This window comes from Pseudomonas sp. HC1(2025) (assembly GCF_058742075.1).
Genome location: NZ_CP196017.1, coordinates 5014143 through 5071111, shown reverse-complemented (window position 1 = coordinate 5071111; position 56969 = coordinate 5014143). Strand labels below are relative to the sequence as shown.

Annotated in this window: 52 protein-coding genes (2 of these 52 cut by a window edge); 27 read left to right on the top strand and 25 right to left on the bottom strand. The window is 61.4% G+C overall.

Annotated features, from left to right (window positions below; all coding sequences use genetic code 11):
• Positions 1 to 323 carry the start of an endonuclease/exonuclease/phosphatase family protein gene (locus ACSSVH_RS22725; protein ID WP_169951161.1) on the bottom strand. Its footprint begins 766 nt before the window's first position, so only the first 323 of its 1089 coding nucleotides appear in the window; the start codon lies at positions 321 to 323; its stop codon lies off the left edge, out of view.
• Between the two features lie 72 nt (positions 324 to 395).
• The gene (locus tag ACSSVH_RS22720) at positions 396 to 1058 is read right to left on the bottom strand and encodes a DUF7847 domain-containing protein (RefSeq protein ID WP_169951158.1); all 663 of its coding nucleotides are present in this window, start codon (positions 1056 to 1058) and stop codon (positions 396 to 398) included.
• Positions 1059 to 1227: 169 nt separating this feature from the next.
• Here ACSSVH_RS22720 and ACSSVH_RS22715 point away from each other — a divergent pair, with 169 nt between their 5' ends.
• The 3 genes from ACSSVH_RS22715 (at position 1228) to ACSSVH_RS22705 (ending at position 3152) form a co-directional block, all read left to right on the top strand.
• On the top strand, positions 1228 to 1920 hold the full coding sequence (locus ACSSVH_RS22715; RefSeq protein ID WP_170056686.1) for a DUF2076 domain-containing protein: 693 nt from the start codon (positions 1228 to 1230) through the stop codon (positions 1918 to 1920).
• Between the two features lie 118 nt (positions 1921 to 2038).
• Positions 2039 to 2515, top strand: a complete 477-nt coding sequence (locus tag ACSSVH_RS22710) for an NYN domain-containing protein (protein WP_032861784.1) — start codon at positions 2039 to 2041, stop codon at positions 2513 to 2515.
• A gap of 25 nt (positions 2516 to 2540) precedes the next feature.
• Positions 2541 to 3152 (top strand): 3'-5' exonuclease, encoded by a 612-nt coding sequence (locus ACSSVH_RS22705; RefSeq protein ID WP_169951154.1) that lies wholly within the window; start codon positions 2541 to 2543, stop codon positions 3150 to 3152.
• 63 nt (positions 3153 to 3215) lie between these two features.
• Here ACSSVH_RS22705 and ACSSVH_RS22700 read toward each other — a convergent pair whose 3' ends face one another.
• Entirely contained in the window at positions 3216 to 3674 is a 459-nt protein-coding gene (locus tag ACSSVH_RS22700) for an Lrp/AsnC family transcriptional regulator (RefSeq protein WP_169951152.1), read from the bottom strand.
• Positions 3675 to 3833: 159 nt separating this feature from the next.
• On the opposite strand from ACSSVH_RS22700, the gene yedA reads away from it, so the two are divergent.
• Together yedA and rhlE1 are read left to right on the top strand one after the other, a co-directional pair.
• Positions 3834 to 4730, top strand: a complete 897-nt coding sequence (gene yedA, locus ACSSVH_RS22695; protein WP_170041683.1) for a drug/metabolite exporter YedA — start codon at positions 3834 to 3836, stop codon at positions 4728 to 4730.
• Between the two features lie 48 nt (positions 4731 to 4778).
• Complete coding sequence (rhlE1, locus tag ACSSVH_RS22690) at positions 4779 to 6110, top strand: RNA helicase RhlE1 (protein ID WP_169951146.1); 1332 nt, start codon at positions 4779 to 4781, stop codon at positions 6108 to 6110.
• A 119-nt stretch (positions 6111 to 6229) separates the two neighbouring features.
• Here rhlE1 and ACSSVH_RS22685 read toward each other — a convergent pair whose 3' ends face one another.
• Positions 6230 to 7465 (bottom strand): TIGR03862 family flavoprotein, encoded by a 1236-nt coding sequence (locus ACSSVH_RS22685; RefSeq protein ID WP_492633768.1) that lies wholly within the window; start codon positions 7463 to 7465, stop codon positions 6230 to 6232.
• A 172-nt stretch (positions 7466 to 7637) separates the two neighbouring features.
• Positions 7638 to 8558 (bottom strand): histone deacetylase family protein, encoded by a 921-nt coding sequence (locus ACSSVH_RS22680; RefSeq protein ID WP_169951142.1) that lies wholly within the window; start codon positions 8556 to 8558, stop codon positions 7638 to 7640.
• Between the two features lie 75 nt (positions 8559 to 8633).
• Here ACSSVH_RS22680 and ACSSVH_RS22675 point away from each other — a divergent pair, with 75 nt between their 5' ends.
• The 3 genes from ACSSVH_RS22675 (at position 8634) to ACSSVH_RS22665 (ending at position 10728) form a co-directional block, all read left to right on the top strand.
• Entirely contained in the window at positions 8634 to 9203 is a 570-nt protein-coding gene (locus tag ACSSVH_RS22675) for a GNAT family N-acetyltransferase (protein WP_169951140.1), read from the top strand.
• Positions 9204 to 9274: 71 nt separating this feature from the next.
• A complete protein-coding gene (tesB, locus tag ACSSVH_RS22670; RefSeq protein WP_169951138.1) occupies positions 9275 to 10144 on the top strand; it encodes an acyl-CoA thioesterase II in 870 nt (289 codons plus the stop codon).
• Complete coding sequence (locus tag ACSSVH_RS22665; RefSeq protein ID WP_169951136.1) at positions 10141 to 10728, top strand: HAD family hydrolase; 588 nt, start codon at positions 10141 to 10143, stop codon at positions 10726 to 10728. The genes tesB and ACSSVH_RS22665 overlap by 4 nt, the downstream gene beginning before the upstream one ends.
• A gap of 126 nt (positions 10729 to 10854) precedes the next feature.
• Here the strand turns inward: ACSSVH_RS22665 and ACSSVH_RS22660 are convergent, their stop codons facing one another.
• From ACSSVH_RS22660 to ACSSVH_RS22650, 3 genes are all read right to left on the bottom strand, one after another.
• Positions 10855 to 11832: an alpha/beta hydrolase gene (locus ACSSVH_RS22660; RefSeq protein ID WP_492633767.1), complete on the bottom strand. Its 978-nt coding sequence runs from the start codon at positions 11830 to 11832 to the stop codon at positions 10855 to 10857.
• Entirely contained in the window at positions 11833 to 12720 is an 888-nt protein-coding gene (gene ypfJ, locus ACSSVH_RS22655; RefSeq protein WP_029292172.1) for a KPN_02809 family neutral zinc metallopeptidase, read from the bottom strand.
• 167 nt (positions 12721 to 12887) lie between these two features.
• The gene (locus ACSSVH_RS22650; protein WP_169951132.1) at positions 12888 to 13301 is read right to left on the bottom strand and encodes a hypothetical protein; all 414 of its coding nucleotides are present in this window, start codon (positions 13299 to 13301) and stop codon (positions 12888 to 12890) included.
• A 195-nt stretch (positions 13302 to 13496) separates the two neighbouring features.
• Between ACSSVH_RS22650 and ACSSVH_RS22645 the strand changes: the two genes are divergently transcribed.
• Positions 13497 to 14375, top strand: coding sequence for a DMT family transporter (locus tag ACSSVH_RS22645; RefSeq protein ID WP_169951130.1), 879 nt, complete (start codon positions 13497 to 13499; stop codon positions 14373 to 14375).
• Position 14376: 1 nt separating this feature from the next.
• On the opposite strand, the gene ACSSVH_RS22640 is transcribed toward ACSSVH_RS22645, so the two are convergent.
• Positions 14377 to 15711 (bottom strand): MFS transporter, encoded by a 1335-nt coding sequence (locus ACSSVH_RS22640; RefSeq protein ID WP_492633766.1) that lies wholly within the window; start codon positions 15709 to 15711, stop codon positions 14377 to 14379.
• Between the two features lie 254 nt (positions 15712 to 15965).
• On the opposite strand from ACSSVH_RS22640, the gene quiC reads away from it, so the two are divergent.
• Both quiC and ACSSVH_RS22630 read left to right on the top strand, forming a co-directional pair.
• The gene (quiC, locus tag ACSSVH_RS22635) at positions 15966 to 17861 is read left to right on the top strand and encodes a 3-dehydroshikimate dehydratase QuiC (protein ID WP_492633765.1); all 1896 of its coding nucleotides are present in this window, start codon (positions 15966 to 15968) and stop codon (positions 17859 to 17861) included.
• Positions 17862 to 17932: 71 nt separating this feature from the next.
• A complete protein-coding gene (locus ACSSVH_RS22630) occupies positions 17933 to 18598 on the top strand; it encodes a TetR/AcrR family transcriptional regulator (RefSeq protein ID WP_057958369.1) in 666 nt (221 codons plus the stop codon).
• Positions 18599 to 18733: 135 nt separating this feature from the next.
• Here ACSSVH_RS22630 and ACSSVH_RS22625 read toward each other — a convergent pair whose 3' ends face one another.
• Positions 18734 to 19588: a shikimate dehydrogenase gene (locus ACSSVH_RS22625; RefSeq protein WP_492633764.1), complete on the bottom strand. Its 855-nt coding sequence runs from the start codon at positions 19586 to 19588 to the stop codon at positions 18734 to 18736.
• Positions 19585 to 20022 carry a type II 3-dehydroquinate dehydratase gene (gene aroQ / locus ACSSVH_RS22620; protein ID WP_032861827.1) on the bottom strand — a complete coding sequence of 146 codons (438 nt, stop codon included), beginning with the start codon at positions 20020 to 20022 and terminating at the stop codon, positions 19585 to 19587. The genes ACSSVH_RS22625 and aroQ overlap by 4 nt, the downstream gene beginning before the upstream one ends.
• Positions 20023 to 20238: 216 nt before the next feature.
• On the opposite strand from aroQ, the gene ACSSVH_RS22615 reads away from it, so the two are divergent.
• The 3 genes from ACSSVH_RS22615 (at position 20239) to ACSSVH_RS22605 (ending at position 24811) form a co-directional block, all read left to right on the top strand.
• The gene (locus ACSSVH_RS22615; protein WP_032861829.1) at positions 20239 to 20760 is read left to right on the top strand and encodes an RNA polymerase sigma factor; all 522 of its coding nucleotides are present in this window, start codon (positions 20239 to 20241) and stop codon (positions 20758 to 20760) included.
• Positions 20761 to 20822: 62 nt separating this feature from the next.
• Entirely contained in the window at positions 20823 to 21809 is a 987-nt protein-coding gene (locus ACSSVH_RS22610; protein ID WP_492633763.1) for a FecR family protein, read from the top strand.
• Positions 21810 to 22060: 251 nt separating this feature from the next.
• On the top strand, positions 22061 to 24811 hold the full coding sequence (locus ACSSVH_RS22605) for a TonB-dependent receptor (RefSeq protein ID WP_169951116.1): 2751 nt from the start codon (positions 22061 to 22063) through the stop codon (positions 24809 to 24811).
• A gap of 247 nt (positions 24812 to 25058) precedes the next feature.
• On the opposite strand, the gene trmA is transcribed toward ACSSVH_RS22605, so the two are convergent.
• Complete coding sequence (gene trmA, locus ACSSVH_RS22600) at positions 25059 to 26138, bottom strand: tRNA (uridine(54)-C5)-methyltransferase TrmA (RefSeq protein ID WP_492633762.1); 1080 nt, start codon at positions 26136 to 26138, stop codon at positions 25059 to 25061.
• Entirely contained in the window at positions 26135 to 27430 is a 1296-nt protein-coding gene (locus tag ACSSVH_RS22595) for an NCS2 family permease (RefSeq protein ID WP_492633761.1), read from the bottom strand. Before ACSSVH_RS22595 ends, trmA begins: the two co-directional genes overlap by 4 nt.
• Positions 27431 to 27641: 211 nt before the next feature.
• Here ACSSVH_RS22595 and ACSSVH_RS22590 point away from each other — a divergent pair, with 211 nt between their 5' ends.
• A complete protein-coding gene (locus ACSSVH_RS22590; protein ID WP_492633760.1) occupies positions 27642 to 28088 on the top strand; it encodes a DUF4879 domain-containing protein in 447 nt (148 codons plus the stop codon).
• Between the two features lie 111 nt (positions 28089 to 28199).
• Here the strand turns inward: ACSSVH_RS22590 and ACSSVH_RS22585 are convergent, their stop codons facing one another.
• Positions 28200 to 29432 carry an MFS transporter gene (locus ACSSVH_RS22585; protein ID WP_169951108.1) on the bottom strand — a complete coding sequence of 411 codons (1233 nt, stop codon included), beginning with the start codon at positions 29430 to 29432 and terminating at the stop codon, positions 28200 to 28202.
• Between the two features lie 344 nt (positions 29433 to 29776).
• Between ACSSVH_RS22585 and ACSSVH_RS22580 the strand changes: the two genes are divergently transcribed.
• From ACSSVH_RS22580 to ACSSVH_RS22570, 3 genes are read left to right on the top strand one after another with little or no spacing between them, the layout of a single operon-like run.
• Positions 29777 to 31216 (top strand): cytochrome ubiquinol oxidase subunit I, encoded by a 1440-nt coding sequence (locus ACSSVH_RS22580; protein ID WP_169951106.1) that lies wholly within the window; start codon positions 29777 to 29779, stop codon positions 31214 to 31216.
• A gap of 3 nt (positions 31217 to 31219) precedes the next feature.
• On the top strand, positions 31220 to 32227 hold the full coding sequence (gene cydB / locus ACSSVH_RS22575; RefSeq protein WP_029292140.1) for a cytochrome d ubiquinol oxidase subunit II: 1008 nt from the start codon (positions 31220 to 31222) through the stop codon (positions 32225 to 32227).
• 12 nt (positions 32228 to 32239) lie between these two features.
• A complete protein-coding gene (locus tag ACSSVH_RS22570) occupies positions 32240 to 32407 on the top strand; it encodes a DUF2474 domain-containing protein (RefSeq protein WP_492633759.1) in 168 nt (55 codons plus the stop codon).
• Positions 32408 to 32458: 51 nt separating this feature from the next.
• Here the strand turns inward: ACSSVH_RS22570 and ACSSVH_RS22565 are convergent, their stop codons facing one another.
• Together ACSSVH_RS22565 and ACSSVH_RS22560 are read right to left on the bottom strand one after the other, a co-directional pair.
• Entirely contained in the window at positions 32459 to 33583 is a 1125-nt protein-coding gene (locus tag ACSSVH_RS22565; RefSeq protein WP_492633758.1) for a methyltransferase, read from the bottom strand.
• Between the two features lie 176 nt (positions 33584 to 33759).
• The gene (locus ACSSVH_RS22560) at positions 33760 to 34470 is read right to left on the bottom strand and encodes a helix-turn-helix transcriptional regulator (protein WP_169951099.1); all 711 of its coding nucleotides are present in this window, start codon (positions 34468 to 34470) and stop codon (positions 33760 to 33762) included.
• A 413-nt stretch (positions 34471 to 34883) separates the two neighbouring features.
• On the opposite strand from ACSSVH_RS22560, the gene ACSSVH_RS22555 reads away from it, so the two are divergent.
• Positions 34884 to 35660, top strand: coding sequence for a ferredoxin--NADP reductase (locus ACSSVH_RS22555; protein WP_492633757.1), 777 nt, complete (start codon positions 34884 to 34886; stop codon positions 35658 to 35660).
• Between the two features lie 58 nt (positions 35661 to 35718).
• On the opposite strand, the gene mscL is transcribed toward ACSSVH_RS22555, so the two are convergent.
• A complete protein-coding gene (mscL, locus tag ACSSVH_RS22550; RefSeq protein WP_169951095.1) occupies positions 35719 to 36135 on the bottom strand; it encodes a large-conductance mechanosensitive channel protein MscL in 417 nt (138 codons plus the stop codon).
• Positions 36136 to 36423: 288 nt separating this feature from the next.
• Here mscL and katB point away from each other — a divergent pair, with 288 nt between their 5' ends.
• The 3 genes from katB (at position 36424) to radA (ending at position 40020) form a co-directional block, all read left to right on the top strand.
• Positions 36424 to 37965, top strand: a complete 1542-nt coding sequence (gene katB, locus ACSSVH_RS22545; protein WP_492633756.1) for a catalase KatB — start codon at positions 36424 to 36426, stop codon at positions 37963 to 37965.
• 121 nt (positions 37966 to 38086) lie between these two features.
• Positions 38087 to 38617 (top strand): ankyrin repeat domain-containing protein, encoded by a 531-nt coding sequence (locus ACSSVH_RS22540; protein ID WP_492633755.1) that lies wholly within the window; start codon positions 38087 to 38089, stop codon positions 38615 to 38617.
• A gap of 35 nt (positions 38618 to 38652) precedes the next feature.
• Complete coding sequence (gene radA, locus ACSSVH_RS22535; RefSeq protein ID WP_169951087.1) at positions 38653 to 40020, top strand: DNA repair protein RadA; 1368 nt, start codon at positions 38653 to 38655, stop codon at positions 40018 to 40020.
• A gap of 65 nt (positions 40021 to 40085) precedes the next feature.
• On the opposite strand, the gene ACSSVH_RS22530 is transcribed toward radA, so the two are convergent.
• On the bottom strand, positions 40086 to 40454 hold the full coding sequence (locus tag ACSSVH_RS22530) for a PilZ domain-containing protein (protein WP_169951085.1): 369 nt from the start codon (positions 40452 to 40454) through the stop codon (positions 40086 to 40088).
• Between the two features lie 174 nt (positions 40455 to 40628).
• Between ACSSVH_RS22530 and ACSSVH_RS22525 the strand changes: the two genes are divergently transcribed.
• The 3 genes from ACSSVH_RS22525 (at position 40629) to yjiA (ending at position 44046) form a co-directional block, all read left to right on the top strand.
• Positions 40629 to 42695 carry a carbon starvation CstA family protein gene (locus ACSSVH_RS22525; protein ID WP_169951082.1) on the top strand — a complete coding sequence of 689 codons (2067 nt, stop codon included), beginning with the start codon at positions 40629 to 40631 and terminating at the stop codon, positions 42693 to 42695.
• Positions 42696 to 42710: 15 nt separating this feature from the next.
• Positions 42711 to 42908 carry a YbdD/YjiX family protein gene (locus ACSSVH_RS22520; RefSeq protein WP_029292120.1) on the top strand — a complete coding sequence of 66 codons (198 nt, stop codon included), beginning with the start codon at positions 42711 to 42713 and terminating at the stop codon, positions 42906 to 42908.
• A 178-nt stretch (positions 42909 to 43086) separates the two neighbouring features.
• Positions 43087 to 44046 (top strand): GTPase, encoded by a 960-nt coding sequence (gene yjiA / locus ACSSVH_RS22515; RefSeq protein ID WP_170041700.1) that lies wholly within the window; start codon positions 43087 to 43089, stop codon positions 44044 to 44046.
• A 176-nt stretch (positions 44047 to 44222) separates the two neighbouring features.
• Here yjiA and glyA read toward each other — a convergent pair whose 3' ends face one another.
• The 3 genes from glyA to ACSSVH_RS22500 all read right to left on the bottom strand — a co-directional run bounded on the left by glyA (position 44223) and on the right by ACSSVH_RS22500 (position 50279).
• Complete coding sequence (gene glyA / locus ACSSVH_RS22510) at positions 44223 to 45476, bottom strand: serine hydroxymethyltransferase (protein ID WP_038443507.1); 1254 nt, start codon at positions 45474 to 45476, stop codon at positions 44223 to 44225.
• Positions 45477 to 45700: 224 nt separating this feature from the next.
• Positions 45701 to 49552, bottom strand: coding sequence for a bifunctional diguanylate cyclase/phosphodiesterase (locus tag ACSSVH_RS22505; RefSeq protein WP_170041701.1), 3852 nt, complete (start codon positions 49550 to 49552; stop codon positions 45701 to 45703).
• Between the two features lie 118 nt (positions 49553 to 49670).
• Positions 49671 to 50279 (bottom strand): LysE family translocator, encoded by a 609-nt coding sequence (locus ACSSVH_RS22500; RefSeq protein ID WP_169951076.1) that lies wholly within the window; start codon positions 50277 to 50279, stop codon positions 49671 to 49673.
• A 251-nt stretch (positions 50280 to 50530) separates the two neighbouring features.
• Between ACSSVH_RS22500 and ettA the strand changes: the two genes are divergently transcribed.
• Both ettA and gdhA read left to right on the top strand, forming a co-directional pair.
• The gene (gene ettA, locus ACSSVH_RS22495) at positions 50531 to 52195 is read left to right on the top strand and encodes an energy-dependent translational throttle protein EttA (RefSeq protein WP_029292090.1); all 1665 of its coding nucleotides are present in this window, start codon (positions 50531 to 50533) and stop codon (positions 52193 to 52195) included.
• Between the two features lie 347 nt (positions 52196 to 52542).
• Entirely contained in the window at positions 52543 to 53880 is a 1338-nt protein-coding gene (gene gdhA, locus ACSSVH_RS22490) for an NADP-specific glutamate dehydrogenase (RefSeq protein WP_169951074.1), read from the top strand.
• A 150-nt stretch (positions 53881 to 54030) separates the two neighbouring features.
• Here the strand turns inward: gdhA and ACSSVH_RS22485 are convergent, their stop codons facing one another.
• The 4 genes from ACSSVH_RS22485 to ACSSVH_RS22470 all read right to left on the bottom strand — a co-directional run.
• Positions 54031 to 54387, bottom strand: coding sequence for a hypothetical protein (locus ACSSVH_RS22485; RefSeq protein ID WP_170041704.1), 357 nt, complete (start codon positions 54385 to 54387; stop codon positions 54031 to 54033).
• A gap of 114 nt (positions 54388 to 54501) precedes the next feature.
• Positions 54502 to 54804, bottom strand: a complete 303-nt coding sequence (locus ACSSVH_RS22480; protein WP_172312263.1) for a chorismate mutase — start codon at positions 54802 to 54804, stop codon at positions 54502 to 54504.
• 159 nt (positions 54805 to 54963) lie between these two features.
• A complete protein-coding gene (locus tag ACSSVH_RS22475; protein ID WP_492633754.1) occupies positions 54964 to 56817 on the bottom strand; it encodes an Lnb N-terminal periplasmic domain-containing protein in 1854 nt (617 codons plus the stop codon).
• Between the two features lie 94 nt (positions 56818 to 56911).
• A protein-coding gene (locus tag ACSSVH_RS22470) for a DUF3015 domain-containing protein (RefSeq protein WP_029292080.1) crosses the window boundary here: on the bottom strand, positions 56912 to 56969 show its 3' portion. 431 nt of this gene lie beyond the right edge of the window; only the last 58 of its 489 coding nucleotides appear in the window; its start codon lies off the right edge, out of view; its stop codon occupies positions 56912 to 56914.

The window sequence follows — 56969 nt, the reverse complement described above, 5'->3', positions numbered from 1 at the left end:
ACGTCTGGCTGTTCGTCACGGATCACCCGCGCCACTTCGTCCAGGCTGGAGGCCATGTCTTCGATAGTGGGGCGCTCGTCCGGGCCGCTGCCGTCGGGGGTGTCGTACCAGAACACGTAGTTTTTGCCGGCCAGGTATTGCACGTTCCAGGTCATCACCTTGAGCGCCTGGCCGGGCAGCAGCGTCGGCGCACGCGGGGCGACACAGCTTACGGGCAAGGTCTCTTTTTCGGCGGGGCGCCAGGTCAGGCTGTAGACCAGGGCGGTCAGCAAGCCTGCGAGGATCAGCAGGCCTACCAGGGTGGTACGCAGTAAACGGGTCATCGGCTCGCCTTATGGCGCTGCTGGACAGGCCCCGAGCATACCCGACCGGTGGCCGGGAGCCCAAGGACCATGTTAGCGGGCGTCGGCATCACCGGCGATCAGCATGAACAGGCGGAACAGCACCACGCTGGTAAACAGCTGCAGGAAGCTGTGGGCACTGTCGATCAGCACCGCCAGCAACGGGTTCTGCGGGTCGGGCCAGGCCGCGACGCTGGCGCCCTTGAGCAGCCACAGCGGGGTCATCACGCACAACAGGCAGACCAGGATGCGCAGGAAATGCCCTCGGGTCAGGCGAAAACTTTCCTTCATCGCCGCCAGCGCCGTCATACCACGCAGTACCAGCAGGTATTCGGCGAAGGCCAGGGTGACCATCAGCCACAGCCCCGGCAGGAAATACAGCGACAGCCCGAGCAGGATCAGCAGGGTGCTCATGGCGGTCAGCAGCGCATAGCGGGGCCACAGGGTCAGCGCCATGGCCAGCACGTCGGCGGTGCGCGGCGACTCGCCACGGCTGCGGGCGTCGAGGAACAGGATCAGGGCGGCGGTGTACAGCGGGTACACCAGCAGGCCGACGATCATGCTGTAGCCGGTAAACGCGTGCGGGCCCAGGGTGCGATCGAGCACTTGTTGCAACACGGCTTCCAGGATCACCAAAGGCAGGCACAACTGTACGATGGCGCCCAGGTTGCGCTGGAAAAAGTAGAAAGAGTCGCGCAGAACGGTCAACGGATTCATCAAAGTCATCACAGGCCAAAAAAGCAGCGGACACTTTAACCGATCACCGACAAACGTAAACCTTGGGTAAAGATCATTGAAACGCCGCAGGCCAGCCCCATTACTGGTGGCGTACCTTGCCCAATGCGGGCGGGACGCAGATTTTTACCGGCAATCTAACGAGGTCGCCATGAACAGCGAAGAGCAAACCCTGATCGATGGACTGTTTTCACGGTTGCAGCAAGCCGAAACGGACTCAGCCCCCCGCGACGCCCAGGCAGAAGCGCGGATCAAGGAGCACATCACTCGCCAACCGGCCGCCGGGTATTTCATGACCCAGGCGATTCTGGTGCAGGAAGCCGCGATCAAGAGCCTGGATGCGCAGAACAAGCAGCAGGCGCAGCAGATCCAGCAATTGCAGGATGAACTACAACGGGCCAGGACAACGCCGCCGGCCACCAGCGGTGGTGGGTTCCTGTCGAGCATCTTTGGCACCAGCTCCCGCGAGCCGCAACCTGCGACCAGCGCGCCGGCATCGAACGCGGGTGGTTGGCGCGAGCCGACCCGGCCGGGTTTCAACAGCGCGCCTGCGCCGCAACAGAACTATCAGCAACCCCAGCAGGCGGCCCCCGCAGGTGGTGGCTTTCTTGGCGGCGCCCTGAAAACCGCAGCCGGCGTGGCCGGTGGCGTGATGCTGGCCCAAGGCATCAGCAGCCTGTTCAGCCACAACCAGCAACCGCAGGTAGTGGAAGAGATCATCCGCGAAGAGCCGGCGCCTGCCAGTGACAACAGCGGCTGGGGCAATGACAGCGCGGACACCTACGCCGACAGTGGTTATGCCGACGATTCCTCCTTCCTTGGCGACGACGACTCCTTCGTCTGACACACACTGAACCGGGGCGCGCTGTCGCCCCGGTCTGATTTTTCTCGGAAACCTCCTCTTGACTGGCATACTGACGGCCTTTGCGGGCCATCACGTCCCCGTGCCATGAGGATATGCGGTGAAAAAAATAGCAGTGTTCGCCGATGTCCAGAACCTCTACTACACCGTGCGCCAGGCCTACGGCTGCCACTTCAACTACGCCGCCCTGTGGGCTGATATCAGCCAGCGCGGGCAGATCGTCGAAGCGTATGCCTATGCCATCGACCGTGGCGACAGCAAGCAGCAGCAATTCCAGCAGATCCTGCGCAACCTGGGCTTTACCGTGAAGCTCAAGCCGTACATCCAGCGCAGCGACGGCTCGGCCAAGGGCGACTGGGACGTGGGCATCACCATCGACATCATGGACGCCGCCGCCCATGTCGACGAAGTGGTGCTGGCCTCGGGGGATGGAGACTTCGACATGTTGCTCGATCGCATCATCCACAAGCATGGCGTCGAAGCCGTGGCCTACGGCGTGCCGGGGCTGACGGCCAACTCGTTGATTCGCGCGGCCAGCCGCTACGTGCCTATCGAAGGCGCGTTGTTGCTCAAATAGATTTTCAGATGGGGTTGGAACAGGTTTGGAACGTATAGCGGTCATCGACTTTGAAACCACCGGCATCTCGCCGAGCAGCAGTTGCCGGGCCACGGAAATCGCCGTGGTCATCCTGGAGCAGGGCCAGATCGTGGACCGCTACCAAAGCCTGATGAACGCCGGCGTACGCGTGCCGGGGTTTATCGAGCAACTGACCGGCATCAGCAACGCCATGCTGCGCAGCGCACCGCCGGCCGAGCGGGTGATGAACGAGGTCAATGAATTCGTCGGCACTACACCGCTGTTGGCGCACAACGCCGCGTTCGACCAGAAGTTCTGGGACTTCGAGCTGGGCCTGATCCGCCGCACCCGCCTGCAAAAATTCGCCTGCTCGTTGCTCCTGGCCCGCCGGCTGATGCCCACGGCGCCCAACCACAAACTCGGCACCCTGACGTCCTACGCGCAACTGCCCCACACCGGCAAGGCTCACCGGGCGATGGCGGATGCGGAAATGGCGGCCAACCTCACCGCCCACCTGGCCCAGGAACTGCGCCGCACCCACGGCTTGCGCGAGCTGTCCCATGATCTGCTGTGCAGCTTGCAGAAAGTACCGGCGGCGAAGATCACTGATCATCTGAAGAAACATCGCGGGTTCTGATCCCAATCCTGAGAACAACCAAGACCACGCTGTGGGAGCGGGCTTGCCCGCGATGGCGCCCGCTCAGGCACCGCCATTCTTCCCCTCCAAATGCCCCAGCGGCACCCGCCGCGCTATGGCGCTCGACAAGATGATCGAGGTCTTGCTGAAGCCGAACTTCGCCACCCGGTTGATCAGGTTTTCCAGTTCCGGCATCGAGCCCACCGCCGCCTGCATGATCACGCATGGGTCCCCGGTGACTCGGTGGCATTCGGTCAGCTCGGGGATTTCTGCCAGTGCGTCGTACACCTTCTGGCTGCCGTTGTTGGTCAAGCGCAATTCGATCGTGCACTGGATCGGCAAGCCGATCTTGGACAGGTCCACTTTGGCCTGGTAGCCGGTGATCACGCCGCTGGCTTCCAGCTTGGCCACGCGCTCGGCCACGGCGGGGGCGGAGAGGTTTACGGTGCGGGCCAATTGCGCGTAGGTGGCGCGGCCATCCTCCAGCAGGGCGCTGAGGAGCATGCGGTCGTATTTGTCCATGATAAGGCTCTGGCAATAGGGGGCTTTCGAATACAAGGCTTATAGCCCTGATAACCATGATTTGAAAAGTGTATGGGCGCTTTAAACAGGTTTTGTAACTTATGTTTACGGGCGTGGATTCCTAAAATAGCGATCCCTTGTCCTGCCGCAGAGCTGCCCATGCCTGGCCCACGTCGTTTTCCCTTACCGTTGATCGCCGCTTTTTTTGCGTTGTACGTGATCTGGGGTTCCACCTACCTGGTGATCCGCATTGGCGTGGAGTACTGGCCGCCGCTGATGCTGGCGGGGATTCGCTTTTGTACGGCGGGGGCGCTGATGTATGGCTACTTGCGCTGGCGCGGGGTGCCGGCGCCGACCTGGGCGCAGTGGAAAGCCGCGGGCATGATCGGCATCTTGCTGCTGACCTTCGGTAACGGCGCGGTGAGTGTGGCTGAACACACTGGCGTGACCTCCGGTGTCGCCGCGCTGGCGGTGGCGACGGTGCCGTTGTTTACCTTGCTCTGTGGATATTTCTGGGGCGCGCGTAATACCCGTCTGGAGTGGGCCGGGGTGATTCTGGGGATGATCGGCATCGCCATGCTCAATATGGGCTCCAACCTGCAATCGAGCCCGCTGGGTGCTGGTTTGCTGTTGTTCGCCGCCGCTTCCTGGGCTTTTGGTTCGGTATGGAGCCGGCACTTGCCGTTGCCGCAGGGCGCCATGGCCAGCGCCGCAGAAATGCTGATCGCGGGCGTGGTGCTGTTGATCGGCAGCGCGCTCAAGGGTGAGCACCTTGACGCGATGCCCCCGGTGGAGGGCTGGCTGGCCCTGGCTTACCTGACCGTATTTGGCTCGATCATCGCCTTCAACGCTTACATGTACTTGCTCAAGCACGTGCGTCCGGCAGCGGCCACCAGCTATGCCTACGTCAACCCGGCAGTGGCGGTGTTGCTGGGGATTGTGTTTGTCGGCGAGACCATCGGCCTGGAAGAAGCCCTGGCGATGCTGGTGATTATCAGCGCCGTGTTGCTGATCAGCCTACCCCAGTGGCGCAAGCCGAAGCCGGAAATAAGGTAAACTGCCGCGCATTACGCCCTTGCGCTGAATTTTTCCTACGGTAAACACATGACTTTCGCCACACTTGGCCTGATCGAACCCTTGCTGCGCGCCCTCGAGGCGCTTGGCTACCAGACCCCGACGCCGGTGCAGGCGCAAGCCATTCCGGCGGTGCTGGCCGGTCGCGACCTGATGGCTGCGGCCCAGACCGGCACCGGCAAGACCGCCGGTTTCGCCGTGCCGCTCCTGCAACTGCTGACCCTGGAAGGGCCAAAAGTCACCGCCAACTCGGTGCGCGCGCTGATCCTGTGCCCAACCCGCGAGCTGGCCGAGCAGGTTCACGCCAGTGTTGCCCAGTACGCTGAACACCTGCCCCTGACCACTTACGCGGTGTATGGCGGCGTCAGCATCAACCCGCAGATGATGAAGCTGCGCAAGGGTGTCGATGTGCTGGTGGCCACGCCTGGCCGGCTGATCGACCTGTTCCGCCAGAACGCGCTGAAACTCAATCAGCTGCAAACCCTGGTGCTGGATGAAGCCGACCGCATGCTCGACCTGGGCTTCTCCGAAGAGCTGGCGAATATTTACCGCATGCTGCCGAAAAAGCGTCAGACCCTGCTGTTTTCCGCGACCTTTTCCGATGATATCCGCCTGCTGGCCGGGCAGATGCTCAATGACCCGTTGAGCATCGAAGTCAGCCCGCGCAACGTCGCCGCCAACACTGTCAAGCAGTGGGTGGTGCCGGTGGACAAGAAGCGCAAGGCCGAGTTGTTTGTGCACCTGATGCGCAAAGGCAAGTGGAAGCAGGTGCTGGTGTTTGCCAAGACCCGTAATGGGGTGGATGCGCTGGTAGATAAGCTACAAGGCTTGGGGATCAATGCCGACGGCATTCACGGCGACAAGCCACAAGCCACGCGCCAACGTGCGCTGGATCGCTTCAAGGCCAGCGATGTGCAGATCCTGGTGGCCACCGATGTGGCAGCCCGTGGCCTGGATATCGAAGATTTGCCGATGGTGGTCAACTTTGACCTGCCGATCGTTGCCGAGGATTACATCCACCGTATCGGCCGCACTGGCCGGGCCGGCAACACCGGCGAGGCGATTTCCCTGGTATGTGCCGATGAAGTGAACATGCTCTCGGCCATCGAGATGCTGACCCGCCAGACCCTGACCCGCAAAATGGAGCAGGACTTCGAACCGGAACACCGAGTGCCGGACACCGACGCCAGCGGCCAGGTGGTGAAGAAGCCGAAAAAACCGAAGAAGCCCAAGACCTCCGGTGGTGGCGGCAAGCGCAACCTGGGCAAGTGGGTGGAGAGCGGTGACGTTGCGGCAGAGCCATCGATCAAGCCGGTGCGCAAGGTGCCTGTGTTTAATACCGGGCCGCGTAAGAAGAAGTAACTTCTTTGGCGCCTGTCAGGGCCTCATCGCAGGCAAGCCAGCTCCTACATTTTGATCTGTGAATACGTTCAAATGTGGGAGTTGGCTTGCCTGCGATGGCGGACTGGAACTCACCGCAACTATCGGCGCTGGAGCCACTCCAGCATGCCCCGCCCCGCCGCCCGCCCGCTGGCAAAACACCCCGTCAGCAGATATCCGCCCGTCGGCGCCTCCCAGTCCAGCATCTCGCCGGCACAAAACACCCCCGGCAATTGCTTGAGCATCAAACGCTCATCCAAAGCTTCAAACGGCACGCCGCCTGCGGTGCTGATGGCTTCGTCCATTGGCCGGGTTTTCACCAGGGTCAACGGCAGAGCCTTGATATCGACGGCCAATTGCTGCGGGTCGTTGAAGTGTTCGGCGGGCGCCAACTCGCGCAACAGCGCGGCCTTTACCCCATCCAGGCCCAACTGGCTGTGCAAATGCTTGCTCATCGAACGTGAGCCGCGGGGCTTGGCCAGTGCCGCCTGCACCTTATCCAGCGGCTTGCCCGGCAGCAGGTCGATATGCACGGTGGCTAAGCCTTCGCGGTTGATCCCTTCGCGAATCGGCGCCGACAGGGCGTAGATCAAACTGCCTTCGATACCCGTGGCGGTGATCACGCATTCACCCAAGCGAGGCTTGTCATCCGCGAGGCCAATGGCGACGTTTTTCAACGGCGCGCCGGCGAATTTGCTCACCATCAATTCGCTCCAGGCTGACACCTCGAAGCCGCAATTACTCGGCTGCAGCGGGGCGTAGGGCACGCCTTGGTCTTCCAGCAACTTGAGCCAGGCCCCGTCCGAACCCAGGCGCGACCAGCTGCCGCCGCCGAGGGCCAGTAGCACGGCATCGCTGTGGACAGTTTTTTCGCCCTCCGGGCTATGGATAATTAAGCCGCCGTCGGCACTCCAGCCCAGCCAGCGATGGCGGGTGTGGATAACTACCCCCTGGTCGCGCAGGCGCTTGAGCCAGGCCCGTAGCAGCGGTGCGGCTTTCATATCGGTAGGGAATACCCGGCCAGAGCTGCCGACAAAGGTTTCAATGCCCAAGCCATGGATCCATTCGCACAACGCCTCGGCACCGAACTGGCGCAGCAAGGGGGCAATGTCCGACGCACGTTCAGCGTAGCGTGAGAGAAATGCCGGGTAGGCTTCAGAGTGGGTGATGTTCATGCCACCCACGCCTGCCAGCAGGAACTTGCGCCCCACCGATGGCATGCCGTCATACAGCTGCACCCCAACCCCGGCCTGGCTCAGGACTTCGGCGGCCATCAGCCCGGCGGGGCCGCCGCCGATGATCGTGACGTGAAAAGGTTGGGCTGGGATCTGGGGCATGGGGGTGACTGCGGTTCGGCGAAGTAGGGCGAGCATTCTACCCGAGGACCGCCAAACTGCCTGATCAAAAAACGTACACCTTCCTACAAGCTATGCGACGCCTGGCTTACAGGCGGTTACGCTCAAGTTATCCACAGGCCGTTCCACAGGCATTGTGGGTAACGCCCACGTTTCAATGACAACCTGATGACGTCCACACCCGCTGTGCACTGTGGTGCAGGATGCCGTGGCGGCGGGCCAGGGCGTGGCGGTCCTTGCTGTAGCCGCCACCGATCACGCCCACCACTGGGATGTCGCGGCCCAGGCAATGGCGCATCACGCTTTCGTCACGGGCGGCGACGCCGGCGTCTGTCAGCTTGAGGTAGCCGAGGGCGTCGTCCTTGTGCACATCCACGCCCGCGTCATACAGCACCAGGTCGGGCTGATACAAAGGCAGCAGGTAGTTGAGGGCATCGTCCACCACCGTGAGGTAGTCGGCGTCGCCCATGCCCATGGGCAGTGGGATGTCCCAGTCGCTGGTGGCCTTGCGCGCCGGGAAGTTCTTTTCGCAGTGCAGGGACACGGTAATGGCATCCGGCGTGTCGTGGAGGATGCGCGCGGTGCCATCACCCTGATGCACGTCGCAGTCGAAGATCAGTACCCGGTTGACTCGGCCACTGGCCAGTAGGAAATGGCTGATCACGGCCAAGTCATTGAAGATACAAAAGCCCGCCGGGTAATCGTAATGGGCGTGGTGGGTGCCCCCTGCCAAGTGGCAGGCCAGGCCGTGTTCCAGGGCCTGTTCGGCCGCCAGTAGCGAACCGCCGACCGCGCGCACGGTGCGTCGAGCCAGGGCTTCGCTCCAGGGCAGGCCCAGGCGCCGTTGGTCTTCGCGGGACAACTCACCGCTCATGTAGCGTTCGATATAGCCGGGGTCATGGGCCAGGGCGAGTACTTCGGCCGGGCACAACTGGGGGCGCAGCAGTTGGCTGTCCTGGGTCAGGCCGCTGTCGACCAGGTGATCGCGCAGCAGTCGGAACTTGTCCATGGGGAAGCGATGATCCGCCGGGAACTCGGGGCTGTAGTCGTCGTGGTAGATCAGTGGCAAAGGCATGGCAATTTCTGACAGGAACCAGCGAAGGATCTTAACAGCGCTGTACACTCACGCACATGGCAAGGGAGGGGAACGATGGAGCCGATACTGGAGTTGGAAAGCGCGCGCCTGGTGCTGCGCCAATGGCGCGACAGCGATTTGCCGGCGTTTGCCCGGATGTGCGCCGACCCGCAGGTGATGCGCTATTTCCCGGCCCCCCTGGACCGCCTGGAAAGCGCGGCATTGATCGGGCGAATACGTGGTCATTTTGCCGAGTATGGGTTTGGCCTGTGGGCCCTGGAGCGCAAGGACAGCGGCGAGTTTATCGGCCTGACGGGCTTGATGAATGTCGGCTTTGAAGCCGGTTTTACCCCGGCGGTCGAGATTGGCTGGCGCCTGGCCCGCGAGCACTGGGGCCTGGGTTTTGCCAGTGAGGCGGCCTGGACTGCACTGCGTTGTGGGTTTGACCGTTTGCAGTTGGAGGAGATCGTGGCGTTCACCACCGAGGCCAACCTGGCGTCGCAGAAAGTCATGCAGGCCATCGGCATGCATTACGATCCGGCGGCAGATTTTCAGCACCCAAGGCTCGCGGCGGATGATCCGCTGCGCCATCATGTGCTGTACCGCATCACCCGCGCCCAATGGTTGGATACGCTGCACGGATAGGCAGGCCGCCCGATGTTATTACCCGCCGCAGCCAAGACTGCGCGGTTTTGCCCTGTGTGAGGAGAATTTGAATGAGCCAAGTGTTGGAAGATCTGGTCGACTTGCTGACCCTGGAACCGATTGAAGAAAACCTCTTTCGCGGCCGCAGCCAGGACTTGGGCTTTCGCCAACTGTTCGGCGGCCAGGTATTGGGCCAGTCGCTGTCGGCAGCCAGCCAGACCGTCGAAGAAGCGCGGCATGTGCATTCGTTGCACGGCTATTTCCTGCGCCCTGGGGATGCCGGGCTGCCGGTGGTCTATCAAGTGGACCGGGTACGCGACGGTGGCAGCTTCAGCACGCGCCGGGTGACGGCGATCCAGAAGGGCAACCCGATCTTCACCTGTAGCGCCTCGTTCCAGTACGACGAAGAAGGCTTTGAGCACCAGACCACCATGCCGGTGGTGGTGGGCCCCGAGAACCTGCCATCGGAGCTGGAGCTGACCCAGCAGCGGGCGCACTTGATCCCCGAGGCCATGCGCGAAAAACTGCTGTGCCCCAAGCCGATCGAAGTGCGCCCGGTGACCGAAAAAGACCCGTACAACCCGCAGCCGTCCGATCCGGTCAAGTATGTGTGGTTCCGCGCCGATGGCGCCCTGGCCGATGCGCCCGCGCTGCATAAATACCTGCTGGCCTACGCCTCGGACTTCGGCCTGCTGACCACTTCGCTGCTGCCCCATGGCAAGACCGTGTGGCAGAAGGACATGCAAGTGGCCAGCCTTGACCACGCCTTGTGGTTCCACGCCGACCTGCGGGCCGATGACTGGTTGCTGTACGCCATGGACAGCCCGTGGGCCGGCAATTCCCGTGGGTTCTCCCGTGGCAGCGTGTACAACCGCGCCGGCCAACTGGTGGCCTCGGTGACCCAGGAGGGCTTGATCCGCCATCGCAAGGATTGGGCATGAGCCTGGCGCACGTTAAGCACTGGGTGTTTGATATGGACGGCACCCTGACCGTGGCCGTGCATGACTTTGCGGCGATCCGCGTGGCCCTGGATATTGCGCCTGCCGATGACATCCTCACCCACCTGGCCGCGTTGCCAGCGGCTGAGGCGGCGGCCAAACATGCCTGGTTGCTGGAACATGAACGCGAGCTGGCGCTGGGCTCGGTAGCGGCCACAGGCGCGGTGGAGTTGGTGCGCGACCTGGCGGCACGGGGCTGTCGCCTGGGGATCCTGACGCGCAACGCCCAGGAACTGGCGCACATCACCTTGAAAGCCATCGGCCTGGCGGACTGTTTTGCCGTGGAAGATGTGTTGGGCCGCGACGACGCACCGCCCAAGCCGGATCCCGGTGGCCTGTTGAAGCTGGCCCAGGCCTGGGAGGTGGCGCCCGCCGAGATGGTGATGGTGGGGGACTATCGCTTTGACCTGGATTGCGGGCGGGCGGCGGGGGCGCAGACGGTGTTGGTCAACGTTCCCGAAAACCCATGGCCGGAATTGGCCGATTGGCATGCCAAGGACTGCGCGGCATTGCGCCAGATGATCTAGCCAACCCCCCACAAATCACCGGTAGGAGCTGGCTTGCCAGCGATAACGGTGGGTCAGCCAATACAGATGTTGACTGATCCGTCGCTATCGCAGGCAAGCCAGCTCTTACATTTTTGATTAGGGGGATCAGTGGAACACGGCCTTCTGCCCCTCGGGCGAGGTGAACATCTTGTCGCCGTCATGCCCAACCCCTGGCACTTCAACCAACCTCTGGCTCAATTGCGGATGCCGCAGCTTGAGGTAGTCAAAATAGTTGTGCCCACGAATCAGCCGATAAGCCCCCTGGGTCTCTGCTGCGCAGCTCTTGTCCAGGGCCGGGTGGTTGGGGTCGGTATCCTGCTGGCCCAGCAGGTAAGTGATATCGCGCGCGACGTAGGCTTTTTCCAGTTGCTGGGGGCTTTGGCCATTGGCGTAGGCCGGCAGCTTTTGCATGCCGTACTTCCAATCATTGAAGTCCGGGCAACTGGCCGGGGCAAACTGCACCGGGCGTTGCGGGCTGAAGTAGGCGTAGGACGACGGGTTGGCGATCACATAGCGCAGGCTGATCCCCGCTGCTTGCAGCGCCGAGTGGTCATGGCCGGTCAGGGCAAAGCGCTGCACCACCTGCCCGCCACCGGAATGCCCGGCGACCACTATTTCCTTGAGGGCCGGGAACAGCTTGCGATTGCCCAAGTGCTTGATGATCTGGTCCAGGGCGCCGTAGGAACTGATCTGGCCATGGCCGATTGACGCCTCGCCAGCCATCCACCCATTGCCATGCCAGCGCAGCACGCTATCGCCCAGGTGATGGCGCTGGATATCGGCCGCGTTGAGAAACTGCGGCGCGATCACCAGGGTATTGGCACTTTGCCCGGCATGGGCCGCTGCGTCTTCGGCGCTTTTGAGGTAGGTCTGGGCGTTGCGCAGCCGGCCATGCACGATGATCAGCGCGCGGGTCACCTGCGGCAGTGGCTGGCGCCAGTCCTGGCTCAGGCCCAGGCTCAGGTCGCCGGCTTGCAGGGCGAAACGCTCGGGGCTGACCACCTTGACCGCCTGCCCGGCGGCGAAGGTGGTGGCAGAGCAGGTGACCATCAAGCCCAGCAGCCATGCGGATTGTCTGTTCATTTAAAGACTCTTGGCCGAAAACGTATCGCATTGGCTGATCTGGCCCTGGGCAAAGCCAGTCTTGAACCAGCGGACCCGCTGCTGCGAGGTGCCATGGGTGAACGAGTCGGGTACCACGCGGCCCTGGCCCTGTTGCTGCAGGCGGTCATCGCCGATGGCGTTGGCGGCGTTCAGTGCTTCTTCGATGTCGCCCGGTTCCAGCCAGTTCAGGCGCTTTTGCGCCCGGTTGGCCCAGACTCCGGCGAAGCAGTCGGCCTGTAGTTCCTGGCGCACCAGCAGGCCGCCATCGCCTTGCATCTGCCGGCCTTGCTGGCGCGCGACCTGGATCTTCGACGAAATCCCCAGCAGGGTCTGCACGTGGTGGCCGACTTCGTGGGCAATCACATAGGCCTGGGCAAAGTCGCCGGCCGCCTGGAAGCGCTGGGACATTTCCCGGAAGAAATCCAGGTCCAGGTAGACCTGCTGGTCGGCCGGGCAGTAGAACGGGCCGCTGGCGGAGGTCGCGCCACCGCAGGCGGAATTCACCCGGCCACGGAACAGGATCAACTTGGGGTTCTTGTAGGCCAGGCCGTTTTCCTGGAACACCTGGCCCCAGGTGTCTTCGGTGTCGCCCAGTACGGCGCGTACGAAGTCTGCCTGCTCATCATTGGCGGGCGGTGCCTGGCGTGTTTGCGGGCTGACCGAAGGGGCCTGCTCGGTCATCTGGCCGCTCAGTTGCCCGAGGATCTGCATCGGGTCCTGGCCGGTGAGCAGGCCGATGCCGACGATCAGTACGATGGCGGTCAGGCTCAGGCCCTTACCGCCGCCAAAGCGCATGCCGCCGCCACCGCCGCCGTCATTGCGCGCGTCGACCACGTTGTCACTGCGTCGACCCTTTTTCCATAGCATGGGGCAATCCTCTTGATGTACCTGTTTGCACCGCGTTTTTGTAGGAGCCGGCTTGCCGGCGATGGTCGTCAACGATGATGTTGGCTACCTGACGCCCCGCGCGCTAAATCGGCCGCTATCGCCGGCAAGCCGGCTCCTACAGTGGGGGTTGTGATTGAGTATGGCCGTTATTCGCGGCAATACCCTTCGCCCGTATTGACCACCAGGCAATCTTTTTTATCTGCCAGCCATTTCAAGCCAGTGGCTGCGCCGTCGCCGGCACGCAGCATCTGCGGGCCGTCCGGGCGGTTGAAGGTGATGCCGTCTTCGCTGGCCTCACCTTTAAACGTGCCGGAGGCGTCGGCATCCAGGCCGTATTGCATGCTCAGCAGGTAATGCCCGCGGCCGATGCTGTCGTCCTTGCTGACGGTCAGGTGCAGGCCTTCGACGCCGATCCACTTGCCGACCCATTTGTCGGTGGGCGGGGTTTGCGGCACCAGGGTCGCCTGGACCGATGGCGGTGCGGGCTTCGGGGCCTCGGGGGCTTTATCGCAGGCGCTGAGCAGGGCGAGGGTCGAAAGGAGCAACAGGGTTTTTTTCATCGGGGATTGGCCTTGGTTAAAAAGCCTGCAATGGCAGGCTGGCGTGCAGCGTTGGACTGGGTTTGGGCGAATTAGTGCGCTGATCGCCCGCTGTTTGGTTATGCTCTTGAGACCGATGCACCACCCGCTCTAGATTAGCGCGTTGAGTGCCACTGCTTGCGGCGGTCATTTCAGCCTGTCACGCACGAGAATTCAATGACCCTCAGCACCCCTCTTTCCGGCGTCAACCATCCCTTCAAGGGCATCGTGCTGATTGTGCTGGCGACGTTTTTGTTTTCCAGCCACGACGCCTTGTCCAAATACCTCGCCGGCTTCTATCCGATCGTGATGGTGGTGTGGGCCCGCTACATGGTGCATACGCTGCTGATGGCGGGGATTTTCCTGCCGCAATCGGGCCTGCGTGTGCTGCGCAGCAAGCGCCCGTTGTTGCAGGTGGCCAGGGCCTTGTGCCTGTTGGGTACCAGCCTGTTTTTTACCGCAGCCCTGCATTACATCCCGCTGGCGGAGGCCACGGCGGTGAACTTCCTCGCGCCGATCCTGGTGACGGCCCTGTCGGTTCCGCTGCTGGGCGAGCATGTAACGCGTGGCCAGTGGCTGGCGGTGATCTGCGGGTTTGTCGGGGTGATCATCATCGTGCACCCGGGCGGTGAGTTGTTCACCCCGGCGGTGTTGTTGCCGTTGGTCTCGGCGTTGTTCTTCTGCTTCTACCAACTGCTGACCCGTATCCTCAGCCAGTACGACAGCCCGACCACCAGCAACTTCTTCGCCGGCCTGTGCAACACCCTGGTGATGAGCGCGCTGGTGCCGTTTTTCTGGGAGGTGCCGAGCCTGGGCCACGGCCTGTTGATGCTGGCGCTGGGGACCTGCGGGATGACCGCGCACTTGATGCTGACCCAGGCCTTCCGCTTTGCCGCGCCGGCCTTGCTGGCACCGTTTGGCTATTGCCAGATCGTGTTTGCGGGGTTGTTGGGCTGGCTGGTGTTCAATCACACCCCGGACCTGACCACGGTGGTCGGGATCGGGGTGATCTGCCTGAGTGGCTTGGCCGCTGCCTGGCAGCAGCGGCGGCGTTGAGTCACACCGCGACGGTGGGGATCTTGCGCGGCGCCATGAAGTACATCCAGGTCAGGGCGATGAAGTACATCGCCGGGATCAGGGTGAACAGCACGGTGTAGTTGTTATGGGTCACGGTCAGGATATGGCCGACGATCTGCGTCATGAACATCCCGCCGATAGCCGCGCACATCCCGCCAAAGCCAAACACCGTGCTCATCATGTGCTTGGGCGTGTAGTCCATCACCAGGCTCCAGATGTTGGCAGTCCAGGCCTGGTGCGCGCCGATGGCCAGGGAGATGGCAAACACCGCGACCCACAGCTGGCTGGAACCTGCGGCCATGATCACGCCGACGATGCAGCAGGCAAACAGCAGCATCGACAGCAAGCGCGCCTTGATCGGCTGCATGCCGCGCCCGATCAGGAACGAGGACAGAATCCCGCCGCCCACACTGCCGAAGTCCGCCGTCAGGTAAATGATGATCAGCGGGATACCCATCTGCGTCACGTTGATCCCCAGGTTGTATTGCTGGTTGAGGAACGGCGGCAGCCAGTACAGGTAGAACCAGAACACCGGGGCGGTCAGGGCATAGGCAATAGCGAAGGCCCAGGTGCCGCGCATGCGCAGGATGCGGCTGAAAGGCACGCGGGGCTGTTCCGGCTCGACTTCCTGTTGCACGTAGTCCAGTTCTGACTGTTTTACGCTCGGATGGTCTTCCGGGTTGTAGTACTTCAGGCCCCAGAACACCAGCCAGATCCCACCCAGTGCCGCCATGCACAAAAAGGCGGCCTGCCAGCCCCACACATGCAGCACCAGCGGCAGCAACATTGGCGTGAGCATGGCGCCGACGTTGGTGCCGGCGTTGAAGATCCCGGTAGCCACTGCTCGCTCGCCGGCGGGGAACCACAGGCGGGTGGTCTTGACGCAAGCGGGGTAGTTGGCCGCTTCGGTCAGGCCGAGGATAAAGCGGCAGACCATAAAGCCTACCGCCGAGGTCGCCAGGCCGTGGGCGCCGGTGGCGATGCTCCACAACAGCACTGCGCAGAAGAACACGCGCTTGACGCCGACCCGGTCGATCAACCGGCCTTGCAACACAAAACCAATGGCGTAGCCGACCTGGAACCAGAAGTTGATGTTGGCGTAGTCCATCGCCGTCCAGCTCATCTCCTTGGCCAGGATCGGTTGCATCACGCCCAGGGCGGCGCGGTCGATGTAGTTCAGGGTGGTGGCGAAAAACACCAGGGACAGCATGCCCCAGCGGGTTTTGCCAACGGCGAGGGCGCCGCGAATCTTGTCGCCAATGGCCGCTTGCGGGTTGCCGGGGCGCGGGGCCACGGCGGAATTTTGCGAAGGCATGAGAGGTACCCGTTTTTTGAAATTTTTATGGTGTGTTCTGGGTCTTGATCACAGGTAGGCGCCTTGAGAAAACGGCCCTGGATGCGCAATCGATGGTGCGCAGTGGCTAAAAAATCGTCAATTCGCCAATCGCCATTGTGTTCGATAATCGCCCATAAAACTAACCGGTTGGTACATTTTAAATTGCTGCTTTATCGCGCGCGGCCAATAATTTGCCGCAAACAAGACCAGCCTTCATTGCCGGGAGTCACCCCATGCAACGTTCCATCGCCACTGTTTCCTTGAGCGGCACCCTGCCGGAAAAGCTCGAAGCCATTGCTGCGGCCGGGTTTGATGGGGTGGAAATCTTCGAGAACGACTTGCTGTATTACGACGGCAGCCCCCGTGAAGTGCGGCAGATGTGTGCCGACCTGGGCATTGCCATCACCTTGTTCCAGCCGTTTCGCGACTTTGAAGGATGCCGCCGTGAACGCCTGGCGCGCAACCTGGAGCGGGCCGAGCGCAAGTTCGACCTGATGCAGGAGCTGGGCACTGACTTGGTGCTGGTGTGCAGCAATGCCTCGGCGGATTCCACGGGCGAGCATTCGATCCTGCGTGATGACCTCAGCCTGCTGGCCGAACACGCCGGGCGCCGTGGCTTGCGCATTGGCTATGAAGCCCTGGCCTGGGGCCGGCACGTCAATACCTGGCAACAGGTGTGGCAACTGGTGCGGGAGATCGATCACCCGAGCCTCGGGGTGCTGCTGGACAGTTTTCATACCTTGTCGCTCAAGGGCGATCCGGCGGCTATCGCCCAGATCCCTGGTGACAAAATCTTCTTCGTGCAAATGGCCGACGCGCCGATCCTGGCCATGGACGTGCTGGAGTGGAGCCGGCACTTTCGCTGCTTCCCTGGCCAGGGCGAGTTCGACCTGCCGGGTTTTCTTGCGCCGATCATCCAGAGTGGCTACACCGGGCCGCTGTCCCTGGAGATTTTCAACGACGGCTTTCGCGCCGCGCCCACCCGGGCCAACGCGGCGGATGGTTTGCGCTCGCTGCTGTACCTGGAAGAGAAGACCCGCCAACGCCTGGAGCAGCAGGCCGCGCCGTTGGATATCCTGTTCGAGACCCCGGCCGCCAGCGAGTACGACGGTATCGAGTTCCTGGAGTTTGCGGTGGATGAAAACCTCGGCGCCCGGCTGACCCAATGGCTGCAACGCCTGGGCTTCGTCAAGGCCGGGCAGCACCGTTCCAAGAGTGTGAGCCTGCTGCGCCAGGGTGATATCAACCTGATCCTCAACTGCGAGCCGTACTCCTTTGCCCACAACTTTTTCGAGGCCCATGGCCCGTCGTTGTGCGCCACGGCGATTCGCGTCAAAGACAGCGCCAAGGCCCTGGAGCGGGCGGTGGCCTACAAGGGCCAGCCTTATCGCGGCCTGGTCGGGCCCAACGAACTGGAGCTGGCGGCGGTGCGTGCGCCGGATGGCAGCCTGATCTACCTGGTGGACCAGCATGCCGGTGGGATCTACGACACCGATTTCAACCTGCAAGCGTCCAGCACCAGCGGCGGCGGCTTGCTGCGCATCGACCATATGGCCATGGCTTTGCCGGCCGACAGCCTCGACAGTTGGGTGCTGTTCTACAAAAGCCTGCTGGATTTCGAGGCCGACGATGAAGTGGTGCTGCCGGACCCTTATGGCCTGGTCAAGAGTCGGGCGCTGCGCAGCCGCTGCAGTTCGATCCGCCTGCCGCTGAATATTTCCGAGAACCGCAATACGGCAATTTCCCACGCGCTATCGAGCTACCGTGGCTCCGGCGTGCACCACATTGCCTTCGATTGCGCGGACATTTTCGCCGAAGTCAGCCGGGCCAAGGAGGCGGGCGTGCCACTGCTGGATATCCCCCTCAACTACTACGATGACCTGGCAGCGCGTTTTGATTTCGACGATCAGTTCCTCAGCGAACTGGCGTACTACAACGTGCTGTACGACCGTGACGCCCAGGGCGGTGAGCTGTTTCATGTGTACACCGAACCGTTCGAAGGGCGGTTTTTCTTCGAGATCATCCAGCGCAAGAACGGCTACGCCGGCTATGGCGCGGCCAATGTGGCGGTACGCCTGGCAGCCATGGCGAAGTCGCGCAGCGGCGCGGTGCGCCAGGCCAAGTTGTAGGGCGTTGGCGCTTCCTTCGTGAGACGCGGCGGCCCATAATCACGGCCTGCATAAATGGCCGTGAGCGCACCATGACCCCGACGTCCGAACTGCCCGACGCCCCCCTGGCGCCGCGCAAGAGTCGCAAGAACAACCCGGAAAAAACCCGCGAGAACATTCTGCAAGAGGCCATTGTCGAGTTCGTGCAGCAGGGGCTTTCCGGGGCGCGGGTGGACGCCATCGCTGAGCGCATCCACACCTCCAAGCGCATGATCTATTACTACTTCGGCAGCAAGGAGCAGCTGTACGTCGAGGTCCTGGAAAAGCTCTACGGTGATATCCGCAACACCGAAACTCGGATGAACCTCACTGAACTGGAACCCCGTGAAGCGATCCGGCGCCTGGTGGAATTCACCTTCGATCACCACGACCAGAACGTGGATTTTGTGCGGATTGTCAGCATCGAGAACATTCACAACGCCGAGTATGTGAAACAGTCGGATGCGATCAAGGCGATGAACAGCAATATCCTGGAGGCGTTGGGCGCGACCTTGCGCCGGGGCGCGGAGCTGGGGGTATTTCGCGCGGGGCTGGAGCCGCTGGATGTGCATTTGCTGATCAACTCGTTCAGCTTTTACCGGGTGTCCAACCGGCATACCTTCAGTGAGATTTTTCAGATCGAATTGTCGGATGAAGCGATCAAGCAACGGCATCGCGCGATGATCTGCGAGTCGGTGCTGCGTTACCTACAGGCCTGATCCACCGCCGAATTCAATGTCGTGCGGGCTTGTGTGGGAGCTGGCTTGCCTGCGATAGCGCAATGTCAGTCAACATATTCTTGACTGGCATTGCGCTATCGCAGGCAAGCCAGCTCCCACATTAGGATCCGGTTTCTACAGTGAGGTATTCATGTGTTGGAAATGATCGAGCATCCTTTGTGCATCTGCTTTCTCACCACTGAACAACTCAAAGGCCTTCACCGCCTGGAACACCGCCATATTCCCTCCATCCAGCGTGCGGCAGCCCAAGGCCCGGGCGCTGCGCAGCAGCTCGGTTTCCAGCGGGAAGTAGACGATTTCCGCGACCCACAAATCTGCGCGTAGCAACACGGCTGGCACTGGCATGCCCGGCAGCTTGGCCATGCCCATGGGCGTGGTATTGACCAGCCCGTCAGCCGCCGCCATCGCGCTGTCCAGATCACTGGCGGCATGCGCGCGGCCGGGGCCGAAATGCTGGTTGAGGTTATCCGCCAGGCTTTGCGCGCGCCCATGGTCCACATCGAAAATACTCAACTGCCCGACACCTTCGGCCAGCAGTGCATGGGCCACTGCCGCGCCCGCGCCACCAGCGCCCATCTGCACCACGCGCTGGCGCGCAGCCTCATGCAGGCCACGGCGAAACCCTTCGGCGAAACCCAGGCAGTCGGTGTTGTGACCGATGCGCTTGCCATCGCGCCAGACCACGGTGTTGACCGCGCCGATGCCCTGGGCTTCGGGCGACAGCTCATCGAGCAACGGCAGGATCGCCTGCTTGCACGGGTAGGTGATGTTCAACCCGGTGAAGTTCATCTGCTCGGCGGCCTTGAGCAGCTCGGGTAGGGCGCTGTTGTCCAGTTGCAGCGGGTCCAGGTCGATCAGTCGATACAAGTAGCGCAGACCCTGGGCATCGCCTTCCTGCTCATGCAGGGCCGGCGTGCGGGACGCCTGGATGCCCGCGCCGATCAGGCCGGCAAGAATGCGCGGTTTCATTTGAGCTCCCGACTGAAATGTTCGAGGGCCAGGTGATAACCGTGGCTGCCAAACCCGGCGAGCACGGCCTTGGCGATAGGGGAAACAAAGGAGTGATGGCGGAAGGGTTCACGGGCATGCACGTTGGACAGATGCACTTCGATCACTGGCAGTTCACTGGCCACCAGGGCGTCGCGGATGGCCACCGAGGTGTGGGTCCAGGCCGCCGGGTTGATCACAATCCCGGCGCACCGGGCACGGGCGCCATGGATCCAGTCCAGCAACTCGCCTTCGTGGTTGGTCTGGCGAAATTCCAGTTTCAGCCCGAACTGTTCGGCACTGCGCCCACATAGCGCGGCGACGTCAGCCAGGGTCTCGTGGCCATAGGTGGCCGGTTCGCGGGTGCCGAGCAGGTTCAGGTTGGGGCCGTTGAGGACCAGTACGATAGGCGGCATGGGGATGTCTCCACTGTTGTTTTTATTGATGGAGACAAAATGTACTGAATGGTTAATTTGGTCAATTGGCCAGGCGCCATGCCGTGGATAACCGTTCGATTATCGAACGCTGAATACGGCCTGCCGGTACTGCCCAAGAGTTGATATCAATTGAAAATCATTCTCGACAACGCTTAAGATGCCCGCCTGTTTCCTTTACATCCCCAGGGAGTCGGTTTGTCGGACGTGGATCTCAAGGGCCTGTTTCTCAAGCATGCCGATACCCTGCGCCGGTATTTGCTGCGCAAGGTACGGGACCCTCAGTTGGCTGCGGACCTGGTGCAGGAGAGCTTCCTGCGCCTGGCGCAAAAGCCGTCCAGCGAGCGGATCGACAACTCCCAGGGTTATCTCTACCGCACGGCGAGCAATCTTTTGATCGACCATATCCGCCAGGAGGCCCGGCGCAAGACCGACTCCGTGCCCCATGAGGCGTTGGCCGAGATTGAAGATGAAGTGGCCGGGTTGGAGGCTCAGGCAATGGCGCAGCAACAGCGACAGGCATTGAAGCAGGCGTTGGCGGAACTGCCGGAGCGCACCCAGCAGATTTTCCGCCTCAACCGCGTCGAGGGCATGACCCACGCCCAGGTTGCGCGGCATCTTGAAATTTCCGACAGTTCAGTGCAAAAGCATCTGGCCAAGGCACTGGCGCATGTCATGCAGCGTTTGCGGGAGGGCGATGTGACGCCGTCCGACGAATGATTTACTGAAAAAACGCTGCTCAAACGTCACTGTTTCATACAACGAGAATTCGAGACTCACACGTGAATAGCCAGGAGTCGCAACAGCCCAGCATTACCGAGGTCGCCGCCGATTGGGCGGTGCGCCTGCATGCGGGCGGGCTGGGTGTGCAGGAACACGCCGAACTGCAACGCTGGATTGCCAGCGACAGCCGCCACGCCGCGGAACTGGATTTTGCCCGGCAGACCTGGGCGGCGCTGGGTGATTTGCCAACAGATACGCCCGTGCATCGCCAGCGCCCGCCGTCGGCAGGCATGCCACTGCGCCGCGCCCAGCGTCGGCGGCCATGGCGCGTGGCCGCAAGTGTCGCGCTGTTGCTGGTGGTCGCCGGAATTGGCTGGTTGCAGGCGCCGCAAGCCTTGCTGCAGATGCAGGCCGACTACCTGACCGCCAAGGGCGAAGTGCGCATGGTGCGCCTGGCGGACGGCAGTACCGTGGAGCTGGATTCCTCCAGCGCCATCCGCCTGGATTTCGACGGCGAGCAGCGGCGGATCAGCCTGCTGGCCGGCTCGGCGATTTTTGACGTGGCGCCCATGGTCGGGCAGGAAACCCGGCCGTTCGTGGTGCAAAGTGCCGGCGGGCAAACCCGGGCCCTGGGCACGCGTTTTGTGGTCGGCCGCGAGGCAGACGACCAGGCGTGGGTGGGCGTGCTGCAACACAGCGTGGCCGTGACCCAGCAAGACCGGCCGCAAACCACGGTCCTCGAGGAGGGGCAGGCCGCCCGCTACAGTGCGCAGGGCGGTGTGAAAGGCCTGCCCGGCTTCGACCTGGCGCGGGCCACCAGTTGGCGGCGCGGGGTGCTGGTGTTCGACCGCCAGCCGCTGGCCAAGGTGGTTGAAGAACTCAATCGCTACCGCCCCGGGCGGGTGGTGCTGCGCAATGCCGAGCTGGGCAAGCGTGAAGTCAGTGCGGTGGTGCGCCTCGACATGCTGGACAAGGCGCTGGGCACCTTGACCGAAGAGCTGCAGGTGCACCGTTTTGATCTGGCGGGTGTCAGCCTGATCTACTGACATACCGCAAACCTCCCTGTGAACGGGCGCTTTTGTGTGGGTGCTGGCTAGCCTGCGATAGCATCACCTCGGTCTACCTGGTAGACCGAGTTGCCTGCATCGCCGGCAAGCCAGCTCCTACACAAGCCCGCATTCCTGGCTGATCTTCAAACAATTTTCAGAAACACTTACTGAGTCTCTATCCCTGACGCGTCTTGCTAATCGAGAAGTATTCGCATAAACAAAAAACGCTCAGCGAAGGGATCACAACGATGTCTGCAATCACCAAAGGGCGCGTCACCGGCAGCCGGTTGGCCCTGGCCATTCACTTGGGTCTGTTTGCCAGCGCCGGGCAGGCCTACGCCGCCGCCCCGGTGGCCGGCGCTTCGCAGCCTGCGACGCTGATGTTCGATATTCCCGCCCAACCCCTGGGCGGCGCGGTCCTGGCGTTTGCCGACCAGGCTGGTTTGCAGGTGCTGTTCGATAGCCCGCGCCTGCAAGGCCTCAGCAGCACCGCGCTGAAGGGCCAATACAGTGTCCAGGAAGGCCTGGGGCGTTTGTTGGGCAGTGCGCCGGTGGAGTATCGCTTCACCGGCGAGCGCCAGGTCACCCTCAATCGCGTCAATGTCGAACAGGACAACGCGTTGACCGTTGGCACCACCACCATCAACGCCAACACCAACGGCAAGCCCAGTGACTGGGTGTATGAAACCCCGCGCTCGGTGGCGGTGATCACCCGCGAGCAGATCGACAAGCGCCCACCCCGGCACGCCGCCGACATGCTCGAGGAAACCGCCGGTGTCTACACCGCCGTCAACCAGCGTGACCCTGGCTTGTCGGTGAATATCCGTGGGGTGCAGGACTATGGCCGGGTCAATATGAACATTGACGGCATGCGCCAGAACTTCAACGTCAACGGCCACCAGCAGCGCAACGGCACGATGGTGATCGACCCTGAATTTATCTCCAGCATCGAGATCGACAAAGGCAGCCAGTCGGGCATGGGCGGTGCGGCGGTGCTCGGTGGTATTGCGTCATTCAAGACCCTGGACGCCAGCGAGTTCCTGGCCGATGGCAAGGAGTACGGCGGGCGTCTGCGCGCGGGTAATGGCATCGGCAAACTGGGCAATGGCACCCACTTCAATGGCAGCGGTGTATTTGCCTTTGGCGATGAGCGTGGCGATGTGCTGCTGGGTTACAGCGAGCGGCATTTCGGCGATTACCACGCCGGCACCCACAACGACCAGAAGCTGGGCACCAACCTGCGCGCGCGCAAGTATCAGCCCGAGGCGTTTGATGATTGGTTGAACAGCGAGGTCGGCGATATGGGCAGCGTGACTCGCTCGCAGATCGTCAAACTGGGCCTGAACCTGCCCAATGACCAGCGTGTGCAACTGAGCTACCTGCAAAGCGACAGTGACAGCAACGACGCCTGGGCCTATACCGCCGACGATGCACAAAGCGTTTACTACCGGCGCGTGAGCAAGAACAACCTTGCGGCCAAGAACGTCGCGCTGGACTACAGCTACACGCCAGACAACCCGCTGATCGATTTCAAGGCCAAGGCGTATTACGTCAGCACCCAGTTGGAACGCACCAATGCGCCAAACCTGTCGTCACCTGGTACGGGCAACGAGGTCGGCGGCTACACCGATCACTTCCAGACCGATACCTGGGGCCTGCAAGCGGACAACACCTCGCGCTTCGATTTCGAGGCACTGGGCCGGGTCAAATGGAACTACGGCCTGGAGATGTACCAGGACCAATTCAAGCCGCGCACCAACAAGGTCGAGGCGGTCAACCTCCAGGGGCTGCTGCCGTATGTCGAAGGCGACACCCCGGGCGGTAAACGCACCATCGCCAGCTTGTTCAACAACCTGCAATACGAATATGGCAACTGGCTGACCCTGGATGCCGGCCTGCGTTACGACCGCTACCGGCTTGAAGGCAAAACCGGGATGACCCTGTACAAGCGCGACCGCTTCTACAACAGCCTGGTGGGCGCCAAGCGTGTGGCCGAGGTGTTTGATATCGATAATGAAGAGGGGCACTTCTCGCCCACCTTCGGCATCGGCGTCAAGCCGGGGCTTGAGTGGATGCAACTCTATGCGCGCTGGGGCAAGGGCTGGCGCCCGCCGGCGGTCACGGAAACCTTCATGACCGGTCGCCCCCATGGTGGCAGCTCGGCAGAGCGGGTGTTCCCCAACCCGTACCTTAAGGCTGAAGAGTCGCGGGATTGGGAAATGGGCGTCAACGTGTTCAAGGAAGGGCTGTTTTTCAACGACGACCGCCTGGGCATGAAGGTCGCCTACTTCGATACCAAGATCGACAATTTCTCGTTCCTCAACCACAGCGTCAGCTTGCCAGATACCAGTGTCGGCGGTTTTCTCGGAACCATGGCCTACGTCAACAACACCGGCCCGACGCGCTTTCGCGGTATGGAGTACCAGCTCAACTACGACATGGGCCGGGCCTACGCCAACCTGAGCTACACCCATATGATCGGCAGTAACGACTTCTGCTCGAAGAACTACTACATGGGCGGAGCCAAGACCAGCGGGCCGCGGACTACGCGGATCGAGTCCTACATCCGCCCGGACGGGCGCCCCGGCATCCGGCCGGTCACTACTTATGAAGTGCTGGATGATGACGTTGCCAACAACAAGGAAAGTTGCGGGCGGATCATGGGCAACGCCACCTATATGCCGGCGGATCGCGGCTCGGTGACGTTGGGCGCGCGGTTCCTGGAAAAACGCCTGGATACCGGCGTGCGGGTGCGCTACAGCTCGGGCAACGGTGCCAACCTCAACCAGCAGGGTTATGACTTTATCGACCAGGCACTGTGGCCGCAGTACACCCTCTACGACCTGTATGCCAGTTACTGGATGACCGACCATTTGAACCTTGGCCTGGCCCTGGAAAACGCCACCGATGAAGCCTATTTCGTGGCCATGGGCGACGCCAACAACCTCAGCCTGGCGCGGGGCCGTACGTTGAGCGGGATGCTTGAGTACAAGTTCTGAGCAAGGTGTTCCAGCGTTCCGGCCCTGGCACTTAGAAGGCGCCGCCAAGTCGGCCGCCGCCCGCGCCAATGGCAAGCAGGGCGGCCGGCCACGCAAGGAGCAATGATGCACAGCCGGGGTAGCGGGCTTATGTGGGAACGGGCTTGCCCGCGATTACGGTGGGTCAGCCAGATAGATTTTGACTGATACACCGTAATCGCGGGCAAGCCCGCTCCTACATTTTTCCAGATCTGCCGGGACTGAGGGTTTAGCGCCGGGTCAGCAGCACGCCCGATTCCATATGGTGGCTCCACGGGAACTGGTCGAACATCGCACACCGGGTGATGCGGTGCGTGTCATGCAGTTGCGCAATGTTCGCCGCCAGCGTTTCCGGGTTGCAGGAAATGTACAGGATGTTCTCGAAGCGCCGGGTCAACTCGCAGGTGTCCGGGTCCATGCCTGCGCGGGGCGGGTCGACGAAGATGCTGGCGAACTCATAGCTCTTGAGGTCGATACCGTGCAGGCGTCGGAATGGCCGCACTTCGTTCAGGGCTTGGGTCAGTTCTTCGGCGGACAGGCGCACCAGGGTGACGTTATCCACTGCGTTTTCGTCGAGGTTGCTCAGGGCTGCGTTGACCGAGGTCTTGCTGATCTCGGTGGCCAGCACTTTGCGCACGCGGGTAGCCAGGGGCAGGGTGAAGTTGCCGTTGCCGCAATACAGCTCCAGCAGGTCATCACTGCGATCGCCCAGGGCGTCATAGGCCCAGTTGAGCATTTTCTGGTTCACCGTGCCGTTGGGCTGGGTGAAGGCGCCTTCGGGCTGGCGATAGCTGAAGGTGCGACCGCCGACATCGAGTTTCTCCACCACATAGTCGTGGCCGATCACATCGCGCTTGCCCTTGGAACGGCCGATGATGCTGACGTTCAGGTCGGCCGCCAGCTTGTTGGCAGCGGTGTGCCAATGCTCATCCAGCGGGCGGTGATAGCACAGCGTGATCATCGCATCGCCGGCCAGGGTGGTGAGGAACTCCACCTGGAACAGCTTGTGGCTCAGGGCGGCACTGGCTTGCCAGGCGGCCTTGAGTTGCGGCATCAACTGGTTGATGCGCAGGCTGGCGATGGGAAACTCTTCGATCAGGATCGGCGTGCGCTTGTCGTCCTGGGAGAACATCGCGTAATGGCGCTGACCGCCTTCGCGCCACAGGCGGAACTCGGCGCGCAGGCGGAAGTTCTGCAGGGGCGAATCGAATACCTGTGGCTCGGGCGCATCGAACGGCGCGAGCAGGTCACGCAAGCGCGTGACCTTTTCTTGCAGTTGCAGGGCGTAACTTGCTGCGTCAAAAGTCATGCGGGGAACCAGCCTAGCTTGATCACGAACAGGATCGACAGGATCACCAGCGCTGGGTTGAGTTCACGGTAGCGGCCTGTCAGCAGCTTGATACCGGTCCAGGCGATGAAGCCGAAGGCGATGCCGTTGGCGATGGAGTAAGTGAAGGGCATCGCCAGGGCGGTGATCACCACCGGCGCGGCAACAGTAATATCGTCCCAGTCGATTTCCGCCAGGCCCGAGGTCATCAACACTGCGACAAACAGCAGCGCGGGTGCGGTGGCAAATGCCGGGACGCTGGCCGCCAGCGGCGAGAAGAACAGCGCCAGCAGGAACATGATCGCGACCACGATGGCCGTCAGGCCAGTGCGGCCACCCGCACTCACGCCAGCCGCCGACTCGATGTAGCTGGTGGTGGTCGAGGTACCCAGCAACGAACCGGCCATGGCCGCAGTGCTGTCGGCAATCAGGGCGCGGCCCATTTTCGGCATGTGGCCGTCCTTGCCCATCAGGCCGGCGCGCTTGGCGACGCCGATCAGGGTGCCGGAGTTGTCGAACAGGTCAACGAACAGGAAAGCGAAGATCACGCTGATCAAGCCCACGTCCAGGGCGCCGGCGATGTCCAGTTGCAGGAAGGTCGGGTCCAGGGACGGAGGCATCGATACCACGCCGCCGAATGGGGTGACGCCGAGCGCGATGGCGGCGATGGTCACCGCAAGGATGCCGATCAACACCGCGCCGCGCACTTTCAAGGCTTCCAGGGCCACGATCAGGAAGAACCCCAGGGTGGCGAGGATGGGGGCGGGTTTGGCCAGGTCGCCCATGCCCAGCATGGTCGCCGGGTTGCTGACCACGATGCCGGCGTTATGCAGGGCGATCAGCGCCAGGAACAGGCCGATACCGGCGGCAATCGCCGAGCGCAGGGGCAGGGGGATGGCATTGATGATCCATTCGCGGATGCGGAAGATCGACAGCAGGAAAAACAGCACGGCGGAGATAAACACCGCACCCAGCGCCACTTGCCAGGTATGGCCCAGGTGCAGGACCACGGTGTAGGTAAAGAAGGCGTTCAGGCCCATGCCCGGTGCCAGGGCAATCGGGTAGTTGGCGATCAGGCCCATGATCGTCGAGCCGATGGCCGCCGCCAGGCAAGTGGCGACAAACAGCGCGCCCTTGTCCATGCCGGTCTCGCCGAGAATGCTCGGGTTGACGAACAGGATGTAGGCCATGGCCAGGAATGTCGTGATACCGGCGAGAATCTCGGTACGCACGTTGGTGTTGTGTGCCTTGAGTTGAAACAGCTTTTCCAGCATGCCTGCTCCCTGTGGCGCGCTCGGCGCCGTGATTTGTTGACCTCAAAGTCAAAGCACAAACTGCGCCAAGCGCCGCGTGTTTTCTACAGAGGATCGGAAAAAGCGGCGCATCATACCAGCAGGTCGACGGCCTGTGGCGCCCAGCCTCGGTTTTGTTGAGTGTGGCCTTGAGGCATACTCCGTCGACGTTCAGTCCAGGGTCATCCAAAGCATGAAAAAAGCCATCGCGTGGAGTCTAGCTCCGTTCGTCTGTATCGGCCTGTGGCTGGCGGCGGCACCGGCGTGGGGCGCGCCTGCACCGGCCTTGAGCGAGGTGCGGGTATTCCAGGTGCAGTCCCAGGCGTGCAAAGAGTCCATCGCCGAGGGCGTCGACAGCACCCGGCAGTGCCAGCACCGTGGGCCGACACAGGTCTCGGTGATGGAAGTGGGGCTGGGCAATAATTCCATCGCCACCTTTGATGGGGCGCGGCTTGCGGGGCAAAAGACCGCGATCTGCCAGGTCGGCTCCGTCAGCCAGGCCTGCAATGGCGCTGGCACATTGATGGGCTACATCTATGTATTTGACGTGGATATCCGCGCCGCCGGTTGGTTCGAGTACAGCAACACATCGATCAATGCGCCGCGCAATACCCTGAAGACTCAGCTGCGCATCCAATGATGGCCCCCTGTAGGAGCCGGCTTGCCGGCGAAAATCGTCAACGATAACGCTGGGTGCCTGGTGGCCCGTGTTGCTCTCTGGTTTTTCGCCGGCAAGCCGGCTCCGACAGGTTCAGGGCGTTTCGGCCGGGGTATGCATGCGGTCGCGCTTGGCCAGCGTCGGGAACAGCTTGATCCATACCCCCGTCACCACCAGCGTCCCGACCCCGCCCAATACCACGGCTGGCACTGTGCCCAGCCAGTGGGCGGTGACGCCGGATTCAAATTCGCCCAACTGATTGGACGCCCCAATAAACAGCCCATTGACCGCACTGACCCGCCCGCGCATTTCATCGGGGGTTTCCAGTTGCACGAATGAGGCGCGGATCACCATGCTGATCATGTCTGCCGCCCCCAGCACCACCAGCACCGCCAGCGAAAACCAGAACGAGGTGGACAGGCCGAACGCGATGGTCGCTACGCCAAATACCCCGACAGCGGTAAACATCACGCGGCCCACGTGCCGGTCCACGGCAAACCGCGCTAGCCACAATGACATCAACAGCGCCCCAACCGCTGGCGCCGAGCGCAGCAGCCCAAGGCCCCAGGGGCCGGTCAGCAGGATGTCCTTGGCAAACACCGGCAGCAACGCCGTGGCGCCGCCCAACAGCACGGCGAACAGGTCCAGGGAAATCGCCCCGAGGATGTCCGGCCGGCTGCGGATAAAACGAATCCCCGCGAGCAGCGAGTCGAGGGTGGCCTTGCCCTTGTTCAGTGGGGTCTGCCGCGCGGGCAGGTTGAGGGTGAGCATGCAGGCAATCAGGTACAGCAGCACCGTCGGGCCATACACCCAGGCGCTGCCGAAGGCATAGAGCAAGCCGCCCAGGGCCGGCGCGACGATGGTTGCCGATTGCTGGGCCGACTGCGCCGCCGCCACTGCCCGTGGAAACAGGGCGCTGGGCACGATGCTCGGCAACAGCGCCTGGGTGGTGGGCAGTTCGAAGGAGCGGGCTGCGCCCAGCAGGAAGGCGAGGATAAAAATCATCTCGCGGGTGACATTGTCCGTCAGGCTGCCGATGACCAGGGCCAGGGCGATCAACGCCTGCAACGTCTGGCAAATGGCGGCGACCCTGCGCCGTTCGTAACGGTCGGCCACATGCCCGGTGTGCAGCATGAACAGCACCCGTGGGACAAATTCCACCAGGCCCACCAAGCCCAGGTCCAGCACGTTGCCGGTCAGTTGGTAGAGGTTCCAGCCGATGGCCACGGTGAGCATCTGGAAGCCGCTGGCGGTAAAAATCCGGGCCAGCCAGAACGCGATAAAAGGGCGGTGATGACGTAACAGCAGCGGGGTTTCACTGGGCATCGGCAAGGACTGGACTGAACCTGGGAAGTGCCGAGGTTAGCATCAAGCTGTAACAAACAGTTGCTGCCAGGCAAATATCCTTAGCAAGGCATCTATTTGGCTGAGTCAACCTGTCACGCGGCAAAAGACCACACAGTCCAACCTGGAAAATGGGACTACTCTTTCAACGATGCTTGATCCAGATCAATGCCGATTGCAGCGTTGGTGTGGGGGTCAAGAAGCCAGAATCCCTACGTGGTTGGTAAAAAAAGAACGAATTGCAATTCGCCACACTCCATATCCGTGGGAGCAGTGGGTGCAGGCCTCCCTGCCTGTAGCCGGTATTACCTGACAGAGGAAGACTTATGTTCGGTTTGGAGGCGCTAGATCTCGCCCGAATTCAATTCGCATTCACCATCTCGTTCCATATCCTGTTCCCGGCCATCACCATTGGCCTGGCCAGTTACCTCGCGGTACTGGAGGGCCTGTGGCTCAAGACCCACAACGATACCTACCGTGACCTCTACCATTTCTGGTCGAAGATCTTTGCCGTCAACTTCGGCATGGGGGTGGTCTCGGGCCTGGTCATGGCCTATCAGTTCGGTACCAACTGGAGCCGCTTCTCGGACTTCGCCGGCTCTGTCACGGGGCCGTTGCTGACCTATGAAGTGCTCACCGCGTTCTTCCTCGAAGCGGGCTTCCTTGGGGTGATGCTGTTTGGCTGGAACAAGGTCGGGCGCAAGCTGCACTTCTTTGCCACGGTGATGGTGGCCGTCGGTACGCTGATCTCGACCTTCTGGATCCTCGCCTCCAACAGCTGGATGCAGACGCCACAAGGCTTTGAAATCATCGACGGCCGGGTGATCCCCACCGATTGGCTGGCCGTGATCTTCAACCCTTCGTTCCCCTATCGCCTGGCGCACATGGCCACGGCGGCGTTTGTCGCCACCGCGTTTTTTGTCGGATCGTCGGCGGCCTGGCATCTGCTGCGGGGCAAGGACAACCCGGCGATCCGCACCATGCTGTCGATGGCGATGTGGATGGCCCTGATCGTCGCGCCGATCCAGGCGGTGATCGGTGACTTCCATGGCCTCAACACCCTCAAGCACCAGCCGGCGAAAATTGCGGCGATTGAAGGCCACTGGGAAAACATCGGCAATGAGCCGACCCCGCTGATCCTGTTCGGCTGGCCGGACATGAAGGAAGAGCGCACCAAGTACAAGGTGGAAATCCCCTACCTGGGCAGCCTGATCCTCACCCACTCCCTGGACAAGCAAGTGCCGGCCCTCAAGGAGTTCCCGCCTGAGGATCGTGCCAACTCGACCATCGTGTTCTGGTCGTTCCGGGTCATGGTCGGCCTGGGCATGCTGATGATCTTCACCGGCCTGTTCAGCCTCTGGCTGCGCAAGGGCGACAGGCTGTACACCAACAAACCGTTCCTGTACCTGGCGCTATGGATGGGCCCGTCGGGGTTGATTGCGATCCTGGCCGGCTGGTTCACCACCGAAATCGGGCGCCAGCCCTGGGTGGTCTACGGCTTGATGCGCACGGCGGACGCCTCTTCCAACCACAGCGTGGTGCAGATGAGCATCACCCTGGCGCTGTTTGTGGTGGTGTACTTCGCCCTGTTCGGCGCAGGCCTTGGCTACATGATGCGCCTGGTGCGCAAAGGCCCGGTCACCCACGACAGCACCGAACCGGCCCACGGCGGCCCCGGGCAGCAACGTACCCCGGCGCGTCCATTGTCGGCAGCCGATGACAGCGGCGACGCTGATCACGGCGACACTCTGAACAAGGGGAATTGAGTCATGGGTATTGATCTTCCGCTGATCTGGGCCGTGATCATCATCTTCGGCATCATGATGTACGTGGTCATGGATGGCTTTGACCTGGGGATCGGCATTCTCTTCCCGTTTATCCCGGGCAAGACTGACCGCGACGTGATGATGAATACCGTCGCCCCGGTGTGGGACGGCAACGAAACCTGGCTGGTGCTGGGGGGCGCGGCATTGTTTGGCGCCTTCCCATTGGCCTATTCGGTGGTGCTCTCGGCGCTGTACCTGCCGCTGATCCTGATGCTGATCGGCCTGATCTTCCGTGGCGTGGCCTTTGAGTTCCGCTTCAAGGCCAAGGATGACAAGCGCCACTTGTGGGACAAGGCGTTTATCGGCGGCTCGCTGGCGGCGACCTTCTTCCAGGGCGTGGCGCTGGGGGCATTCATTGAAGGCATTCCGGTGGTTGACCGCCAGTTCGCCGGCGGCTCATTGGACTGGTTCTCGCCGTTTGCCCTGTTTTGCGGCGTGGCCTTGATCGTGGCCTATGCCCTGCTGGGCTGCACTTGGCTGATCATGAAGACCGAAGGCAAGCTGCAAGAGCAGATGCACAACCTGGCGCGGCCCCTGGCGTTCGTCGTGTTGGCGGTGATTGGCATCGTCAGTATCTGGACGCCCCTGGCCCACCCGGACATCGCCTCGCGCTGGTTCACCCTGCCGAACCTGTTCTGGTTCCTGCCGGTGCCGATCCTGGTGCTGGTGACCATGTATGCGCTGGTGCGTGCCGTGGCCCGCAATGCCCATTACGCGCCGTTCCTGCTGACGCTGGTGTTGATCTTCCTCGGCTACAGCGGCCTGGGCATCAGCCTGTGGCCGAACATCATCCCGCCGTCGGTGTCGATCTGGGATGCCGCCGCGCCGCCGCAAAGCCAGGGCTTCATGCTGGTGGGTACGCTGTTCATCATCCCGTTCATCCTGGGCTACACCTTCTGGAGCTACTACGTGTTCCGCGGCAAGGTGACCCATGAAGATGGCTATCACTAGGAGGCTTGGACCATGACCGGTAAACCTTCACTGGACGATATCGAACAGGCCGAGAAAAAGCCGCTGTGGCAACGCCTGGGCTGGTTGGCAATGATCTGGACCGGCAGCGTCCTGGCCCTGTTCGTGGTGGCCAGCCTGATGCGCATGTTCATGAACGCCGCGGGCCTGAGCAGTCACTGACATCCCATGCAGTCTTGACCCTCCTTTAATGGAGGGTTTTTTTTGCCTGTGTTATTTGCGGGCCTTGAGAATCACGAACTTTGGTGTCGCCGCCACCTGCTCCACACCACGGAACAGGCGCGCCAGCTTGCTGTGATAACCCAGGTGGCGGTTGCCGACGATGTACAACGCGCCGCCGACTACCAGCGCTTCGCGGGCCTGCTGGAACATGCGCCATGCAAGGAAATCCCCCACCACCTGCTGCTGGTGGAACGGCGGGTTGCATAGCACCACGTCCAACGATTGCGGCTCCTGGTCCGCCAGGCCGTCGCCGGGGCGAATCATCACGGGCCGCTCACCCAGGGCCGCGCGCCAGTTTTCGGCGGCCGACTGTACGGCCATATAGGACTCGTCCACCAAGGTGTACTGCGCCTCGGGGTTGCGCAGGGCGCTGGCAATCGCCAGCACGCCGTTGCCGCAACCCAGGTCAGCCACGCGGGCGTTCCCCAGGTTGTGCGGCAGATGGGGCAGGAAGGCACGGGTGCCGATATCCAGGCCTTCGCGGCAGAACACATTGGCGTGGTTGAGTAGCTCGATGGCCGGCGCGTCCAGGCGATAACGCGTGGGGTAGGGCGATACGACGCGAGGGCGATCAGCCAGGGTGGCGATCAGCAGCCTGGCCTTTTTCACCGCCAGCGACGCGTGCATCGGCCCGATGTAACGCTCCAGCAGTTCACCGGCGGCGCGGGGCAGGTGCTTGACCATGGCCCCCGCGATCACTTCGGCACCTGGCGCCAATTGGTCCTGCAGGCGGATCAATTGTTCTTCGAGCAGCGCCAGGGTTTTTGGTACCCGGATCAGTACGCGATCGAAGGGCCCGCTGGGCACCTGGCTGGCAGGCACGAACGAGAGGGCATCGAAGGCCTTGCCATTGCGCATCAGGTTTTTTTGCAGGGCCTGGGCGCCGAGGAATGAATCGCCGCTGCTGGTGACATGCACATGCCCCTCAAGGCTGGCCGCCAATGCCCCAAAACTGTCATTGAGCACCAGTACGCGGGTGCTGCTGGCCGGTTGCTGCTCGGCCAGGTAGGCAAGCAGATACTCGTCGGCCGCATCGAAGGCTTGCAGCGGTTCGTTTTGCTGCTCGGGCTGGCGGATCAGGTCGAGTTGGGCGAAGGGGCTATCGAGCAGGGGCATGGCGGGGGGAACTCTGGATAATCGACGGGTGTTCCGGGCCTGGCGCGGAACCTTCTGAGTGGACTGCGACGCGGGCGTTGACGAGCGGCGTCATCACTCAGAACTGGCCGTAAATGTTACGTTTTTTTCCGGCGGATTACATTCGGTGTTTTCAACATGGGGCGCGCGGGCTGTACTCAAAAAAGGCCGTGTTTGACTGCCGTGATCACCGCGGCAATCTTATTGCTCACCCCCAGCTTGCGCATCGCACTGCTGATATGAAAACCGACAGTGCGCTCGGACAGGCAGAGAATTGTCGCGATATCGGCAGCTGTCTTGCCCAGTGCCGACCATTGCAGGATTTCGGTCTCGCGACTGGTGAGCTTGGTGGGGCACTGGCAGGCCGGCTCCTTGGCATAGGCCTGGGCCGCGACGGTATGCAAGGCATGGCAGATCCACAAGACCTGGCCGGCTTTCTCATACAGTTCCTGGGCTTGCACCGGTTCCTGGCGTCGTCCCAGGTTGATCATGCTGAAAAAGCCACGGAAGTCATGCACCGACTGCGCCCAGCCAAAATTGAGACCCTGGGCTTGCAAGTGAACCCACATGTCCGGCACTGCAGAGTAGGTTTTTTCTTCCCAGACGATGGGCAGTACATCGCGTTTGCAGTGGCTGACCAGCGGGTCCATATCGAAGTAATGTTCTGTTTTGTAGAGAGTGTTCCATTCACTTGGATAATTATTGAGGTGGATGTTCTTGAATGGCTGATAAACCGCATTGGAGCCCATCATAAAACCGCAATATTCAAAGCCCAGCTCATAGGTAATGTTCAGAGCAGCCTCGAACATAGTCGTCACCTCATCCTCACCTTCTAGTTTGGGTAGACGTGTGTTTCGCCAGTTGACCATTGGTAAATCTCCATGAGTCGCACACTGATTGTTCGCAACGCGGTCCCCTTAGCGTTACCGAATCGAGTGTAGGACAGCATGTAAAACCCAGATGGGAATTTTCGCACTTAGCGTTGCGTTTTTTAGTAGAACTGATTGATACCCATGGTCCTGGGCGCGCGGGCGGGGGGGCTGATGATGTGAGTGAATTTCTTTGTCATTCATTTGCTTAGGGCAGGGTTGCGACACAGTTTATGAATTTTCATGTAGGGGTTATGAGTAGGACTTAATAGCCAAATGGTTTGAATTGAAGGCAGATGGCCATCTTTTCTGTATTGGTCAGTGGAGGCACGCAGGATGTCACTACAAACCAACGGTGTTTCCAGGCGTCGCTTTGGGGGACACTAGGGGTTACCTGTAGACCGGAGCCCCCCATGACGGCCAGTGCGGAAAAATTCACACGCCAGACCCTGATCGATGTGCAGTCGTTGACCCCCAGCCTGTTTACCCTGCGTACTACCCGGGACCCGGGGTTCCGTTTCACCGCCGGGCAGTTTGTTCGCCTGGGCGTGACCAAACCCGATGGCAGCCTGGTGTGGCGTGCCTATTCGGTGGTGTCGTCGCCCTTTGATGAGTTCCTGGAGTTTTTCTCTATTGTGGTGCCCGGTGGTGAGTTCACCAGTGAGCTGAGTCGCCTGCGGGTGGGCGACGAGTTGCTGGTGGAGCGCCAGGCCACCGGTTTCTTGACCCTGAATCGTTTTGTCGATGGTCGTGACCTTTGGCTGCTGGGCACCGGCACGGGGATCGCGCCATTTCTGTCGATCCTGCAGGACTTTGAAGCCTGGGAAAAATTTGAGCGGATCATCCTGGTCTACAGCGCCAGGGAAGCTCGGGAGCTGGCCTACCAGACCCTGATCAAGGAATTGGGTGAGCGCGAGTACTTGAGCGAACACGCCCATAAACTCACCTACCTGCCTATCGTGACCCGTGAGCAGCGGCCGGGTGCATTGAATGGGCGGATCACGACCCTGATCGAAAATGGCGAGCTGGAGCGTGCGGCGGGCGTAGCGCTGACGCCTTTGCATTCGCGGGTGATGATTTGTGGCAATCCGAAGATGATCGATGACACCCGGCAACTGCTCAAGCAGCGTGATATGCAACTGAGCCTGGCGCGTCGGCCCGGGCAGGTGGCGGTAGAAAACTACTGGTAGAAAAAAGGCGCCCGGTCAGGGGCGCCTTTTTCTGTGGCCGACAGGTATTGCGGGTCGGCTACAGGGGCTTGTTGTTCTGGGCCTTGAGCAGATCGCGGATCTCCCCCAGCAGTTCCTCTTCCTTGGTGGGGACCGGTGGCAGGCTTGGCGCCACGGCTTCTTCACGCTTGAGACGGTTGATGGCCTTGACACCCATGAAGATCGCGAACGCGACGATCACAAAGTCAATGACGCTCTGGATGAATTTACCGTAGGCCAGGACCACCGCAGGTGCATCGCCCTGGGCTGCCTTGAGCGTTACCGCCAGGTCACCGAAGTCCACACCGCCGATCAGCAGGCCGATGGGCGGCATCACCACGTCGCCTACGAAGGACGAAACAATTTTGCCGAAGGCGGCGCCGATGATAATACCGACCGCCATGTCGACCACATTACCTTTGACCGCGAAGGCCTTGAACTCACTGATCACGCCCATAGGTTATTCCTTGTTACAGTTGAGAGGAGAGGAACTCAGTGTAAGTCAGTCTGCAGTGACTTGCTCGACACAACTGTTAACACTGTTCGTTGCAATCGACACATTAAAACGCAAATAGTTTGCAAAGTGCCACCAATCGCGCGCGAAATACCCGGCATTTCAGTGTCTTGCCACACTATTTTTTTAATCGGGTTGGTGTGGCTTTTCTATTTATCTTCTGGCGCCAGGATCACTAGCCTCTGGCAAGCACCCGTAAAAGTGCATTTAAAAAAGCCAGAGGATTGCTTGATGAAAAACCTTATTAGCCGCAGGTCTATTGCTGCGCGCAATCTGCTATTGATTGCCAGTACCAGTTTGTTGTCGTTGTCGGTCAGTGCCGCCAACCTCACTCGCGATAATGGCGCGGCCGTGGGTGACAACCAGAACTCGCAGACCGCCGGCGCCAACGGCCCGGTCCTGCTGCAAGATGTACAACTGATCCAGAAGCTGCAGCGCTTTGACCGTGAACGCATCCCGGAGCGTGTGGTGCACGCCCGTGGCACCGGCGCCCACGGTACCTTCACCGTCACCGACAACCTCAGCGACCTGACCAAGGCCAAAGTGTTTGCCGCCGGTGAGGCCACGCCGGTATTTGTGCGGTTCTCTGCTGTAGTGCACGGCAACCACTCCCCGGAAACCCTGCGCGACCCGCGCGGCTTCGCCACCAAGTTCTATACCGCCGAAGGTAACTGGGACTTGGTCGGCAATAACTTCCCGACCTTCTTTATCCGCGACGCGATCAAGTTCCCGGACATGGTCCATGCCTTCAAGCCGGACCCGCGCACTAACCTGGATGATGACTCCCGGCGTTTTGACTTCTTCTCCCATGTTCCCGAGTCCACCCGCACACTCACTGAGTTGTATTCGGACTCCGGCACCCCCGCCAGTTATCGGGAGATGGACGGTAATGGCGTACATGCCTACAAGTTGATCAACGCCAAGGGTGAAGTGCACTACGTCAAGTTTCACTGGAAGAGCCTGCAGGGCATCAAGAACCTGGACCCCAAACAAGTTGTCGAGGTCCAGGGCCGTGATTACAGCCATATGACTAACGACCTGGTTACCCATATCAACAAGGGCGACTTCCCCAAGTGGGACTTGTATGTGCAAGTGCTCAAGCCTGAAGAGCTAGCCAAGTTTGATTTCGACCCACTGGACGCCACCAAGATCTGGCCCGATGTTCCCGAGCGCAAAGTCGGGCAAATGGTGCTGAACCGCAACCCCGGCAACGTGTTCCAGGAAACCGAGCAAGTGGCCATGGCCCCGGCGAACCTGGTACCGGGTATCGAGCCGTCGGAAGACCGCCTGCTGCAAGGTCGGGTGTTCTCCTACGCCGATACGCAGATGTATCGCCTGGGCGCCAATGCCCTGCAACTGCCGATCAACGCTCCACGGGTCACCGTCAACAACGGTAACCAGGATGGCGCGATGAACGTCGGCAAGACCAGCACTGGCGTGAACTATCAGCCAAGCCGCCTGGTACCCCGGGAAGAGCCGCAAAGCGCGCGTTACAGCCAGATGCCCCTGGCGGGCAGCACCCAGCAAGCGAAGATCCAGCGTGAGCAGAACTTCAAGCAGGCGGGCGATTTGTATCGGTCCTACAACAAGAAGGAACGCCAGGACTTGATCGACAACTTTGGCGGCTCCCTGGCGACCACCGATGACGTCAGCAAGCACATCATTCTGTCGTTCCTCTACAAAGCTGACCCGGAGTACGGCACGGGCGTGGCCAAAGTAGCCAAGGGCGACCTGGCGCGAGTCAAGGCGCTGGCTGAAAAGCTGACGGACTAACGGCACATCTCCCTGTAGGAGCTGGCTTGCCGGCGATGAGGTCGCTGAAGACGATGGTGATCTTTGGGGGGCCATCGCCAGCAAGCCGGCGCCTACAAGGGACCTGCAGAGGATGTTGATTATGCGTAGCTTTATAGGGGCCCTACTGGCCTGCTGGTCCTTGAGCGTGCTCGCCGACCCACAGGCCCTCAAGGCGCAGTTGCAGGACTACTACTTCGACGCCGCCCGGCGTGGCGACGTGGAAATGCTCAAGACTTTTATCGAATCCGGTTATTCCCTCAATACCGTCGATGACAAGGGCTACACCGCACTGATCCTCGCCGCCTACCACGGCCAGGCCCCTGCTGTTGAACAACTGTTGGCGGCCGGTGCCGATGCCTGTGTCCTGGACAATCGCGGCAATACAGCGCTGATGGGCGCGATCTTCAAGGGCGAGTTGAGCATTGCCCGGCGTTTGCTGGGTACCGCTTGCAACCCCGACCAACGCAACGGCGCCGGACAGACGGCGGCGATGTACGCCGGGCTGTTCAAGCGCGTCGAACTGCTCGATGCACTCAAGGCCCAGGGCGCCGACCTGAACGCCGAAGACCCGCTGGGCAACAGCGCTACACGATTGGCCAACGGTGAAATCCGTACCGCAGCGCCGCGCTGAGCTATCATCGCGGTTTTTCGGTTGGAGGTTCTCAGATGGCAAAGGCCAAGCGCATGTACGGCTGCACGGAGTGCGGCGCGACCTTTCCCAAATGGGCGGGCCAGTGTGGCGAATGCGGGGCGTGGAACACCCTCACTGAAACCATGATTGAAAGCGGCGGGGCTGCGGCGCCCAGCGGGCGCTCCGGTTGGACCGGGCAACAAGCCCAGATCAAGACCCTGGCAGAAGTCAGCGTCGAGGAAATCCCGCGTTTCTCCACCGCGTCCGGCGAGCTCGACCGGGTGCTCGGCGGCGGCCTGGTGGACGGCTCGGTGGTGTTGATTGGCGGCGACCCGGGTATCGGCAAGTCGACCATCCTCCTGCAGACCCTGTGCAGCATCGCCAGCCGCATGCCGGCCCTGTACGTCACCGGCGAAGAATCCCAGCAACAAGTGGCCATGCGCGCCCGCCGCCTGGGCTTGCCCCAGGACCAACTGCGGGTCATGACCGAAACCTGCATTGAAAGCATCATCGCCACCGCCCGCGTGGAAAAACCCAAGGTGATGGTGATCGACTCGATCCAGACAATCTTCACCGAGCAACTGCAATCGGCGCCGGGTGGGGTGTCCCAGGTGCGGGAAAGTGCGGCGTTGCTGGTGCGCTACGCGAAGCAGAGCGGCACGGCGATTTTCCTGGTGGGCCATGTCACCAAGGAAGGCGCGTTGGCCGGCCCGCGGGTGCTGGAGCATATGGTGGATACGGTGCTGTATTTCGAGGGTGAGTCCGATGGACGCCTGCGCCTGTTGCGGGCGGTGAAAAACCGTTTCGGCGCGGTCAACGAGTTGGGTGTGTTCGCCATGACTGACCGGGGGCTGAAAGAAGTCTCCAACCCTTCGGCGATCTTTCTTACTCGCGCCCAGGAAGAAGTACCGGGCAGCGTGGTGATGGCGACGTGGGAAGGCACCCGGCCGATGCTGGTGGAAGTCCAGGCCCTGGTGGACGACAGCCACCTGGCCAACCCGCGCCGCGTGACCCTGGGCCTGGATCAGAACCGCCTGGCGATGTTGCTGGCGGTGTTGCATCGCCATGGCGGGATTCCGACCCATGACCAGGACGTGTTCCTCAACGTGGTGGGCGGCGTCAAGGTGCTGGAAACCGCATCGGACCTGGCATTGATGGCGGCGGTGATGTCCAGCCTGCGCAATCGACCGTTGCCCCATGACCTGCTGGTATTTGGCGAAGTGGGCCTGTCGGGCGAAGTGCGCCCGGTGCCCAGCGGCCAAGAACGGCTCAAGGAAGCTGCCAAGCATGGCTTCAAGCGCGCCATCGTGCCCAAGGGCAACGCGCCGAAGGAGGCGCCGCCGGGGTTGCAGATTATTGGTGTGACCCGACTGGAACAGGCACTGGATGCTTTGTTCGAATAACCCGCAACACCACAACGCCCTGTGGGAGCGGGCAAGCCTGCTCCCACATTGATGTGTGCACATCGTCAGATGTTGAGCAGCTCGCCCAGCTCCCGATGCAGCTCCTCCTCATCCCCCAGATTGAGCTCGATCAACCTGCGCAAATGGCTGATCGAGTCCAGATCGATATGCTCGCAGACAAACCCCAGTTGCCCCTGGTCGTCATGGCTCAGCCGCACTTGCATGCGCACGTCCGTGTCGGCGTCCAGGTGAATGTCCACATCAAAGGGCTCGTCACCCTTGCCCAGCCACGGCGCAGGCTTTTGCACCAGCAAGCCCTTGAGCGATAAATCCACCAGTTGCACCGGCCATTGCTGGCCGTTCTGCTTGAGTTCGGTCTTGGCATCGAAGGCAATCCGCCGAAAACGGCGGCGATCTGACGGCTGGTCGCTCATGGTGAAACCCTCTGTAGATACAGGGATTGTAGCCTTGCGCCATTATTGGGCGTTTATTTCGCTTTTTTTTCGCCCCGGCAAGGCTCTAGACCAACGTAGGGGGCTGGTCTTTAGGGCACAGCGCGCTAAACTCGGACTGGCTGTCTTTCTGTCCAACCTGGCTGGAATATAAAAATGAAAAATAATAATAGCCTGCTACGCCATCTACCCTGGCTGTTGCTGGCAATCGTAGGAGCGTGCGCCCTGGGCGTAGTGGCTTTGCGTCGCGGCGAGGCGATCAACGCCTTGTGGATTGTAGTCGCGGCAGTCGCCATTTATCTGGTGGCTTATCGTTACTACAGCCTGTTCATCGCAAATAATGTGATGCAACTCGATCCACGGCGGGCCACCCCCGCAGTGATCAACAACGACGGTCTGGACTATGTGCCGACCAACAAACACATTCTGTTCGGTCACCACTTCGCGGCCATCGCGGGTGCGGGACCTCTGGTCGGCCCGGTATTGGCGGCGCAGATGGGTTACCTGCCGGGTACGCTATGGCTGATTGCCGGCGTGGTGCTGGCGGGGGCCGTGCAGGATTTCATGATCCTGTTCCTGTCCACCCGTCGCAACGGCCGTTCCCTGGGGGACATGGTCCGCGAAGAGATGGGCCGCATTCCCGGGACCATCGCGCTGTTTGGCTGCTTTTTGATCATGATCATCATCCTCGCGGTGTTGTCGCTGATCGTGGTCAAGGCCCTGGCCGAAAGCCCGTGGGGCATCTTCACGGTGATGGCGACCATCCCGATCGCGATGTTCATGGGCGTCTACATGCGTTACATCCGCCCGGGCCGCATCGGCGAGATCTCGATCATTGGCGTGCTGTTGCTGCTGGGCTCGATCTGGCTGGGCGGGCAGATTGCTGCTGATCCGGTATGGGCCAAGGCCTTCACCTTTACCGGGATCCAGATCACCTGGATGCTGGTCGGCTACGGATTCGTGGCTGCGGTATTGCCGGTGTGGCTGATCCTGGCCCCGCGTGACTACCTGTCTACATTCCTGAAAATCGGCACCATCATTGCCCTGGCAATCGGCATCCTGGTCACCATGCCCGACCTGAAAATGCCGGCGCTGACCCAGTTTGTCGATGGCACCGGTCCGGTCTGGAAGGGCGGCCTGTTCCCGTTCCTGTTCATCACCATCGCCTGTGGCGCGGTATCGGGTTTCCACGCACTGATTTCCTCGGGCACCACGCCCAAGCTGTTGGCCAATGAAGCCCACTCGCGCTACATCGGTTATGGCGGCATGTTGATGGAGTCGTTCGTCGCCATCATGGCCATGGTTGCCGCGTCGGTGATCGAGCCAGGCGTTTACTTCGCCATGAACAGCCCTGCGGCGATTGTCGGCACCGATGTGGTGACTGTTGCGCAAACCGTCAGCAGTTGGGGGTTTGCAATTACCCCGGAAGCGCTGCAAGCGGTGGCCAATGACATCGGTGAAACCACCATCCTGGCCCGTGCCGGCGGTGCGCCGACCCTGGCGGTCGGCATCGCGCAGATCCTGCACAGCGTGCTGCCGGGTGAAAACACCATGGCGTTCTGGTACCACTTTGCGATCTTGTTCGAAGCGCTGTTCATCCTGACCGCCGTTGACGCCGGGACCCGTGCCGGGCGCTTCATGCTCCAGGATCTGCTCGGCTCCTTCGTCCCGGCGCTCAAGCGTACCGAGTCGTGGACTGCCAACCTGATCGCCACCGCCGGCTGCGTGGCGATGTGGGGCTACTTGCTGTACCAGGGCGTGATCGACCCGCTGGGTGGCATCAACACCTTGTGGCCACTGTTCGGCATCTCCAACCAGATGCTGGCCGGTATCGCGCTGATGCTCGCCACGGTTGTGCTGATCAAAATGAAACGCCAGCGCTACATTTGGGTAACCATGCTGCCGGCTGTCTGGCTGCTGATCTGCACCGTGACCGCCGGCCTGATCAAGCTGTTCGACGCTAACCCGGCGATCGGCTTCCTGTCGTTGGCGAAAAAATACAGCGATGCGTTGGCCAACGGGCAGATCCTGGCCCCGGCGAAGAGCATCGACCAGATGCAGCACGTGATCTGGAATGCCTACACCAACGCCACGCTGACGGTATTGTTCCTGTTCGTGGTCTTCAGCATCCTGTTCTATGCGATCAAAGTCGGCGTGGCCGCCTGGGGTACCAAGGAACGTACGGATAAAGAAGCACCATTCCAAGCCATGCCGGACGCGTGATAGAGGGTTGCAAACATGTTCAATGACATTGGTCGCCTCGGTAAATACCTCGGTCAGGCAGCCCGCCTGATGGTCGGCATGCCCGACTACGACACCTACGTCGAGCATATGCAAACCAAGCACCCGGACAAGCCGATGATGGACTACAAGGCGTTCTTCCGGGAACGCCAGGAAGCCCGTTACGGCGGCAAGGGCGGGCCCAAGTGCTGTTGAACCCATAGGCTTGGGCCTATGTGATCCCCTGTGGGAGCGGGCTTGTGTGGGAGCGGGCTTGCTCGCGATAGCATCACCTCGGTATACCAGGTAGACCGAGTTGCCTGCATCGCGAGCAAGCCCGCTCCCACACAGGCCCGCTCCCACATTTGTTTTGTGTTTCCTCAAGGAGAATATTTTGTCCTCTCCCATCCCCGTCACCGTCCTCAGCGGCTTCCTCGGCGCTGGCAAGACCACCTTGCTGCGCCACCTGCTCAAGGCCGAGCACGGCTTGAAAATCGCCGTGATCGAAAACGAATTCAGTGACGCCGGCATCGACACCCAGCTGTTGGGTGATGAACCGGTCCAAGTCATGACCCTGTCCAACGGTTGCGTGTGCTGCACCATCCACACCGACCTGACCAAGGCCCTGTACCTGCTGCTCGAACGCCTGGACAGCGGCGAAATCGCCTTCGACCGCCTGGTGATCGAATGCACCGGCCTGGCCGACCCGGCGCCGGTGGCCCAGACCTTTTTTATCGATGAAGAACTGCGCGAGCGCTATCTTCTCGACGGCATCATCACCCTGGTGGACGCGGCCCACGCCGAGCACCATCTGACCCAGACCATCGCCCAGGCGCAGATCGGCTTTGCCGACCGCCTGCTGGTGAGCAAGCGCGACCTGGTCGACGACGCCAGCTTCGAGGCCCTCAGCCAGCGCCTGAGCCGAATCAACCGTCGCGCGCCGATCCGTGTGGTGGAACATGGCAAGATCGACTTGGCTGAACTGCTGGATGTGCGCGGCTTCAACCTCAACGCAGGCATGACCTTGCGCCCGATCAGCCAGGCGCCGTCCATCGACCGCATTTCCAGCCTGGTACTGCGCACCGACCAGCCGCTGGATATCGACCGCCTCAGCGAGTTCATGAACGAGTTGCTGGAAGAGCACGGCAAACAACTGCTGCGCTACAAGGGCGTGCTGAACATCGCCGGTGAAGATCGACGCATGGTGTTCCAGGGCGTGCTCAAGCTCTACGGGTTCGATTGGGACACCGAATGGGCCGAAGGCGAGCCGCGGGAAAGCGTGATTGTGTTTATTGCCGATGAGTTACCGCAAGAGAAGATTCGCGCGGGCTTTGCGCGGGTCTACCAACCCTGACTTGAAACGCGACCAGTGTAGGAGCTGGCTTGCCTGCGATAGCGGTAGACCAGTCAATGATGAGTTGGCAGACCCACTGCTATCGCAGGCAAGCCCGCTCCCACATGTTGACCGCGTTCCAACAGGCATAAAAAAGCCCGGCTCAAGAGCCGGGCTTTTTATTCAAGCGCCTGCAATCAAGCGCCGTATACCGGCAGCTTCTTGCAGATGGCCTTGACCTTCTCACGGACCGCGTCAATCACGGCTTCGTTGGAAAGGTCAGCCAGGATGTCGCAGATCCAGCCAGCCAGTTCCTTGCACTCTGCTTCCTTGAAGCCACGAGTGGTCACAGCCGGGGTGCCGAAGCGCAGGCCCGAGGTGACGAACGGCGAACGTGGATCGTTCGGTACCGAGTTCTTGTTCACGGTGATGAAGGCTTTGCCCAGGGCAGCGTCAGCATCTTTACCGGAGATGTCCTGCTTGATCAGCGACAGCAGGAACAGGTGGTTCTCAGTACCGCCGGACACCACGTCAAAACCGCGCTCGATGAACACACTGGCCATGGCCTGGGCATTCTTCACCACTTGTTGCTGGTAAGTCTTGAACTCAGGCTGCAACGCTTCCTTGAAGCAGATCGCTTTAGCAGCGATCACGTGCTCCAGCGGGCCACCTTGGGCGCCCGGGAAGACGGCGGAGTTGAGCTTCTTCTCGATATCGGCGTTGGCACGAGCCAGGATCAGGCCGCCACGTGGACCGCGCAGGGTCTTGTGGGTGGTGGTGGTCACCACGTCAGCGTAAGGCACCGGGTTCGGGTAGACGCCAGCGGCGACCAGACCGGCCACGTGGGCCATGTCGACGAACAGGTAGGCGCCAACCTTGTCAGCGATCTCACGGAAGCGTGGGAAGTCGAGGATCTGCGAGTAGGCAGAGAACCCGGCCACGATCATTTTTGGCTTGTGCTCGACCGCCAGGCGCTCGACTTCGTCGTAGTCGATCAGGCCGTTGCCGTCGATGCCGTACTGCACAGCGTTGTACAGCTTGCCGGAGGAGGAAACGCTGGCGCCGTGGGTCAGGTGACCGCCGTGGGCCAGGCTCATGCCCAGGATGGTGTCGCCGCCTTGCAGCAGGGCCAGGTAAACGGCCGCGTTGGCTTGGGAGCCGGCGTGTGGCTGGACGTTGGCGTAATCGGCGCCGAACAGTTCCTTGGCACGGTCGATGGCCAGTTGCTCGACGATATCGACGAATTCGCAACCGCCGTAGTAACGCTTGCCCGGATAACCTTCGGCGTACTTGTTGGTCAGAACCGAACCTTGAGCCTCCATCACCGCAGGGCTGGTGTAGTTTTCCGAAGCGATCAGCTCAATGTGCTCTTCCTGGCGCACAGCTTCTTGCTCCATGGCGGCAAAGAGATCGGCGTCGTACTTGGCAATAGTCAAATCACGGCTGAACATGGCGGTCCTCAAGGATCGGGGGCAGAAAAGAGGGGCATTCTAACCCAATGGGTTTTAGATGGCATATGAAAGGACATCATGTCGCGGACAAGTGGCGTTCATCCAGAGATGGATGGCGTATTTGATGGCCCCTTCGCGAGCAAGCCCGCTCCCACATGGGAGCGCATTTCAACTGTGGGAGCGGGCTTGCCCGCGATGAGGCCATCTGCACCGCCACATGATTTTCAGTCGAACATGAACAGGGCGTCGTTACAGAACTGCGCCTCAAACCGATTGGCCGGCATCGGTCGCCCAAACAGATAACCCTGCACCTCGTCACAGCCATGCTCGCGCAGGAAGTCCAGTTGCTCATGGGTTTCCACGCCCTCGGCGATCACCGCCAGGTTCAGGCTGTGGGCCATGGCAATGATTGCCCGGGCGATTTGCGCGTCCTGCTCGCCGGAGGGCAGGCCGTCGACGAACGTGCGGTCGATCTTCAGCACGTCGATGGGGAATTGCTTGAGGTAGTTGAGCGATGAGTAGCCGGTGCCGAAGTCGTCCACGGCGATGCTCAGGCCGAGGTTTTTCAGGCTGGCAAGGATCTGCAGGGCCTCGTTGACTTCGCGCATCAGGATACTTTCGGTCAGCTCCAGCTCCAGGCACGCCGGCGGCAGGCCGGTTTCCTTGAGGATGGTGGCGATCCGCGTGCCCAACTGCCCGTCGGAGAACTGCCGCGCCGAGATGTTCACCGAGACTTTGGGCACCCGCACCTTGTTCTGGTGCCAGGTCTTGAGTTGGCGGCATGCCTCGTCGATTACCCAGTCGCCCACGTCCACCACCAGGCCCAATTCTTCCAGCACCGGGATGAAATCCCCCGGCGGCACCAAGCCACGGCGCGGGTGACGCCAGCGCAGCAGGGCTTCGGCGCCGGTCAAACGTTTGCCATCGCCACTGAACTGCGGCTGGTAATAGAGCACGAATTCGTTCTGGTCCAGGGCATGACGCAGGTCGCTCTCCAACTCCAGGCGCTCCAGGGCGCTGGCGTTCATGTCGGCCTGGTAGAACTGGAAGTTGTTCTTGCCGCGCTCCTTGGCGTGGTACATCGCGGTGTCGGCGTTTTTCATCAGTTGGCTCAGTTCGTTGCCGTCCTGAGGGCTCAGGGCGATGCCGATACTGGCGGTGACAAAAAACTCGCGGCCCTCCAGCACAAACGGCTTCACCAGGCTGGCGAGGATCTGCTCGGCCACGTGGATCGCGCGGTTCAACGCCATCTCGCGACTGACCCGGGGTTGCAGGAGCAAGGTGAACTCGTCACCGCCCATGCGCGCCACGGTATCGTCCTCGGCCACACAGCCGAGCAGGCGGGTCGCCATTTCCTTGAGCATGCGATCGCCCGCGGCATGACCCAGGGAGTCGTTGATCGGTTTGAAGCGGTCGAGGTCGAGGAACATCAGCACCACCCACGACTTCTGCCGCTCCGCCGATTGCAACGCGGTGTGCAGGCGGTCCTGGAACAGCGTGCGGTTGGGCAGGTGGGTCAGGGCGTCGTAGTAGGCCAGGCGGTGGATGCGTTGTTCGCTGGCCTTGCGCTCGCTGATGTCGCTGAAAAAACACACGTAGCTGGCCAGGTCGCCCTCGTCATCGAGCACGGCGGTAATGCCGACCCAGGCCGGGTAATGCTCGCCGCTGCGGCGCTTGAGCCACACTTCACCTTCCCAGGTGCTGTGCTGGTGCAACTGCTTGAGCACATAGCGCAGGTGGGCTTCCTGCTGTTCGTCGACGGTGAGCATGTTCGGCAATTGGTCGAGCACATCGGCCACGGCATAGCCGCTGACCCGGCTGAAGGCTTCGTTGGCCTGCACGATATAGCCGGCGGGGTCGGTGATCAGGATCGCCGAGGTGGAGTGTTCGAATACCGTGGCCGCCATGCGCAGGTCTTTTTCGGCGCGGCGTTGCTGGCTGATATCGCGGCCCACGCCGAGGATGCCTTCGAACGCGCCGTGCTCGTCCCACACCAGCACCAGGCGCAGTTCGATCGGCACCTTGCGCCCATCGGCCCGCAGGCAATCGAACAGGAACAGTTGGGTCTGCACGTCATCGCGCAGCAAGGCCAGGGCTTCGGGCTGGTCCAGGGCGCGGCTGACCCGTTCCACAAGGGTGTAGATGCCGGTCAGTTGCTGTGGGTTGGCGATGGTCGATTGCCAGCCGTTCTTGAAGATCCAGTCGACTTCATAGCCCAGCACCGCATTCACCGACGGGCTGACGTAGTTGAGGGCCAGTTTGCTGTCGGTGGAGAAAATCACGTCGCTGATGCTTTCGGCCAGCATGCGGTAGCGCTGTTCGCTGTCGCGCAGGGATTCGCTGGCTTCGATCTGGTCGGTAATGTCCTTGGCCACGCCAATGATCCGCGTGACCTGGTCGGTCTTGTCCCGGGCCAGGGCCTGTTCGCGGATCTCGAAGCGCCGCCACTGATTGTTGCGGTGCCGAAAGCGCAACTGGCATTGCAACTGCGCCAGGTACCCGGCGGCGCGTTGCTGCTGGCGCAGGTCGTGGTAGTGCTCGGCGTCTTCGGGGTGCAGCAGGATCTCCCAGAAATACTCGCCCATCTGCTGCAGTTCGTGTTTGTTGTAGCCCAGGGTGTGGCCCAGGTGGTGGTTGCTGAAGATCATGCGCTGGCTGATCACATCCTGCACATACAGGTGATCCGGCACGGTGCGCACCACGTCCGACCAGAACGCCTCGCGCTCCACCAGCGACAGCTCCACCAGTTTGCGGCTGGTGATATCGCTGATGCTGAGGATCACCGCCTTATAGTCGTGCTGTTCTTCCGGCAGGCGCATCACCAGCCACAGGTACTGGTCGTTGCCTTCGATGTCGCTGAGTTGAATCTCCAACTCCAGCTGTTTCTGCTGGGTCAGCACTGCCTCAAGCACTGCGTAGCCAATGGCGCTGGTGTCCAGCGGGCAACCGTCGATCAAACGTTCCCACGCCTGTTCGCAGGACGCCACATTCAGTAGGCGCACCGCGACCTGGTTGACCTCGGTGATGCGCAGCTCCTTGAGCAGTTGCTGGCGTTGCTCGGGGCTGTTTTGCAGCCAATCCTGCAGTTGTTCGCGGGTGTGCAACTGGGCCTTGTCGAAGAAGCCGCGCAGGCCCGACAGGTCGAGCACGCACAAGGCCACGCCGGTACCTTCGAAAATATCCTGGTAGCGGCGCCGGCCTTCATTGACCTGGCGCTGGCGGCGCCGCATGTTCAGCAGCACCAGCACCGGGATCAGCGAAAAGGCCAGGCCCAGCAGGCACTTGCCGATAAACGCCGGCAGCAGTTGCTCCAGCACGGCGGCGCGATCAAACAGCCCGCGCAGTTGCCAGTCGCTTTTGCTCAAGGGCGTGACCAGCACGGTCTTGTTCAGCTCTTCCGGGGTCAGCCCGGCCGACCACTGGCTGGGCATGCCGCTGTCACGACTGACCACCCGGTGGTTCAACTGGTTTTCAATCGCCCACATCGGCCGTGGCCCCTGGCCGTCCTGGCGCGTCAGGTTGGCCAGGTAATTGGGGGCCAGGCGCAACGCCCAGTACATTTTGGCGCCGCCGCTGGGTTGGTGCAGCAGCAGGTAGATGATGGAGCCGTCGCTGTTATTGCTCAGGTAATAGGACTGGGCGTGGCTGCGCTTGACCAGCTCTTCAAGCCAGGCGCTATCCTGGCTGTTGTCGGCGGTATCACTGATGATCGCGCCGCTGGGGGCAAGCAGGGCGACGCTGCGCAGTTCCGGCAACGAGCGCTGCAGGCTGCGCATCAGGGCCTGGTGCTGTTCTTCATTGCGTGGAGGTTCGACGATCGGCAGCAGGTTGAGGGCGATTTGCGCGCTCAGGGCCATGTTCAGGCTGATCTGTTCGGCCAGGTCGGCGCTGTAGTCGATGGTGTATTGCTGCTGGTTCTTCTGGTTCTGCTGCAATTGGTCCAGCAACTGCCAGAACAATAACGCGAGCAGCAACAGGACCAGCGTCGCCAGCGCGCCCTTGAGGGTTCCGTGCAGGGGGGCGCCGGGCGCAATATGCGCTGCGCGCAAGGGGCTTGGCTTTGTTACGTTGGTCAAGCTGTGATCCTGCGGTTTGGCTGTACTGGCGCGCGACGTGCACTATAAGCCGGACGCCCGGAGGGCGGCTAGCATGCCTTGAGTTGTGGCAAAGTGCCAGCCCCGCCTGGCGGGACTATCAGGCCGGGCCGGTACTGATCAGGGCATCCGCCAGTCTGAATAGAATCGCCAGTGCAAAGCAACTGATAACCACAGAAGATGTGCGGTTTATGTTCTGCGGGGTCAGCCAGGCATGTCCGCTGCGTTTGAGGCGTGCGCCGAACAGCACCCAGGCGCACCCTACGGGGATCACCACCGCCGTGAATTGCATAGCGAACTGCCCGTACAAGGCCATGTCGGCAAAGGTCTGCACCGGCACGATGAACGAAACCACCAGCAAACCCTTCGGGTTGATCAGCGTCAGTAAAAAGAAATGCCACCTCGACACCCGCTCTCCGGGCAATGGGGGCAGATCGGCGGCGGGCTCGCGCCACAGGCTGTACGAGGTCTTGACCAGGTAACAGATCGAGACGAACTGCATCACCTTCAAACACCACGGCGCATTGGCCCCCATATGGCTGAGGACGTAGCCCCAAAAAGCAATCTGCAGCAGGTAAGCCAGGCACTCCAACAGGCTCAGGGTCCAGGCCCGCCTGAAACCCGAGAGCACGCCTGCGCGCAGTAACAGGGTATTGGTCGGTCCCGGCATCAATAGCAACAACCCCAGCGCAGACATGACACTAAGCATGGAAGCTGTCTTGCGCGACTGTCCGAGGGTAAGGCGTGATCCTGCATGTATGTGCCATGTGTCTTCTTCTAGGGAGGGGTTGCCGGGTATTGTGTTACATCTGGCCCGCTGCAGGAAAAAGCGCGGCTCAAAAGCGCCTGTCAATCTGCCCGCCGCCGCCGACTTAGGTTAACCTTGATCATTCGATGTGCTACGTACAGCGCCATGACGCTACGCAGGCCCTGTTCTCATCTTTTTACGAGGTCCACATTTTGGCTCAATACGTTTTCACCATGCATCGGTTGGGCAAAGTTGTTCCACCGAAGCGGGAAATCCTGAAAAACATTTCGCTGTCCTTCTTCCCGGGCGCCAAGATTGGCGTACTCGGCCTCAACGGTTCGGGTAAGTCCACGCTGCTGAAAATCATGGCTGGCGTCGATACCGAGTTCGAAGGCGAAGCCCGCCCGATGCCTGAACTGAACATCGGCTACCTGCCGCAAGAGCCGATCCTGGACCCGTCCAAGACCGTGCGTGAAGTGGTCGAGGAAGCCGTCAGCGTGATCAAGGACGCCCAGGCCCGCCTGGACGAGGTCTACGCCGCCTACGCCGAGCCGGATGCCGACTTCGACAAACTGGCTGCCGAACAGGCCAAGCTCGAAGCCATCCTGCAGGCTGGCGACGGTCACAACCTGGAGCGCCAGCTGGAAGTCGCCGCCGATGCGCTGCGCCTGCCGGCCTGGGACGCCAAGGTCGAGCACCTGTCTGGTGGTGAAAAACGCCGCGTGGCCCTGTGCCGCCTGCTGCTGTCGGCCCCCGACATGCTACTGCTCGACGAACCGACCAACCACTTGGACGCCGATTCCGTGGCCTGGCTGGAGCACTTCCTCCATGACTTCCCGGGCACCGTGGTCGCGATCACGCACGACCGGTACTTCCTGGACAACGTCGCCGGCTGGATCCTGGAGCTCGACCGTGGCGCCGGTATCCCTTACGAGGGCAACTACTCCGGTTGGCTGGAAGCCAAGTCCGACCGTCTGGCCGCTGAATCCAAGCAGCAGTCGGCCCATGAAAAGGCCATGAAGGACGAACTGGAGTGGGTGCGCAAAGGCGCCAAGGCCCGTCAGTCGAAATCCAAGGCCCGTCTGCAACGCTTCGAGGAAATGCAGTCCCAGGAATTCCAGAAGCGCAGCGAGACCAACGAAATCTACATCCCGGCCGGCCCGCGCCTGGGTGACAAGGTCATCGAATTCAAGAACGTCTGCAAAGGCTATGGCGATCGCGTGCTGATCGACAACCTGTCCTTCTCCATGCCTAAAGGCGCCATCGTCGGCGTGATCGGCGGTAACGGTGCGGGTAAATCCACGCTGTTCCGTATGCTGATGGGCAAGGAACAACCGGATTCGGGCACCATCGAAGTCGGCGAAACCGTGCAGTTGGCTTGCGTGGACCAGAGCCGCGAAGACCTCGACGGCAGCAAGACCGTGTTCCAGCAGATCTCCGACGGTTCCGACCAGATCCGTATCGGCAACTATGAAATCCCGTCGCGCACCTACGTTGGCCGCTTCAACTTCAAGGGCGGCGACCAGCAGAAGTTCGTCAAGGACCTGTCCGGTGGTGAGCGCGGTCGCTTGCACCTGGCCCTGACCCTCAAAGAAGGCGGCAACGTGTTGCTGCTCGACGAACCGTCCAACGACCTCGACGTGGAAACCCTGCGTTCCCTGGAAGAAGCCCTGCTGGACTTCCCGGGCGCCGCGATTGTGATCTCTCACGATCGGTGGTTCCTTGACCGTGTGGCGACGCACATCCTGGCGTACGAAGACGATTCGCAAGCGGTGTTCTTTGAAGGCAACTACACCGAATACGAAGCCGATCGCAAGAAGCGCCTGGGCGAAGCGGCTGCCCAGCCGCATCGTGTACGGCACAAAAAACTCGCCTGATTCGGGTTGGTTTGAACAAAACGGAGCCTTCGGGCTCCGTTTTTTTTGGCGCAATTGAGAGGGACCGAGGTGACTTCATCGCAGGCAAGCCAGCTCCCACATTTGACCGTGTCGTAGCAGAGGTACTCGATCTAATGTGGGAGCTGGCTTGCCTGCGATCGCGGTCTATCTATTGGTGCGCCCCTTGAACTGAAATCCCTGTTTTGGGGCAAAAAAGCGCGTGTATTTATATCTATCGCACCATTTAAATTCACAAAAGCGACATTTTGCCCTGTCGCGGTGCGACATGAATTGATAAAGTCCTGGGCAAATCGCCATTAACGACAATAAATCTGCCGAGACTTTTCATGATCGAATCCGTCGAATCCTTCCTTGCCCGCCTCAAAAAACGCGACCCGGACCAGCCGGAATTCCACCAGGCTGTGGAAGAAGTCCTACGCAGTCTGTGGCCCTTTCTTGAAGCCAATCCCCACTACCTGACCTCGGGCATCCTGGAGCGCATCTGCGAGCCGGAACGCGCCATTACCTTCCGGGTATCGTGGGTCGATGACCAGGGCAAGGTCCAGGTCAACCGCGGCTTCCGTATCCAGATGAACAGCGCCATCGGCCCCTATAAAGGCGGCCTGCGCTTCCACCCGTCGGTCAACCTGGGGGTGCTGAAATTCCTCGCCTTCGAGCAGACCTTCAAGAACTCCTTGACCTCGCTGCCGATGGGCGGCGGCAAGGGCGGCTCGGACTTTGATCCCAAGGGCAAGAGCGACGCTGAAGTCATGCGTTTCTGCCAGTCGTTCATGAGTGAGTTGTACCGCCATATCGGCGCGGACGTGGACGTACCGGCTGGCGATATCGGCGTGGGCGCCCGGGAAATCGGCTTCCTATTTGGCCAGTACAAGCGCCTGAGCAACCAATTTACCTCGGTGCTTACCGGCAAGGGCATGAGCTACGGCGGCAGCCTGATCCGCCCGGAAGCCACCGGCTTTGGTTGCGTGTACTTTGCCGAGGAGATGCTCAAGCGCCAGGGCCAGCGCGTCGAAGGCAAGCGCGTGGCGGTTTCCGGTTCCGGCAACGTCGCGCAATACGCAGCGCGCAAGGTCATGGACCTGGGCGGCAAGGTGATTTCCCTGTCCGACTCCGAAGGCACCTTGTACTGCGAAAGCGGTTTGACCGACGAGCAATGGTCGGCGCTGCTGGAGCTGAAAAACGTACGGCGCGGGCGCATCAGCGAACTGGCCGCGCGTTTTGGCCTGGAGTTTTGCGCCGGCAAGACCCCATGGGAGCTGGCGTGCGACATCGCCCTGCCATGCGCGACCCAGAACGAACTGGACGCCGAAGCCGCCCGCACCCTGCTGCGCAACGGCTGCATCTGCGTGGCCGAAGGCGCCAACATGCCGACCACCCTCGAGGCTGTGGATATCTTTATCGAAGCGGGCATTCTGTTTGCCCCGGGCAAAGCCTCCAATGCTGGCGGCGTGGCGGTGAGTGGCCTGGAAATGTCGCAAAACGCCATGCGCCTGCTGTGGACCGCCGGTGAAGTGGACAGCAAACTGCACAACATCATGCAGTCGATCCACCATGCCTGCGTGCACTACGGTGAGGAGAATGGCCGGGTCAACTACGTGAAGGGCGCGAACATCGCAGGCTTTGTGAAAGTGGCGGATGCGATGCTGGCGCAGGGCATCGTCTAAACCGCGAGCTGAGCGACACCGATGATCAATTGTGGGAGCTGTCGAGCCGCAGCGAGGCTGCGATAACGGTAGGTCAGCACAGGTTTACTGCCTGGCCCAGCGCAATCATAGCTTCGCTGGGGCTCGTCAACTCTCACATTCGCTCTGGTGTTACTGGCTGCGATAAGCCCGTGCGGCGTCGCGGTCCTTCTCCTGCTGCCAGGCGCGTTCGCGCTCGTCCCAATGGCGCTCGCGGTAGTCATTCTGGTCCTCGCTCTCGCGCATGGCCTTGCACTGGCGAAAGCCGTCCTCCCAGCCTTCGGCGTACGCCTGGTCTTTCAAATAGCGTGGGACGTTCTTGCGAAACTCCCCAGTAATCACCCCGGCCGCCTGGCGCCCGCTGCTGCAGCCATCGTCAAAACCGTCGGCGAAGGGCGGTGGATAACCCTTGGCCAGTAACTCATCGTGGGTGGATTGGCAGCCTGAAAGCGCCATCACTACACCCAACATCACAGCGAACCGCCACATCTCATACTCCCAGGCCGTTGAGCGGCTGATAAGGGAAGTCTAGAAGGGGATTCGTCGGGGCGATGTGAAAACGGGGTGAGCAATTTGTTTGGGCGGCTCACTCGCCACAGGGGCTTAGGCGGTGGGTTGCGCGAGCGCAGCGTGTTCGGCCAGTTCTTGCTGGATGAATGCGCCAATCATCGCGCGGTACACCTGCTCCGTGACGTCGGGGTTGGCGCCGAGGGTTTGCGCTAAATCACGAACCTTGTGGATCACTTGTTCGACCCTCTGGGGTGCCTTGACCCCTTCGCTGTCTTTTTTGAAGCGGGCGGCCTGGGACACGAAGCTGCCGCGTTCGGCCAGCAGGGCGACGATCTGGCGGTCAAGGCGGTCGATGTTTTCCCGGACGTGTTCAAGGCTGGTGCAGGTAACGGCCATGTCGTAAGAGCTCCTTAGGGTGTGGGATAAACGCGGGCCAAATGTGGGAGCGGGCTTGCTCGCGATGGCGGTGGATCAGTCATATCCACAGCGACTGACACACCCCTATCGCGGGCAAGCCCGCTCCCACACTGGATCTTCAATAGGCGTTGGGGCCGGTCAGTAGTGATACCACTTCAGCTCAAGCATCACCTCGTTAACCGGCGTCGCCAGGTGGCTGAACTCCCGTTGCGCACTCAGGCGCACGCCGAGGTTGCGTGATACTTCCCACTGCTGATTCAGGCTGATACTACGTCGTACCTCGCCATTGGTGAAGAAGTCGCCCTTGGCCTCCAGGCTCAGGTTGCCTAGCGGGTTTTTCCACAGCAGCCCGGTGTTGAAGCCGGCAGCGGGGGAGATGAATTCGCTGAAGTCGTTGTTATGTTCCACGCGCACGGTGCCCAGGGCAAAGCCGAGCATGTCGTCGTGCAGTTGCCAGGTGCCGCCGGCGCCGCCGTTGACGTGGCTGACGAGGGTTTCGTCGTCATGTTTGCCCGGTACCCGCTCCAGGCCGCCGGTGACTTGCCAGGACAGCGGTTGCAGCAGCTCATTGCGCGGAGTCAGGGAGCGGATGGTCGCCAGGTCCACTTGTTGCAGTTGCCAGTTGTTGCCTTCGTACTGGCGCAGTTTCATCTGCAGGATTTCGATCTGCGCGCCCAGGGGGAAGCCTTCGGCGTTGTCGTTGAGGTCGTGGTAGGCCATGCGCAGGCCGTATTCGCCGAAGGCTTTGTCGCCACGGGTGCCGATACCTGCTTGCCAGGTGCGCGATTCATGGCCGTTTTCCGGCAGGCCGGGGCGCTCGATCTGTAGGTCCGGCGCCGGGTTCTGGTTGATTGCCCGCAGCAACTCGAAACTGCGCTGGGAGCGTTCGCTGTCGCGCTCAAGGCCGTTGGCGCGGTAGCGGCCCAGGCGGTAGGCCGCGTCGATGATCAGGGCCTGGCGGTCTTTGCCAAGGGCCATGAACGTTGGATCTTGCAATTGTTTTTGGTCATCGCTGATCTTTAGCACCCATTGCTGCTCGTCACTGTCCAGGGGCTTGGCGCGCTCCAGCAACTCACGTTCGCGGGACGGGCGATAATCGATTTTCTCCACCAGGCCCGCGTCCTTCACCGCTTTTACGGTGTCGGTGGGAATGGCGGTGAGCGGGAACTGTTCGGTCAGGCGCAGGCCGGGGCGGGCCACTTGCAGCAATTCCAGCAGGCGGTACGAGCAGTTTTCATCGAAGAAGAAGTAGTCGAACTGGATTTGCTTGAGCTCCCACACGTGCTCGACCATGCGCTCGGTTTCGACCTGGGTCAGGTTCAGGCGGTATTCCCACAGGTCGCGGTTCTCCAGGCTACGGTATTCCGAGAGCTTTTCCTGGTAGGGCACCAGGGCGAACAGGCCGGGATAACCGCCCATCAGGCCTTTCCAGGCGTAGAGGATGCTGTTGTCCGAGCCTTCAATGTAGGCGCCGAAGTTGATCGCGTAGCTGAGCAAGGCGGTCTTGTTGCTTTGCACATCAGCCTGGTCGATGCGCAGCAAGGTATGGCCGAACATCGACGATGGGCTGTTGAGATAGGCCGCCGGGAAGATCATCACCGCGCTGTGGGGCGCGACGTCCTTGAACCATTGCTTGAACTCGACGCAGTCCACGGCGGGCAGGTCAGTCAGGTGCAACTGGTCCTTGAGCCAGCGGGTGCGGGCCGGGTACACGCATTGGGCATGTTTTTCGCCGAGGCTGGCCGGGGCGTACAGTGCGTCTACGGTGGCCTTGAGTTCGGCGTCCGGGTGGTGGGCGCCGTCTTTGGCGAGGAAGAATTTCTGGTCGCTGACATAGCTGCGCCAGCCTTTGAGCTTGCCGGCTTCGTAGTGCCCCAATGAAAGCCAGAATGGATCATTGGCCAATTGCTGCAAACGTTGATCATCAAGGTGCGGCGCCGCAGATAGCGGGGCGCAGGCGAAGAGTGCCAGGCAGGCAAGGCGTTTGAGCATAGGGGCAACTTAAGTCGGAATAAATAAAGACCCGGGAAAGGGGCAGGTCCAAAAAATAAAACCCGCGCCGGGTAAGGGCGCGGGCAGGTCGAGCTTAAGCCTGGGTGGCGTATTTCGCCAGGCGGGCGTCGCCCTTGAGAACAGCGATGGTG

Coding starts and splice junctions, on each gene's coding strand:
- ACSSVH_RS22720 (WP_169951158.1), bottom strand. CDS start 1,058: ATGAATCCGTTGACCGTTCTGCGCGACTCTTTCTACTTTTTCCAGCGC.
- ACSSVH_RS22715 (WP_170056686.1), top strand. CDS start 1,228: ATGAACAGCGAAGAGCAAACCCTGATCGATGGACTGTTTTCACGGTTG.
- ACSSVH_RS22700 (WP_169951152.1), bottom strand. CDS start 3,674: ATGGACAAATACGACCGCATGCTCCTCAGCGCCCTGCTGGAGGATGGC.
- yedA (WP_170041683.1), top strand. CDS start 3,834: ATGCCTGGCCCACGTCGTTTTCCCTTACCGTTGATCGCCGCTTTTTTT.
- rhlE1 (WP_169951146.1), top strand. CDS start 4,779: ATGACTTTCGCCACACTTGGCCTGATCGAACCCTTGCTGCGCGCCCTC.
- ACSSVH_RS22685 (WP_492633768.1), bottom strand. CDS start 7,465: ATGCCCCAGATCCCAGCCCAACCTTTTCACGTCACGATCATCGGCGGC.
- ACSSVH_RS22680 (WP_169951142.1), bottom strand. CDS start 8,558: ATGCCTTTGCCACTGATCTACCACGACGACTACAGCCCCGAGTTCCCG.
- ACSSVH_RS22675 (WP_169951140.1), top strand. CDS start 8,634: ATGGAGCCGATACTGGAGTTGGAAAGCGCGCGCCTGGTGCTGCGCCAA.
- tesB (WP_169951138.1), top strand. CDS start 9,275: ATGAGCCAAGTGTTGGAAGATCTGGTCGACTTGCTGACCCTGGAACCG.
- ACSSVH_RS22665 (WP_169951136.1), top strand. CDS start 10,141: ATGAGCCTGGCGCACGTTAAGCACTGGGTGTTTGATATGGACGGCACC.
- ACSSVH_RS22660 (WP_492633767.1), bottom strand. CDS start 11,832: ATGAACAGACAATCCGCATGGCTGCTGGGCTTGATGGTCACCTGCTCT.
- ypfJ (WP_029292172.1), bottom strand. CDS start 12,720: ATGCTATGGAAAAAGGGTCGACGCAGTGACAACGTGGTCGACGCGCGC.
- ACSSVH_RS22650 (WP_169951132.1), bottom strand. CDS start 13,301: ATGAAAAAAACCCTGTTGCTCCTTTCGACCCTCGCCCTGCTCAGCGCC.
- ACSSVH_RS22645 (WP_169951130.1), top strand. CDS start 13,497: ATGACCCTCAGCACCCCTCTTTCCGGCGTCAACCATCCCTTCAAGGGC.
- ACSSVH_RS22640 (WP_492633766.1), bottom strand. CDS start 15,711: ATGCCTTCGCAAAATTCCGCCGTGGCCCCGCGCCCCGGCAACCCGCAA.
- quiC (WP_492633765.1), top strand. CDS start 15,966: ATGCAACGTTCCATCGCCACTGTTTCCTTGAGCGGCACCCTGCCGGAA.
- ACSSVH_RS22630 (WP_057958369.1), top strand. CDS start 17,933: ATGACCCCGACGTCCGAACTGCCCGACGCCCCCCTGGCGCCGCGCAAG.
- ACSSVH_RS22625 (WP_492633764.1), bottom strand. CDS start 19,588: ATGAAACCGCGCATTCTTGCCGGCCTGATCGGCGCGGGCATCCAGGCG.
- aroQ (WP_032861827.1), bottom strand. CDS start 20,022: ATGCCGCCTATCGTACTGGTCCTCAACGGCCCCAACCTGAACCTGCTC.
- ACSSVH_RS22605 (WP_169951116.1), top strand. CDS start 22,061: ATGTCTGCAATCACCAAAGGGCGCGTCACCGGCAGCCGGTTGGCCCTG.
- trmA (WP_492633762.1), bottom strand. CDS start 26,138: ATGACTTTTGACGCAGCAAGTTACGCCCTGCAACTGCAAGAAAAGGTC.
- ACSSVH_RS22595 (WP_492633761.1), bottom strand. CDS start 27,430: ATGCTGGAAAAGCTGTTTCAACTCAAGGCACACAACACCAACGTGCGT.
- ACSSVH_RS22590 (WP_492633760.1), top strand. CDS start 27,642: ATGAAAAAAGCCATCGCGTGGAGTCTAGCTCCGTTCGTCTGTATCGGC.
- ACSSVH_RS22585 (WP_169951108.1), bottom strand. CDS start 29,432: ATGCCCAGTGAAACCCCGCTGCTGTTACGTCATCACCGCCCTTTTATC.
- ACSSVH_RS22580 (WP_169951106.1), top strand. CDS start 29,777: ATGTTCGGTTTGGAGGCGCTAGATCTCGCCCGAATTCAATTCGCATTC.
- cydB (WP_029292140.1), top strand. CDS start 31,220: ATGGGTATTGATCTTCCGCTGATCTGGGCCGTGATCATCATCTTCGGC.
- ACSSVH_RS22570 (WP_492633759.1), top strand. CDS start 32,240: ATGACCGGTAAACCTTCACTGGACGATATCGAACAGGCCGAGAAAAAG.
- ACSSVH_RS22565 (WP_492633758.1), bottom strand. CDS start 33,583: ATGCCCCTGCTCGATAGCCCCTTCGCCCAACTCGACCTGATCCGCCAG.
- ACSSVH_RS22560 (WP_169951099.1), bottom strand. CDS start 34,470: ATGGTCAACTGGCGAAACACACGTCTACCCAAACTAGAAGGTGAGGAT.
- ACSSVH_RS22555 (WP_492633757.1), top strand. CDS start 34,884: ATGACGGCCAGTGCGGAAAAATTCACACGCCAGACCCTGATCGATGTG.
- mscL (WP_169951095.1), bottom strand. CDS start 36,135: ATGGGCGTGATCAGTGAGTTCAAGGCCTTCGCGGTCAAAGGTAATGTG.
- katB (WP_492633756.1), top strand. CDS start 36,424: ATGAAAAACCTTATTAGCCGCAGGTCTATTGCTGCGCGCAATCTGCTA.
- ACSSVH_RS22540 (WP_492633755.1), top strand. CDS start 38,087: ATGCGTAGCTTTATAGGGGCCCTACTGGCCTGCTGGTCCTTGAGCGTG.
- radA (WP_169951087.1), top strand. CDS start 38,653: ATGGCAAAGGCCAAGCGCATGTACGGCTGCACGGAGTGCGGCGCGACC.
- ACSSVH_RS22530 (WP_169951085.1), bottom strand. CDS start 40,454: ATGAGCGACCAGCCGTCAGATCGCCGCCGTTTTCGGCGGATTGCCTTC.
- ACSSVH_RS22525 (WP_169951082.1), top strand. CDS start 40,629: ATGAAAAATAATAATAGCCTGCTACGCCATCTACCCTGGCTGTTGCTG.
- ACSSVH_RS22520 (WP_029292120.1), top strand. CDS start 42,711: ATGTTCAATGACATTGGTCGCCTCGGTAAATACCTCGGTCAGGCAGCC.
- glyA (WP_038443507.1), bottom strand. CDS start 45,476: ATGTTCAGCCGTGATTTGACTATTGCCAAGTACGACGCCGATCTCTTT.
- ACSSVH_RS22500 (WP_169951076.1), bottom strand. CDS start 50,279: ATGCTTAGTGTCATGTCTGCGCTGGGGTTGTTGCTATTGATGCCGGGA.
- gdhA (WP_169951074.1), top strand. CDS start 52,543: ATGATCGAATCCGTCGAATCCTTCCTTGCCCGCCTCAAAAAACGCGAC.
- ACSSVH_RS22485 (WP_170041704.1), bottom strand. CDS start 54,387: ATGTGGCGGTTCGCTGTGATGTTGGGTGTAGTGATGGCGCTTTCAGGC.
- ACSSVH_RS22480 (WP_172312263.1), bottom strand. CDS start 54,804: ATGGCCGTTACCTGCACCAGCCTTGAACACGTCCGGGAAAACATCGAC.
- ACSSVH_RS22475 (WP_492633754.1), bottom strand. CDS start 56,817: ATGCTCAAACGCCTTGCCTGCCTGGCACTCTTCGCCTGCGCCCCGCTA.